A 43028-nucleotide genomic window follows, 5' to 3' on the forward strand; every position below is an offset into this window, starting at 1 on the left:
GGTACCAGTAGAAGATGAGACTCAATTATTCAAAGACGACAACTTTGAGCCTACGACTGAAAGTAATATTACGGTTCTTACTTCAGATATCAATGAAGCTGATGAATCTGAATCAAGTGACCAAGATTCTGATAGTGATGATGCAGTAGATGAGATGAATGAGGGTCAGTCGGCTACTCAAACTGACGCTTCAGATCAAGATGATGATAGCAATGCGCATGACGACTCAAATCATGGTGTGGATCAAGAGATTGTTGAATCTCAAGGTACTCATTCAAGTTATGATGTTTCATCTCACACTTCTGAAAAGCCAATTAAAGATACGCAAGTGAATGAAGGCGAAACGTCTGAAGCAGAAGGGCAATCACAACAAGAAACAAAAACTGCACAAAATGTTCAAAATAATGCCTTTAAGACACCAATTCGTAAAGGCAGCAAGCCATTTAACGTTGTGATGACACCATCTGATAAAAAACGCATGATGGATCGAAAGAAAGCACAACAACAAATGGTTCCGCCTTTAAAACCTGAAGGTCAAAAATTTGATTCATCGCATGATACTTCTAAAGAAAAAGCGCCTTCACAACAAACGTCTGAAGCCAAATCAGAACAAGCGTCAGAAGCGCAAGCATCGCAACAACCGAGCGATAATCATATCACCCAAGCTCAGGAAGGGCAGCCCGTAGCTCATTCACAAGAACCAAATGATGTGACACAACCTCAATCAAATCATCAAGATGCTCAATCAGGTATGAACCACGCTGTAGCTCAAACCGAGCAACAAGCAACTAAACCCGCAGATGAAAAACGTACCATTCGAAGCGGTCCTAACTTGAAGCTACCTGAGATGAAACTCTTAGATGAACCTGAAGTTCAAGAAGTTGATGAATCATTTATCGATGAGAAGAAGACAGAATTAAACGAAGCATTTTACTACTTTAATGTACCTGCAGAGGTCGTTAATGTTGTAAGAGGGCCTAGTGTTACTCGATTTGAGTTATCTGTTGAAAAAGGTGTCAAGGTATCTCGTATAACAGCCTTACAAGATGATATTAAAATGGCACTTGCAGCTAAAGACATCAGAATCGAAGCACCAATTCCTGGTACAAGCTTAGTTGGTATTGAGGTACCAAACCAAACACCTACAAAGGTAAATCTTAAATCTATCGTAGATGACGATAAATTTAAGAAAGCTGAATCTAAGCTAACTGTCGCGATGGGTAACCGTATTAATAATGATCCGTTATTAATGGATATTCAGAAGACACCACATGCATTAATCGCAGGTGCAACGGGTAGTGGTAAATCAGTATGTATTAATAGTATTTTAGTTTCGTTATTATACCGTAACCACCCTGAAGAGTTACGCTTATTATTAATTGATCCTAAGATGGTTGAATTAGCGCCATATAATGACCTACCACATCTTATTTCACCTGTTATCACAGATGTGAAAGCAGCTACACAAAGTTTAAAATGGGCTGTAGATGAAATGGAACGTCGTTATAAATTATTTGCACATTATCACGTGCGTAACATTACGGCTTTCAATAAAAAAGCAAAATATGAGGATCGATTACCGAAAATTGTTATCGTTATAGATGAACTTGCTGATTTAATGATGATGGCACCACAAGACGTAGAGCAATCCATTGCACGTATAGCGCAGAAAGCCAGAGCTTGTGGTATCCACATGTTAGTCGCAACACAAAGACCGTCTGTTAATGTTATAACTGGTCTGATTAAAGCTAACATTCCAACACGAATCGCATTTATGGTTTCATCAAGCGTTGACTCAAGAACTATCCTTGATAGTGGTGGCGCTGAGCGCTTACTTGGTTATGGTGACATGTTATATCTAGGAAATGGCATGAATAAACCTATTCGTGTTCAAGGTACATTTGTATCAGATGATGAAATAGACCGTGTCGTTGACTATATTAAGCAACAACGTAAGCCTAATTATGAGTTTGAAGAGAAAGAACTACTTAAGAAGACACATGAACAACCTAAGGATGAATTGTTCAATGAAGTGTGTCGCTTTATGGTTCAGGAAAATAACATTTCAACTTCATTAATTCAGCGACAATTCCAAATTGGGTACAATCGTGCTGCACGAATTGTGAGTCAATTAGAACAATTAGGATACATTTCAGGTCAAAACGGTTCTAAGCCTAGAGAGGTTTATATATCTGAGTCTGATTTAGAAGAAATTTAATCGTAATATTTAGAGAGGAAGTGTTGTCATGACAAAGTATCATTTTGTTGGGATAAAAGGTGCAGGTATGAGCTCATTAGCTCAAATCGTTCATGATTTAGGGCACGAGGTCCAAGGGTCTGACATAGAACAATTCGTATTTACTGAGGTAGCATTAGAAAATAAAGGTATTTCAATCCTTCCTTTCGATAAATCAAACATCAAAGAAGATTTTATTATAGTTCAAGGTAATGCGTTTAAAGATACCCATGAAGAGATAGAAAGAGCGAATGAATTAGGATTAGAAGTTAAACGTTACCATGACTTTTTAAGTGAAGTCATTAACCAATATACATCAGTTGCGGTTACTGGAGCGCACGGTAAGACATCAACTACAGGTTTACTGTCACACGTAATGAATGGTGATAAGAAGACATCATTCTTAATCGGTGATGGTACTGGTATGGGCATTCCTGCTAGCGATTATTTCGCATTTGAAGCATGTGAATACCGTCGCCATTTCTTAAGTTATCATCCAGACTATGCGATTATGACGAATATCGACTTTGATCACCCTGATTATTTCAAAGACATCGATGACGTTGTAAGTGCGTTCCAATCAATGGTGCATAATGTAAAGAAAGCGATTATTGCTTGGGGTGGCGACCCATGCTTAACTCAGCTTGAAGCTGATATTCCAGTATATTATTACGGCTTTAGCAAAGATTATGACGTATACGCCGAGAACGTTGAAGTCTCTGAAAAAGGCACGTCGTTCGATGTATATGTTAAAGGTGAATACTACGATCACTTCGTATCACCTCAATATGGTGATCACAACATCTTAAACGCCTTATCCGTTATTACAATTTGCTATCTTGAAAAGCTTAACGTTGAAAATATTAAAGAAGCACTTCTAACATTTGGTGGGGTTAAACGTCGTTTTAACGAAACAGTTGTAGAAAATCAAGTATTAGTTGACGATTATGCTCACCATCCACGTGAAATTAGTGCTACAATTGAGACAGCACGAAAAAAATATCCAAACAAGGAAGTTGTTGCAGTATTTCAACCGCATACTTTTTCAAGAACTAAGGCATTTTTAGATGAATTTGGGGAATGTTTAAGTATGGCAGATCACACATACTTATGTGAAATCTTCGGTTCGATTCGAGAAAATCAAGGTGATTTAACTATCCAAGATTTATTGGATCGCATCGATGGATCTACCTTAATCGATGAAAATACTGTAAACGTTTTACATAAACATGATAATGCAGTCATTCTATTTATGGGTGCTGGTGATATTCAAAAAGTATTAAAAGCGTACATAAATGAACTTGACACAATTAAAGAGTTTTAACATGTTTATAAATAAGCGTTTTGGGTATTAATAAAAAATAAATAATATTTATTTATTTAATAGCTTATAGGAGGCGTTTTTTAATGGAGTGGATTTTACCAATAGCTGGTATTATTGCTGCAATCGCATTCTTAATCTTATGTATTGGAATCGTTGCAATCTTAATGTCAGTTAAGAAGACTTTAGACAATGTGGCAAAAACTTTAGACGGTGTTGAAGGTCAGGTTCAAGGTATCACTCGTGAATCTACTGATTTATTACACAAAGCTAACCGTTTAACAGAAGACATCCAAGACAAATCAAACCGTTTAAATTCAGTTGTAGATGCAGTTAAATCAATTGGTGATTCTGTACAAAACCTTAACGGTTCAGTTGACCGTGTTACGCATTCAATTACACACAACATTTCACAAAACGAAGACAAGATTTCTCAAGTTATTCAATGGTCAAATGTTGCTATGGAAATTGCTGACAAATGGCAAAACAGAAGCCAACGCAAAGCTGGTTATAGAACAAACAATGTAGCTAATGAACAAAACGTTAACAACAGTAACTTCAACTCAGCTTCAAACAACACAGTTAACTCTAACCACGTAAACACTGATAACCATGAAAATGATTACTCAGGTGGTAACTATAACTCAGAAGATACATTAACAAACAACCAAGATTTAAACAGAACTTTAAATCGTAAATAAGGTTTAATATAACAACAAAAGCGCACTTAAATAAGTTTCTACCTTATTTAAGTGCCTTATTTGTAGGAGGGTATTTTCAATGGAAAATTATAATCGTGATTTATACACACATGGTTTAGAAACGTATGAAGTACCTCAGGAATATGACGAGAATAATAACGGCATCGACTTTGTATTCGGATTTGTAACAGGCGCTATCTTAGGTTCAGCTTTAGGATTAATTCTTGGGCCAATGGCTGGTAAGAAACAAAAAGTTAAAAACATTGATAAAGATAAAGTTAATTACACAAACTCAACGAAACAAGAGTCTATGTCACTTAAAGCGAAAGCTAAAGCAAAAGCTGACCGCTTAAAAGCACAAGCTCGTGACATGAAAGACAACAAAACTAAGTCTTCTTCAGATGACGTTTCAGGTAGTGAAATCGCTGCTCAAAAACGTGCTATCCAATCTGAAGTCGATCAAGATGATTTATCTGCTCCAACTGCTAACGACTTCAACACAGTTACACGCACAAATGATGTTGATTCAACTTCTTCAAATGACCGTGTATCAAACGTTGAAAAAGAAGCATATAAAGGTAAACATGGTGAAAACACTGCAGGTACTAATTCACGTGAAGTATCAAGTGAAGGTGTAGCTAAGGCTGCAGAATCAAACAACTTAACGCAACAAGGTACTGCAGGTTCAAACACGCGTGAAGTATCAAGTGAAGGTGTAGCTAAGGCTGCAGAATCAAACAACTTAACACAACAAGGTACTGCAGGTTCAAATACGCGTGAAGTATCAAGTGAAGGTGTAGCTAAAGCAGCTGATTCTAACAACCCTACACAAGATAAAACAGCTGGTAAAAATACGAAAGCTGTTTCAGCTTCTGGCTTAGCGGCAGCTAGTCAATCTAGTGCAGTTGAAAACAAAACTGAACCAAGCCGTAAAAACAAAGAAGCACAAACCGTTGAAAGAACAGTAACTGTTGAAGAAAAACGTGTAGATGATAATAACAATGCTACGCGTGTTGAAAAAGGTATAACAACTAATGAACGCCCAGATCAATCTACTTCATCAAACGATACTATTACTAAAGGTTCTGTAAAAAAAGAAGAAGTAGAAAAAATTGATAAAGGCTTACCTAAGAATGAAAAAGTTAAGTCTAAAAGTAAAGTAGAAAAACATACTTTTAATGACTAATAATTAAGTTTTAGAACGAGCTATAGCATAACCAAGTAGGTTATGTTATAGCTTTTTTATTGCGATTAAAGCGTCGAGAATTTGAATAATCGAGTATGAAGTGTGATGTTAACTTACATATCTTTAACGTGTTATAATAAGGCTTTCGATATAGTAGTGCTTTTCAAAATGCGCAAAATTAAAAAAATTCGTATTCAAATAAAATATGATATATAATTAAATTAATCGCTTATTTACGGATGGCTTTTAAAAAAGTTGAAATGTCGAACAAGCGTATAATTCAATTGATAGATTTTTCTGAAAATTTAAGGTTAAGTCCTTGATAAATTAAATCTATACTGGTAAAATACCGAATAATCACTTTTATTTTAACCCTTTAAAGTGTAACAATCGATTTAAAATAATAGCTTAGAGGTGAATCATTATGACAAACAAACTCGAAACATTCCGTGCTGAAATTGAAGATATTAATGAACAGATATTAGAATTATTAACTAAACGAGGTGAGCTCGCTCAAAAAATTGGCGAGGAAAAACGTAAACAGGGTACTGTAATTTATGATCCTGAACGCGAAAAAAATATGATTAATGCGTTATTAGACAAAAACGAAGGTCCGTTTAACGATAATGTGATTAAACAATTATTTAAAGAAATATTTAAAGCCTCTACAGATCTTCAAAAATCTGAAAATGAAAAGCACTTATATGTTTCTAGAAAACTTAAGCCAGAAGATACAATAGTTAAATTTGATAACGGTGGCATCATTGGTGATGGTAACAAGTCATTTGTATTTGGTCCTTGCTCAGTTGAATCACAAGAGCAAGTGGATAAAGTAGCTGAAAACCTTAAAGCGAAAGGTGAAACATTTATCCGCGGTGGTGCTTTCAAACCACGTACGTCACCTTATGATTTCCAAGGTTTAGGCGAAGAAGGGCTTAAAATACTTAAGAACGTAAAAGATAAATACGGTTTAAACGTAGTAAGTGAGATTGTAAATCCAGCCGATTTTGAATTAGCAGATCAATATTTAGATGTCTTCCAAATTGGTGCACGTAATATGCAAAACTTCGAATTACTTAAAGAAGCTGGTCGCACGAATAAACCAATTTTATTAAAACGCGGTATGTCAGCTACGATTGAAGAATTTATCTTTGCTGCTGAATACATTGCCTCTCAAGGTAACCAAAACATCATTCTATGTGAGCGTGGTATCCGCACTTATGAAAAAGCAACACGTAATACATTAGACATTTCAGCAGTACCTATCTTAAAGCAAGGAACACACTTACCGGTACTCGTTGATGTCACGCATAGTACGGGTCGTAAAGACATCATGTTACCTACAGCAAAAGCTGCCTTAGCAGTTGGGGCTGACGGTGTTATGGCTGAAGTACATCCTGATCCATCTGTTGCTTTAAGTGACAGTGGTCAACAAATGGATTTAAATGAATTTGATAAGTTCTACGATGAATTAAATCCTTTAGCTCAAATGTATAATGAGAAAAAGTTAAAGTAGATTTTAATCAAAATTTAAAAGTAGACAATATATAAGTATTTTAATATAATGATTAGGCACAGGTAATCTATATAATACACGCACAACACATTCTAATAGGTCACTGTGTAAGGGTGAGATAACGTTTATCTATTCGTAGGTAAGCTGTTATCTCATTTTTTAGTTTTCTTAGTAGACAAGGTGACCTTCATATTTTGCCTATATGCTTAAAAGGGCTTTTCCTGAATATGTAAAAATGTTTGAAAAATCGACATTCATTCACAAATTATTCAAAATTAATCGTTTTTAATTAAATTTGAGATTAAACTTATTTCTTTCTTTATTCATCTGTGTTAAACTTTGAAAGCATTATGAAAACGTTATATAATAAATAATAAAGCGTTTACAAGGAGGAAGAAGATGTCAGTAACGATATATGATGTTGCGAGAGAAGCCCGTGTTTCTATGGCAACTGTTTCTCGTGTCGTAAACGGTAATCAAAATGTTAAACCTGAAACGAGAGATAAAGTTAACGAAGTTATTCAACGTTTAAGTTACACACCGAATGCTGTGGCACGAGGTCTAGCAAGTAAACGAACGACAACTGTAGGGGTTATCATACCAGATATTTCAAACGTTTACTATTCTCAACTCGCACGTGGACTCGAAGATATTGCGACAATGTACAAATATCATACGATCATTTCCAATTCAGATAATGATTCAGAAAAAGAGAAAGAAATCTTTAATAATTTACTTAGTAAACAAGTTGATGGCATCATCTTTTTAGGTGGTACTTTAACCACTGAAATTAAATCTTTAATTGATCAATCTTCAGTACCTGTTGTGGTATCAGGAACAGATGGCAAGGATGACGATATTGCTTCTGTAAATATTGATTTCACTGAAGCGTCGAAAGAAATTGCGCGTCATCTCATTGAAAAGGGCGCAAAGCGCTTTGGTTTTGTCGGCGGTGGCTATTCTAAAAAGGCTGAGACCGATGCTTTTCAAGGCTTGAAAGAAGTGCTTAATGAAAACGGCATTAAATTTGATGATGAATTAAGATTTGTAGGTAATGAAACTTATAAAGATGTTAAAGAAGCGTACGATGCGCTAAAAGGTCACAACCCTGACGCTATATTATGTATCAGTGATGAACAAGCGATAGGTATTGTTCATGGCGCGATTGATGATGGCGTTGATTTACCTTCAGACCTTCAAGTCATCAGCTTTAATAATACACGTCTTGTAGAAATGGTTCGACCTAAGTTATCTACAGTTGTTCAACCGTTATATGACATTGGTGCGGTTGGCATGCGCTTACTCACTAAATTTATGAACAATGAAACCATTGAAGATCAAAATGTTGTATTACCACATCGAATCGAATACCGTGAAACAACGAAGTCATAAATAAAAGTCTAATCCGCTATGTTGCGGGTTAGACTTTTTTAATTATACAAACCAACTATTAATCGTTGATGCTGTCTTACGGTTCTTTTCAGAGATGATATGCTTTCTCGGAATCTCATGGTAATCTAAACGCTCATCTTCCCAAACAGTAGGCATGTCGGTCTTACAATAATGGTGCCACTTGTGCACCCATCTTGGTGGTAACAAGCCATGCTGGATAGGTTCATCGATTAAACTTAAGAAAACGTGACTCCAAGCTCGTGGTACGACACGCCAAATATTATAACCGCCACCACCGAACATGATAACTTTACCATCTGTATAGGTATCAGCGAGTTCTTTAATGACGTATGGAATATGGTATAACGTATCTAACGTGCAGTGGAGATGCGTAAGTGGGTCTGAGTAATGAATATCAGAACCATGAACGCTTAAAATTATATCAGGTTTAAACGACGCAGCAACGTTATGTAACGTACTCTTAAATACTTCCATAAATGACTCATCTTCGGTATAAGGTTCGAGTGGTAGGTTAATAGAATAACCAAACCCTTTATCTTTACCACGTTCCGTATAGTGACCTGAACCAGGGAATAAGAACTTACCTGTTTCATGAATCGAGTAATTGAGTACTTTTTCGTCTGTATAGAAAGACCACTGCGTGCCATCGCCATGATGGGCATCCGTATCAATCACAAGCACGCGTTGACTAAATTTCGTTTCTAAATATTTCGCCGCAACAGCAATATCGTTATAAATACAGAACCCGTTCGCACGTCCGGGAAGGCTATGATGTAAGCCACCACCTAAGTGACAACCATTTTTAATTTCTCCATTCATGATCGCATCGACCAAACTTAAGGCGCCTCCTACAATGCGTGCACTGTGTTCATGCATATCTTTAAATTGCGACGTATCATCCGAACCAAGGCCATATTTTTCCGCCTCGTCAAATGCGAGAATACCCCTAGAACCTCGTTTGATAGCTTCAATATAATCATATTTATGAATCAATGCGAGTTCATCATCCGTTGCGATACGAGGCGTGATAATATGTGATGTATTTAAATGTCCAGTTTCAAGTAACAATTCAGTTGTGAGTTTTAATCGCATTTGATTAAACGGATGCTTATCATGAAAGCGATATTGGAGTAACGACGTCGCGTAGACATATCCTGTTTTATTTATTGTTAAATTTCGATCCATCCCGTTTGCCCCCTTTAGAAGAAAAAGCGATTCATAAATCTCACGTTATCGAATGCGTTCATCTGTTTTAAATCTATATTTTTACCAATACGTGCCATCAAGCAGTTCGCAGGATGACTGGTAATTTCTGGGTCATCTGTTGAAAAGACCTCCAGCCCACCTTTAAACATCAGCTTCTGCATCAGTTCCTTGTACTGAAAGACATTGAGGCCAGTGTTTTTAAGGTCCCAGTGCCAATAATACTCTGTCGTGATAATAATATAGTCTTCGATTTCTTTTGTAGATGTGCTAAGTCGAATGAGTTCACCAACAAGTCCTAAGTGTCTATAAGGCAGACTTAATTCAATAGCACCGAGTTCGATTAAATACGGTAAATTACCGTTTGACCATCGCTCTAGCGGATCAGGGTAGTGGTACGTTACATAACCAACGATATGCATATCTTTACGAATCACATAGATGCGACCTTCGGGTAAATCAGCGATTTCTAATAAAGCTTGAAATTGGTCGATTGGAATTCTGAATGCGTCTAACCCTTCATCAAAAGTCATGTCAGAAAGTTGACCGCTTGTAAGTGGACCTTCAATCACAAACGTACCTTCATCGAATTCGTAGGTTTCTTTTATGAAAGTTTTAATGTGATCCATTAGGGATGTCACTCCTTTCTATAAACATTTATTAATTAAATTATATAGTAAAAAAGGCCAAATTTCATGCATAGTTATCAGAATTATTTATTTATTTTGAATATTTCAAAAGATTTAGATATAATGATGATATGAAAGAAGCGATTTCTTTTTCAAACAAGGGGGACTCAAAATGAAAGTAGAAGTTTATAAAGGGGAACAAGGAAATTTTAACTTAAAAGATTATCAAGAAACGTATCAAAACTTCGATTGGAAAGAAGTTGAGCAGGCCTTTTCATGGAGCGAAACAGGTAAAATGAACATGGCCTATGAATGTATTGATCGCCATGTCGATAATGGTAAAGGGGACAAAATTGCTTTAAATTATAAAGATAATGAACGTACGGAAAGTTATACATTTGAAGAATTAAAATTAAAATCAAACCAAGCTGCAAATGTGCTTAAGGATAAAGCGAATGTCGAAAAAGGGGATCGCGTGTTTATCTTTATGCCTAGAACACCAGAATTATACTTCGCATTCTTTGGTATCTTAAAAATTGGTGCGATTGTTGGACCGTTATTTGAAGCTTTCATGGAGAAAGCAGTAGGTGACCGACTTGAAAATAGTGATGCGAAGGTGATTGTAACGACGAATGACCTACTTCCACGTATTCCTAAAGATAAATTACCTAACTTAGAAACAATTGTAGTCGTTGATGATGAAGTTGATAGTGAATACGTTGACCTCAATCAAGCGTTAGAGAACGCTAGCGACCATTCGAAATTGAATGGTTAGACCGTGAAGATGGCTTAATCTTACACTATACGTCAGGTTCAACAGGTCAACCTAAAGGTGTGCTACATGTTCAAGAAGCGATGCTTGTACACTATATTTCGGGTAAGTATGTGCTTGATTTACAAGAGGATGACGTATATTGGTGTACGGCTGACCCAGGTTGGGTAACTGGTACGTCATACGGTATCTTCGCGCCATGGTTAAATGGGGTTACAAACTGTATCGCAGGTGGACGTTTCTCACCTGAAGCTTGGTATAAGATGATTGAAACGTTTAACGTTACGATTTGGTATACGGCGCCTACTGCACTCAGAATGTTAATGAGTGCTGGTGATGATGTGGTTGATAAGTATGATTTATCAACTTTAAGAAGTATTCTATCAGTTGGTGAACCATTAAACCCTGAAGTTATTAAATGGTCTAAGAAAGTATTTGATAAGCGCGTTTTAGATACATGGTGGATGACGGAAACTGGTGGTCATATGATTGTAAACTATCCATCTATGGACGTGAAGTTAGGTTCAATGGGTAAACCTCTACCAGGTATTGAAGCGGCAATTATCGACGACCAAGGTAAAGTGTTACCACCTAATCGAATGGGTAACTTAGCGATCAAAAAAGGTTGGCCGTCTATGATGCGTAAAATTTGGAAGAACCCTGAAAAATACGATTCATACTTTATTGGTGACTGGTATATCTCAGGAGACTCAGCGTATCAAGATGAGGATGGGTACTTCTGGTTCCAAGGTCGTGTGGATGATGTCATCATGACTGCTGGTGAACGTGTAGGACCTTTCGAAGTTGAATCTAAACTCGTTGAACATGAAGCTGTAGCTGAAGCGGGTGTTATTGGTAAGCCTGATCCTGTACGTGGTGAAATTATTAAAGCGTTCGTTGGTTTAAGACAAGGTTATGAGCCGTCTGATGAGTTAAAAGAAGACATTCGTAAGTTTGTTAAAGAAGGTTTAGCTGCGCATGCGGCACCACGTGAAATTGAGTTTAAAGATAAATTACCTAAGACGCGTTCTGGTAAGATTATGCGTCGTGTACTTAAGGCTTGGGAGCTTGATTTACCAACAGGTGACTTAAGTACAATGGAAGATTAAAAATTTTAAATGGCTTTTCAATAATAGGAGTCTGGGACATAATACTACAATTCTCATAAACAGCATGCTTTCCTGGGGCATGGCCGGAGCCTGTAGTCTCCGGTCTCATGCTATTCCCCTAGGAGTCAGCTGTTTAGAGAATTGTATGAAATAAAGCTTTAATGCTCTATTTCACAACTTATGTCTCAGCCTCTTATTTTATGTAATGTTATTGAAAGGGCTTTTCAAAGAGGGGGGACCAGTGGCAAAATAGGTTCACGCGTGAAGTATGGTAAAGAATGTCAAAAATTTGGCAAAATATTAGACTCGGTATCATGCGCCGCATCCATTTAAATCGACATTAGAAACGTGGTTCGTTATGATAGAGATAGCACGAAATATATCAATAATGAAGTTGAATGCGCTTACAGATAAGTCGCAAACACTAAAACAAATAAGGGGTTGAAAGACTTGAGTCATTTATCAGATTTAGAAATTGCTAATCAATCTACATTAAAACCAATTGCTGAGATTGCTGAAAACGTGGGTATTCCTGAGGATGCCTTAGAATTATATGGTAAATATAAAGCTAAAATTGATATTAACCAAGTAAAAGAAGCCGATCAAAAAGGTAAAGTGGTATTAGTTACAGCAATGAGTCCAACGCCAGCTGGTGAAGGTAAATCTACTGTAACAGTTGGTTTATCAGATGCATTTAACCAACTTAAAAAGAATGTAATGGTGGCATTACGTGAACCAGCACTAGGACCTATCTTTGGTATTAAAGGTGGCGCTACTGGTGGTGGCTATGCTCAAGTATTACCAATGGAGGATATTAACCTTCACTTCAACGGAGACTTCCATGCAATTACAACAGCGAATAACGCATTATCAGCGTTTATCGATAACCATATTCACCAAGGTAATGAATTAGGTATTGACCAACGTCGTATTGAATGGAAACGTGTATTAGATATGAACGACCGTGCGTTACGTAGCGTTGTTGTAGGATTAGGTGGTCCAACTAAAGGGGTACCACGTGAAGATGGATTTAATATTACAGTAGCATCAGAAATCATGGCGATTTTATGCTTATGTACTGGTATTAAAGACCTTAAAGAAAGTATTTCTAAAATCACGATTGGTTATACACGTGATAAGAAACCTGTTACAGTTAAAGACCTTAAAGTCGAAGGTGCTTTAGCAATGATCTTAAAAGATGCTGTGAAGCCTAACTTAGTACAATCTATTGAAGGTACACCTGCACTTGTACACGGTGGTCCTTTCGCGAACATTGCACATGGTTGTAACTCAATTATGGCAACTGAAACAGCACGTAACTTAGCTGATATCGTTGTTACTGAAGCTGGTTTCGGTTCAGACTTAGGTGCAGAGAAGTTCTTAAACATCAAATCTCGTAAAGCTGACTTTGAACCAGACGCAGTTGTATTAGTTGCGACAATCCGTGCGTTAAAAATGCATGGCGGCTTAGCTAAAGATAACTTAAAAGAAGAAAACGTAGAAGCCTTAAAACAAGGTATTGAAAACTTAGAACGTCACGTTGATAATATTAATAAATTTGGCGTTGAACCTGTTATCGCATTAAACGCATTCGTACACGATACTGACGCTGAAGTTGAAGCATTACAAGCTTGGGCTAAAGAAAAAGGCGTGCGCCTTGCTTTAACTGAAGTTTGGGAAAAAGGCGGCAAAGGCGGTATCGAGCTTGCTGAGAACGTACTTGAAGTTATCGAACAACCTAAAGAATTCAAACGTTTATACGATTTAGATATGCCTATCGAAGAAAAAATCGAAAAAATCGTTAAAGAAATTTATGGTGGTTCTAAAGTTTCTTTCACTTCAAAAGCCCAAAAACAATTAAAACAATTTAAAGAAAATGGTTGGGACAATTACCCAGTATGTATGGCGAAAACGCAATATTCATTCAGTGATGATGCGACTCAACTAGGTGCACCAAAAGACTTTGAAATCACTATCCGTGAATTAGAAGCTAAAACAGGTGCAGGCTTTATCGTAGCGTTAACTGGCGCTATCATGACGATGCCTGGCTTACCTAAGAAACCGGCTGCATTAAATATGGATGTAACGGATGACGGTAAAGCTGAAGGTTTATTCTAATAAATAAAGGTATGAGCGGGTTTTTGAAACTCGCGAGGCTTAACTTTTGTGAGTTGGGCCGTGCTATATTGACATAAATGTAGCCCCGAATGGTTGGTTTGCGCAACCATTTGGGGCTATTTTTGTGATGTGGAGGTGTGGTCGTATAGTGGGAGGGCATATTGGTTAATTCAGTGGCTAAAAGGTCAGTTTAACGAATTGCGCTTTCAATGTCGTAAGCCATAGCTGCTTCGTACTCTGCTTTAGTAATGAGCTTTTCAACACGCATACGTTTCAGCACATAATGTTGGCGATAAATACCCATCTTAATAGCGCTCTTTGGCTTATATGAACCATCTTCTAAATACGGCGTATAGAAATAAGGACTCTGAAGTAAACCAACGAGATACGCGGATTCAGCTAAATTGATATATTGAGATGACTTACCAAAGATACCATACGCTGCGGCTGAAATACCTGTAATATGTGCGCCATTTGTATCACGTCCGAACGGTACAATATTCAAATATGTGAACATGATTTCATCCTTAGAAAAGAGCTTTTCAGTGCGGAGCGCAAGTGTAATCTCTTGAGCCTTACGATTATACGTTTGTTCATTTGTTAAAAGTTGGTTCTTAACAAGTTGCTGCGTAATCGTGCTGCCACCGGTTCCATATTGTAAGTTAAATATGTCTTGATACATCGCGCGTAAAATGGCCTTTGGTAAAATGCCGTTATGACGGTAGAAGTCTGAATCCTCCGAAGCGGTTAAGGCTTTCGGTACGTATGGACTAACGTTTTCGGGCCCTGCGATAACTGTACTATCGGCTTCGTTGTATGCCTCAATTAGTGTGCGATGCTTTAAATCAAGCTTATGATGATCAGGAATATTTAAAATGTGTGTCTTCAGTTCTTGGTCACTCACGGGTTGTGATGTTGAAATTAAGCTTACAAAGTAACCAATGCCGATACCGAAGCTTAGTGAAAGAATCAAACATAGGCCGACTGTTGAATAGAAGACAACACGTTTAATGATATTGTAGATGCGTTCGAAGGTTTTGATAAATTGAGACCATGATAGTTTCGTGTTCATATGCTTCCTCCAATAATAATTGTAGTATATCACACAATTTTATAAGTGCGTGAGTAGTTAAAAAATGATATTTGACAAGTGATATAGGCTTTTCTATAATTAAAGCAAATCTTCATATTTTAGGATTGAAGGAGAAGTAGTTATATCGTTTGAATTTAAGAGAGTTAGTGGTGCTGAGAACTAATATTCAATGTATAGCGAATACACCTTTTTATAAAGGATCCTACGTTTTAATTGGTGAACGTTTCATCAATAGAGTTTAGAGTATGGTGGTACCGTGCACATTTGCGCCCTTACGTATGTAAGTGGTGATATCATACATAAATCGCACCCTTACATGAGTAAGCGGTGCTTTTTTTATTTTAATAGGAGGGAAAATCATGGCAAATCAACTTATTGAAGAACTTAAATGGAGAGGTTTAATTTACCAACAAACAGATGAAGCTGGTATTGAAGAACTTTTAAATAAGGAACAAGTAACACTTTATTGTGGTGCGGATCCAACGGCAGATAGTCTACACATCGGTCACTTATTACCTTTCTTAACGTTACGTCGTTTCCAAGAGTTTGGTCATCGTCCAATCGTGTTAGTCGGTGGAGCAACAGGAATGATCGGAGACCCGTCTGGTAAATCTGAAGAGCGTCAACTTCAAACTGAAGCTCAAGTTGAAGCGAATGTTAAAGGTATTCAAAATCAAATGCATAAATTGTTCGACTTTGAAGGTAACGAAGGCGCTGTACTTGTAGACAATAAAGATTGGTTAGGCGAAATTTCGTTAATTTCATTCTTACGTGACTATGGTAAACATGTTGGCGTGAACTATATGTTAGGTAAGGATTCCATTCAAACTCGTTTAGAACATGGTATTTCTTATACAGAATTTACGTACACAATTTTACAAGCGATTGACTTTGGTTTCTTAAACCAAAATTACAATTGTAAAGTGCAGGTAGGTGGTTCTGATCAATGGGGTAATATTACGAGTGGTATTGAACTAATGCGCAGAATGTATGGTCAAACAGAAGCGTATGGTTTAACGATTCCACTTGTTACGAAAGCTGACGGTAAGAAGTTTGGTAAATCAGAATCAGGCGCTGTTTGGTTAGATGAAACGAAAACAAGCCCTTATGAGTTCTATCAATTCTGGATCAATACGAGCGATGAAGATGTAATCAAGTTCCTTAAATACTTCACATTCCTTAAAGAAGATGAAATCGCTGAGCTTGAGCAATCTGTTAAAGATGAGCCTCATTTAAGAAAAGCCCAAAAAGCTTTAGCTGAAAAAGTGACGTCATTTATTCATGGTGAACAAGCATTAGAAGAAGCAAAGCGTATTTCACAAGCTTTATTTAGTGGTGATTTAAAATCATTAACGGCTGAAGAAATTAAAGCTGGCTTTAAAGATGTACCTCAAGTTGAACTAGATGCGAATACAACGAACTTAGTTGAAGCAATCGTAGAAACTAAAATTTCTTCTTCTAAACGTCAAGCACGTGAAGATATCCAAAACGGTGCGATTTACATTAACGGTGAACGTGTTCAGGAATTAAAATATGATTTATCTGATGAAGATAAATATGAAGGTAGCTTTACGATTATTCGTCGCGGTAAGAAGAAATACTTTATGGTGAATTATAAGTAATTGTTGGTTAGTGCAATGTGAGAGGTTCAAACAGGCATTGTATGTGGTTAGCGTCGGAATGAAAGGACGAAACCGACGTAAAATGAGAATAGCGTCGGAATGAAAGGACGAAACCGATGCTAAAGTCGAATAGCGTCGGAATGAAAGACTGAAACCGACGCAAAACCTGAATAGCGTCGGAATGGAAGATTGAAACCGATGCTAAACCCGAATAGCGTCGGAATGGAAGGTTGAAACCGACGTTAAAAGCGAATAGCGTCGGAACGGAAGGATGAAACCGACGCAAATTTGAATAACGTCGGAATGAAAGACTGAAACCGACTCTATACTACATTACAATTAGCACCATAACTTTCTACGTTAAAAAATCCGAACTAAACAAAACCTGTGCAGAAAACGCTAACTGCACAGGTTTTTCTTTATCCTAATTCTTGTTCTAATTTACCTAAGTGACGAAGGGTAGGTGTTAAAGCAGCGAAGAAGAATCCTTCTTTTAATTTGATCGCAGGTTTACTGTCTTCAATGTAAGCGCGAGAACCACCATAAACCATTGCTGCCTGATTGATCTCAAGTAATAAATAACCTAGTTCTTTCTTAATGCGTACAGCATCTAGTAAAATTTGGTCTAGATTATCAAGATGAGCTGTCACTTTCTCATAAAATTCTTGGTGTAACTGTTCAAACTGCTTATGAAATTTTTCAACGTTATATTCGATAAATACATGTGATTGAGCCGTTTGGTCTTTAAACGATTCAATATGATTTAAAGATGATTGAATGGCGCCTAAAGCAATCGGTATCTGAAGCAATATGAACTCTGGTCGAATTGCGCTCGCAAAGGCTTTCGCGTCTTTAGAGAGTACTCTATTAGATGGAACTTGTACGTTATCTAAGTTAACACGGTATGTCGCAGAACCGTTGACGCCTAAGAAATTAGACATTTCTGATATAGAAACACCTTCTTGATCAGCTTTTAGAATCATCATCACTGTTTCATTTGTTTCGTCATCTTGTGAAATAGCACCGAAGTAATGATCACTTTGAATATTACTTATCGCAGGAAGGGTGCCGTTTACATATAATTCGCCGTGTTTATAGTAATGGTTTAAATTTACTTTTTCTAAATCGCTAAACGATTTCATTGGATTAGATAAGCCTGTTGCACCAATAATATCGCCTTTGAAGACCTGATCATAAAGTTTTCGAGCTTCACTATTATGACTCGAATGTTTTAAATAAGTGGTGAACGCCCATTGACACCAAATACAAAATGCTGTCGTTAAACAGGTCTCTCCAACCTTTTCAATTACTTTCAAGTTATGAACGAAATCGTCTGCAGTAAATTGTTGTGCTTTAAATAAAGATTTAATAAATGACTCAGGGTAATATGAGCCGTTATCAATTTCTTTTACATATGGTTCTAAATCAGATTCAATCAGTTGCGTTAATGTATCTTGTGTCATCGTATTAAACTCCTTTATTCGCCAAAATGTTTTAAAGTTTGATTCTCAATTAATGTAATTAAACGATCAATGATAAAGCCAATAATACCGATATAAAATATTGCTACAAGAACATCTTCTAGGTTTAGCATGTTTCTTGAGTCCATGATTAAAAAGCCAAGTCCGGATTGAGCACCAATCATTTCGCCAGATACTAAGAATATCCAACTCGTACCAACTGCAACATGAATACCACTCATCATATGTTTAAAAGCCCCTGGAAATAAGAAATCTTTATAAAGTTGCCAACCTTTAATATTTAAGTTATCTGCAATTTGTAGGTAATGTGCATCTACATTATTCAAGCCTTTAATTGTCGCGAATACAATTGGAAAGAATGCTGCGATAAATATGATGACTATAGCTGGTAAGTTTCCGATACCGAACCAAAGCACGATAAAAGGTGCCCAAGCAATTGGAGATATTGGGCGAATGATTTGTAGCAATGGTTCAATCATTTTCATGAGTATCGTTGAGCGTGTTAATAGAAATCCGCTTAATATCGCAACGATAAGCGCCACAATAAAGCCAATCACGAACCTAAATAAACTGATACCGATATGTTGAATGATTTCACCGTTTAACAACATCGTAATAATGCGTTTGCCGACTAATATCGGACTAGGTAATAAAATAGGAGGATAATTTCCAATGACGACAATAAGTTGCCATATTGCTACAAGTATCACAAGTGCGATAATAGGGTATGTGATTTTAGTGATAGATTTCGTCATAAATTAAGCCTCCTTATAAAAAGATGTATCGATGAAATGTTCGAAAGATGGGGGATTGAATAGATCTTGCTTTCGGATTTCATCTGATAAAGATTGATATTTCTGTTTACGAATCGTTAAATCTCCATAACTCGTCCACTCAGCCGACTGCCTTAAGACAGCTTCATCTTGCTTAAAGTGCTTTTTCATAATAGCCACACTCTTATCCTTATCATTCATTTCAAATCCAGCTTGTTTATAATCCTTCATAAAAGATTTCACGGAACTTGAATGTTGATTTATGAGATCCTCTCTAAGCACGAGCGCACAGCAATACGCATCAGGCATGACATCATGTCCATGATTGATTAAGTGACCTCTTTTCAACTTAGTTGCAAGTGCACCAAATGGTTCAGCTACAGAATAGCCGTCGATGCGACCTTCATTTAAAGCTGCAGGCATTTCGCCAGGTGCCATTTCACGATAACTTACATCATCCTTAGCAATATGATGTTCCTGGCGTAGCTTTTCAATGAGGAGATAATGTGTCGAATACGTATGCGGAATCGCAAAATTGTAAGAAGATTGGTTCGGGTATGGGAATGTATCATCTTTACCCATAATGACGTTACCTTCGTGATGCGATAGGGCAACTGCTTTGATATTTGAACCCTTAGTCTTTGATTTCATCGCGAGTTCAATCAGTGTAGACGCGCCATCGATCTTGCCACTATTCAAGGCATCCATAAGATCTGGCCAGTTATTAAATTTTACAAGTTCAACTCGGTAGTTCGAATCACGCGCTTCGTTAAGTTGCTTCGTCATCATGAGATTCGCGGCGTGTGTGACGGGTAGATAACCAATCTTTATCGTTTGTTTCTTAGATTTGTGAGGACCTTCAGAATCGCAACTTGCCATGGTTAGAATTAAACTTATTGTGATTAATAGTGTTATGATACGTCTCATTTGTTAAAAGTCACATCGCTTAAATATAATATTCTGGTTCAACGGATTGATGAAGCAGTGAAAAATCTTCCATGATCTGTTGTCTGAGATGAATTAATGTCGAATGGTTTCGATTTCTAGGGTGAGGTTCTGTAACTTGATATTGATTGATGATAGAGCCCTTATCACCAAGTAAAATAATTTCATCAGATAGATAAAGCGCTTCGTCGATATCATGTGTTACGAGTAGAATCGTAGAAGCGGCATTAGACTTTAAAGTAAGTAGCGCATCTTGTAGTTTATATCTCGTGAATGTATCTAAAGCACCTAAAGGTTCATCCATAAGAATGACCTGAGGTTTATGAATCAATGCACGACAAAGCGCGACACGCTGTTTCATACCGCCTGATAAATGGTCTGGAAAATGCGTACCAATTTGACCTAAGTCGACAGATTGTAAGTATGTATCTAGCGTTTCTCTCGACATCGTTTGATTCAAGCCAATGGTTAAGTTCTTATAGATATTCTTCCAAGGCAATAAGTTATGATGTTGGAATAACATTAAGCAATCAGGTGAGGGTTTTAGCTTTAGTTGTTCGTTTATCATAACTTTACCGTGAGTAGGTTGAATAAAACCTCCAACGATGTTAAGTAACGTTGATTTCCCGCAACCACTTTTACCAATAAGGCTCACAATCTTCCCTTTAGGAATGGATAGATTAAAATTTTCGATAACTCGATGTTCATTAAATTGATGCGATATATCTTCAAGTTGAATCAAGGTAAGACACCACCTTATTCCTACTAAGTTACTATGATTTCATATTAAAAAATGAGGGTGTGGGCGCTCGACTTTGGGAAAAGTGTTGCTTGTCACACCCTGCATTGTTGCTTTGGCTATTTCAATCTTTACTATAGATTATAGTTTTTCGATTTCATCAATTGGTGTATCTACTGCTTTACGTGCACGCTTAACTGCATCTTCGTCAGGAGCATCGTATAAACAGATACATTTAGACATATCTTCACATACGTATGTTCTTTGGAATGTAACTTCAGGTACTTCCTCATAGTGCACTGAATTTTTCTTCTTACGTGCTAAATATTGATCCATTGTAATACCCTCTGGAATATTCCAAGTTACAAGATAATCTACACCTTGTTGAGATGATTTAACTTCGTCTAGGTCCTTTCCAACTAAACGAACTTCTTTGATAAGGTCGATTTGGATATCTTGAGCATCTAAAAATTGTTTCGCGTCATCTTCTGAATCTGCTTCAACGATGAAGTACGCATGGTTTAAATCTTCCGTTGCTTGGACTTCTATTAATGTTGGGAAGTCGTTAGTTTTTAATTCTTGAGCTTTAGCTTCAAGTTCTTGTTTATCTTTAGCAATTTGGTTGTTGCGCGTTTCGAGTAAAAATAATGTCATTTAAATTACCTCCAAATTTGTGTTGCTTAAATAATATTATAATTCATATTGGAATACAAGGGATTTAGCCTAAAAATTTAGAATATTTACTTTAATCAAAAAAGACTTAAGTAAGGCATAGTCGTTCATGCTTACTTAAGTCTTTGTTATTATCTCGCTTTACCAGTTAATTCTACTGTAACCGTCTTTTCTTCGTGATCGCGAAGTACTTTAATGTCTACAGTATCACCTGGTGACTTTTTATAAATGATGTCGCGTAACGTAGCATCGTTTTTAACACGTTTACCATCTACTTCTTTGATGATATCGCCTTCTTTTAGCTTGAGACCTGGGCGTGAAATACGTGCGACATAAACGCCTTCTTCGTCTTCAATACCTAAGCGATCTCTGTAGTGAGGTGGAATATCATCTAAATTAATCATACCGATACCAAGAGAAGGGCGTTCAACTTCACCATGTTTCACAAGTTGTTCGATAACAAGTTTCACTTCATTACTTGGAATCGCGAAACCAATACCTTCTACTTGTGGGCTTGATATCTTCATAGAGTTGATACCGATGAGATTACCGTCTTTATCAACCAGGGCGCCACCTGAGTTACCAGGGTTAATTGCTGCGTCAGTTTGAAGTACTTTGACCTCATTACTACCAGCTGACGTGTCTGTTTCAATTGTTCTTTCATTAGCTGAAATAATTCCTGATGTAACCGTATTCGCAAACTCTAAACCTAGGGGATTACCCATAGCAAACACGCTATCCCCAGTTTTAACTTTTGCAGAGTCAGCAAATTTCATTTCTTTTATATCTTCACGATTCTTAATCTTTAGTACCGCTAGATCTGTTAGAGCGTCCTTACCAACTAACTTAGCGTCTACTTGTTTTGAATTATGTAATTGGACTTTTAAAGAAGACGCACCCTCAATAACATGATTATTTGTGACGATAAATGCGTTATCATCATTCTTCTGATAAATGACACCTGAACCGATGCCTGATTGTTCCTCATGACCCGTGCGACCTTGAAGTAAATCACCTAAACCTTGTGCGCGTTGTTGGTTAATCACACCAACGATAGCAGGTGACGTATCATTAATCATTTGATTGACTGAATCATATTTTTCACTTTTGCCATCAAGCACATTGCCGCCTTTTTGGTTCTGTGTTTCGTTAACCGTTTCGCCACCTTCATTAGAACTTGTTGCCGCTTGGAAAAGGCGAGAGACACCTAACACAAGCATTGTTCCAATGATACCGGCAATCAAGGCAATTAGAAAGACACGAAACCAAGGAAATCTTGGGCGATAATAATGCCGTTGATTATCTCGATTATACATATGTTATCTCCCTTATATGACTGCTAAATATATTATGCAATCATACACAGAGTTTTTCCAATAATTTGATAATGAAGAACTTCGCGCGTTATCTTGTTCAAAACGAAAGTTAGTGATAGAATTTAAACTGATTAAACTAGAGATTAAAGCAGGTGTGACCATGTATAAAATTGTAAGTACGGTTTTATTCAAATTTTTAGTTAAAATGAGAAAGAATCTTGTTGTATTTGGAAATTTAAACATTCCGAAACATAACCGTTATGTCGTGACATGTACGCATGAAAGTTATAATGAAATTATTATGTTAGCCATGGCACTACATCCGAATCAGATTCATTTCATGGCTAAAAAAGAACTTTTCGAAAATAAGTGGGTTGATAAGTTCTTTAGAAACTTAAATGCTTTCCCAGTAAATCGTGAAAATCCAGGACCAAGTACTTTAAAAATTCCAGTTAAACATTTAAATCAAGATCGCACTGTTGGTATGTTTCCGTCAGGTCATCGTACTAAGGAAGAAGTTCCTCTAAAGCGTGGCGCTGCTACGATTGCGATGTTAGGAAAAGCTCAAATCTTACCAGCAGCATACGTTGGTCCGAATACGATTAAAGGACTTATTACAGATAAGAGTTATATCAGTTTTGGTGAACCGATTGATACAACGAACTTACCTAAAGATTTAAAACGTGCTGAAAAAATTGATTATATTATGAAGCAAGTTGAAAGTGAGACGCGTCGTTTACAAAGAGAATTAAATGAACGTTTAGCTTAAATTGTATTGAATAAACGTAAGGTACTGGAATAAGGGGACTAGAACCTTTATTTCAGTATTTTTTATGTAATGATAAGAGAAAGAGGAGTGATAAGATGTACAATTTTATTCAACGATTAGGTCGTTCCTTGATGCTTCCAGTAGCAGTATTACCAGCTGCTGCACTTATTATGGCTATAGGTAACGGGCTCGAATATACAGGTATGGTTCCCCCAGTTGTGTACGAATTCTTTAAAAACGGTGGCAACGCGATACTTGACCAACTAGGATTATTGTTTGCGATTGGTATTGCGATTGGAATGTCCAAGAAGAATGATGGTGCCGTAGCACTTGCTGCAGTGGTTGGGTTCTTCATGGTAACGTCCATACTTGACCCTGAAAGTTTAGCGAAATTACTTCAAACTAAAGTAGATTTAATAAATCCTGGTTTTGAAAAGATAAATAACGGTAACGTCTTACTTGGTATTTTTGTCGGTTTAATCGCCGCATTTACTTATAATAAATTTAGCGAAACGGAACTACCTACAGCCTTTTCATTCTTTAGTGGCAAGCGTTTAGTTCCGATTTTAACAGCGTTCTTCTCAATGGGATTAGCAATACTGTTCTTCTTTATATGGCCATACTTATTTACAGGTCTTGTTCATTTCGGAGAATGGATTCTTAACTTCGGTCCTATTGGCGCGGGTATCTATGGTTTCTTCAACCGATTATTAATTCCTACTGGATTACACCATGCTTTAAACACTGTGTTCTGGTTTGATGTTGCAGGTGTTGATGATATTAATAAGTTCTTATCTGGTGATGGTGCTGTAAAAGGGGAAACAGGACGTTATATGGCAGGTTTCTATCCTGTAATGATGTTTGGTATTCCAGCAGCGGCACTCGCAATGTACCATACAGCTGAATCTAAACAAAAGAAACAAGTCGCGAGTTTAATGTTAGCAGGTAGTATCTCTGCATTTGTTGTAGGTATTACAGAACCGATCGAATTTGCATTCATGTTCGCGGCGCCAGCATTATTCGTTGTTCACGCTGTATTAACAGGCTTATCCATGTTTATCGCAGCATCGTTTCAATGGACTGCAGGTTTCTCGTTTAGCGCAGGGTTATTAGATATGATCATGTCGTTACTTAATCCCGTCGCAAATAAGCCATGGATGTTAATTGTCCAAGGGCTAGTGTTCTTTGTGATTTACTACCTCGTATTCAGATTTGCGATTCAAATCTTCAACCTAAATACACCAGGTCGAGGCAAAGCTAAAGTTAATACGCCAGCCAATGATAGTCAAAGTGTTGAGGGTACTGACAAAAAATCAAAATACGATCAAATGTCTATAAATATCATTGAAGGATTAGGTGGTAAATCTAATATTACTGTGCTTACAAATTGCGCGACACGCTTACGCTTGGAATTAAAAGATAACAATAAAGTTGATGAAACTAAGATTAAGTCAACAGGAGCCATAGGTGTTCAACAAAGTGGCGCGCATCAAACGCAAGTTATTATTGGACCACAAGTTCAACAAGTTAGCGATGCGATGGAGCGTAAATTAGAAGAATAAAGTTTTGACGTTCTTATCAATAGTGATTAGACTAAATGGTAAGAACGTCTTTTTTTGATTATAATATAGGAAATAAGACTATCAGGGGCATGGAGTGTGAACACAATGAAATCAATTTTATTTGATGTAGATGGTGTATTCTTAAGTGAGGAGCGATGCTTTGATGTATCAGCGCTTACGGTACACGAACTTTTATATAGTGAAGATTATTTAAATTTAAAAGATATTAAACCATTACATACATTAACGAATGAAGATATGACATCAATTCGTAATGAATTATTTGAAAAGGATCAAACTTTAAACCAATTAAAATCTTTAGGATTAAATTCTAACTGGGATATGTTATTTGTTGTCTTTTCAATTCATTTTATACAAATACTTAAAACGCTAAAAGATGATCAAATCAAAAGATACACAGATAGCACATTATTCGACTTAGAAACTTTAAAGCACGTGCATCAAGATGTGAATGAAGTAACAATTGATCATAAGTTGCCTTTAGAATTCTTACAAACAGTGCCAAGTGGTAAAGAAAATATCTATACCGCATTAAAGGATTATGCTAAACAAGTATTACATATTGAGGATGTAGCGCTATTTGATATTCATAGCCCGTTATGGCACCTAGCGCAAGAGATTTATCAAGAGTGGTATTTAGGTGTCGCGTTATTCGAAGAAATCGAGCAAAAGCCGCGTAAGACATCTTTTAAAGAGGGCTTTATTTATGATGAAACATTTATCATCCCTTTAGAAGAAATTAAGGCTTTATTAAAGCGTTTAAAAGATAAAGGCTATATGATTGCGATAGCGACTGGACGTTCGCGTACAGAAACGATTGTGCCTTTCAAGGATGCAGGATTACTTGAGTACTTTGATGAGCATCATATTGTTACGGCGAGTGAAGTGATGAAGGTTGAAGCGGCTTATCCAGAACTAAAACCTTTAGGTAAACCTAATCCATTTAGTTATTTAGCGGCTTTAAATGGTAATGATGAATCTCAATATCACGCATATAGTACAAACCAAGAAAATCGTGTTTCTAAACACGACGTATTCATCGTCGGTGATTCATTAGCTGATTTATTAAGTGCTAAAAAAATTAATGCGACATTCATTGGTCCGTTAACAGGATTAAAAGGCCAAGACGCTAAAGCCGAACTCGTTGAAAATGGGGCAGACCACATTATCAACAATGTGGGCGAACTAGAGCGCATATTAGACTAATATAAAGGGTCTAGGACATATTACTACAATTCTCTTAAACAGCATGCTTTCCTGGGGCATGGCCGGAGCCTGTAGTCTCCGGTCTCATGCTATTCCCCTAGGAGTCAGCTGTTTTAAGAATTGTATGAAATAAAGCTTTAATGCTCTATTTCACGACTTATGTCTAAGACCCTTCTATTTAATTTAAATTATCTAATGTTACAGGTTGAACACGTCTAAAGCCTTCAATTTGCATTAAATCTTCAATGACCGCATCCGTTACTTGATTATCAACTGTTAAAGCCATAATCGCTTTACCACCTTCGTTCGTACGTCCAAGGTACATCGAAGCGATATTGATTTGATGGTTACCTAAAATTTGGCCAGTTTGACCTACGATGCCTGGTTTATCCGTATGGTTAATAATAAGTTGATACTTTTCTGGCTTAAAGTCTAAAGGATAGTCATTAATACGCACAATTCTTGGACCATAGCCATTCAATACCGTCGCACCAATTTTTACAGACTCGTCATCATTTACAAGTTCTAACTCAATGTAGTTACTAAAGCCACGTTTTTTAGAATCCTTCTCAATCGTATAAGTCACGCCTTGCTCATTTAAAAGCACTAACGCGTTTATTAAGTTCACGTGATCACCCATTTCAGGTTGTAACACACCTTGAACAAGTGTACGCGTGATGATACTCGTATCATCTAATGCGATATCACCTTTGTATTTAATCTTTAATTTACGAGGTACTTTTTGAATGAGTTGAATACCAACTTCACCTGTGATACGACTTAATTCTACAAATGGGCGAACTTCTTCATTATCATCAAATACCATCTTAGGTGCATTAATCGCATGTTTAACATCATTTTCCTTAAAGATATCAATGATTTCTTCAGACACTGAAACCGCTACTTTTTCTTGAGCTTCAACTGTAGAAGCACCTAAATGCGGAGTTACAATGACTTTCTTATGTTTCGTTAACGGAGAATTTGTCGCAGGTTCGTCTACAAACACATCAAGCCCAGCTTTAAGGATTTTGTCTTCATCAAGGGCTTTTAACAAAGCAGCCTCATTGATAATACCGCCACGCGCAACGTTAATGATTTGTAAGTTTGGCTTTGCCTTGTTGAAAAATGATTCGCCAACGATACCTTTCGTCTTCTCAGTAAGTGGCGTATGAACCGTCACAAAGTCGGCTTGTTCTGCAATTTCATCAACTGAAGCTAGCGTTACATTTAATTTCTTAGCTTTATCTTGAGAAAGGTAGGGGTCGAATGCTAGGATCTTCATGCCAAAACTTTGAGCACGTTTCACAACACCTAAACCGATACGACCCGCACCAATAACACCTAAAGTCTTCTGATAAAGTTCTGTACCGCGGTATGTTTTACGGTCCCATTCGCCGTTCTGAAGGGATTGATGTGCGTATGGAATATTACGTGCCATCGACAATAACATCGCCATAGAATGTTCGGTCGCCGAAATCGTATTGCCATCAGGAGCGTTGATGACGATGATACCTTGTTTGGTAGCGCTATTAACATCGATATTATCAACACCAACACCAGCTCGCGCAATCACGCGTAATTTTGAAGCATGCTTGATGATATTTTCTGTAACTTTCGTTTGACTACGGACGATTAATGCATCATAGTCACCAATAATATCGACAATTTCAGCTTCAGATAGACCAGTCTTTTCATCGACGTTAAAGTCTGAATCTTGTAGTAAACTTTCTAAACCTTCCTTTGAAATCGAGTCGCTTACGAGAACATTATAAGTCATTTTGTATAACCTCCAGATATGATTGAGTACCTTTACCTAAATAAGACGTGTTACGGAATTCTGTTAAGAGTATTTCTAACGCGCCGACAAACGTTAAAATATCAAATGGATTCACTTTACCCATGTGACCTACACGCAAAATTTCGCCTTTCAACTTACCTTGTCCGCCAGCAATCGTGATATTAAAGCGCGATTTAAGCTCATTCTTAATAAAGTTGAGTTCATCTTTATCCTTTGGAATAAAGGCGGTAACCGTTGGAGAAGCGTAAGCATCTTCCACAAGTAATGGTAAATCGAGCGCAGTTAGAGCTTTACGAACCGCATCTTTAATCGTGTTGTGGCGTGCGATCGTTTTTGAAAAGCCCTCTCGTTCTACGATTTCTGCATATTTAATGACGGCTTGGAAGAGGGATACACTAGGCGTAAATGGTGTCGAACTTTTATCTTGAGACTTAATATATTTATCTAAATTTAAATAAAAGCGAGGGGTTGTAACGTCATTAAAACGTGCTTTAGCACGGTCGTTATAAGCGACAAACGCAATACCAGGTGGTAACATAATTGCTTTCTGGCTACCAGATACTAATACGTCTATTTGACTATCAGCCATGTTGATATCAACCGCTCCGATACAACTTACGCCATCAACTACAAAGTAAATCGAATCGTTGAAATCTTTGATAGCTTGGCCAAGGGCTTTAACTGGATGTAAAACGGTTGTCGAGGTTTCGCAAAATTGAGTAAACACAGCCGTAATTTCGACGTCTAAACTTTCTAAATAGGATTTGAACGCGTTCACGTCTACGGCTTGACCCCATTCAACGTCATAAACATGAACATGTTCATAGTACGTTTCAGCAATTTGTTTATAGCGATTACCAAATGCGCCAGATACAATGATTACAAAGTGATCATCTGGATTAACGATGTTAAGCATACTTGCTTCAAGCGCGCTAGTACCACTGGACGTTAAAATCAGGACATCATTTTCCGTACCAAATATAGGTTTCATTGCTTTAAAAGCTTGGTCAGCTAATGTTTCGAAGTCCTTAGAACGGTGACCGAGAAGGGGCGAGTTGATAGCATTTTCTATTTCTTTTGGAACAGGTGTAGGGCCAGGTGTTAACAATAAATTGTGGTGCAAATACATATCAAAACCTCCAGTTGTATGATTTTCAATTTTAGCAAATATTCAGAAAAATTAACAGTGGAAATGATAAGTTTTGATATGTAAACGTTTACATATTGTAATTTAATCGATTTGTGGATCTATTTGAATTTCAACGTTACCTTTTATGGCTTGTGAGACCATACAATGTTTATCTGCAATTTCAATTAAAGATGGTAAACGCTTTTCTAAACGGTCATGATTTGATGCATCCACCTTGATACTAGGGTAGTGAGTGATGCTTTTCATACGAAATTCACCGTGATTTAAAGTGGCCGTGCCAATTGATTTCATGTGTATCTCTACCTGTTCAAAGCGTGCGCGCTCTAAAGCCGCAGCTAATGATATGATATAGCAAGAACTGGCAGCTGAAATCAATAATTCATCTGGATTTGAGGCTTCGCCTACGCCTCCAAGTTCTGTAGGGATTGATATATTGCCATCAAGATGTTCGCTTTTAAATGATCCGATTTTATTACGACCGCCAGACCATTTCGTCTCAATATGAAAATCATGTGTTATCATAAATATGAACCTCCGTTATAAGTGTGTTAAATTAAGTTTAGTTGATTAAGGACCAATAATAAAGAAAGGTGATAGTCTCACATGAAATTGTCGAAACCACATGAGGATTTTAAAATCGTAGCCCACCGAGGGTTGTCAGAAGCTTTTCCTGAAAATACAGGTATCAGTTACAAAGCGGCACTCATGCGTGATGTAGATTTTGTAGAAATAGACTTACATTTATCTAGAGATGGTGTGCTTGTTGCGATGCATGATGAAGATGTTGATCGTACTACAGCGCATAGTGGTCAAATTTCTACGTATTCGCTTGAAGAATTGAAGGATATGGATATTGGAAGTTGGAAGAATGAAACGTTTAAAAATGAACGCATCCTAACTTTTAAGGAAATCTTAGCTATATTCAAATTATATAATAAATCCATCTTGGTTGAGATTAAGAAACCACGTCTATATCCAGGTATCGAGGCTGAAATCATTAAGGATATTGAAGCATGCGATTTTAATAAAGATCAAGTTGTTATTCAATCATTTAACGCGGATTCGATACGAAAGGTGAGAGAGCTTGATCCAACGTTTCGACTAGGCGTCCTTATTAGTGCAAGTAATCATATATTCTCAATGCCAGACTTTGAGTCAATTAGTCAATATGCCGATTACGTTAATCCGAGATTTACGATGATTAATAAACGTTTCGTAAAAAAAGCGCATGAACATCAATTAAAAGTGATGCCTTATACGGTTAATTTACCTAAAGATGTCAAACGTGTTATTAAATGCGGGGTTGATGGGGTCATATCCGACCGACCAGAAGCACTTTTTGATATTTAATTTGGCTAGGTTATTAGGAATATCAATGAAAAATACATAATAGCTATAAATTAAGGATGAAACTCGAGTGATGCGAGCTTCATCCTTGTTAAATTTAAAGGGCCTTTCAAAACTAAGCTTCGTTCTGATAAACACCTAGCGCTACAGCAAGATCATAATATGCAGCGCCCACACATTTAAATACTGTAATTTCCTCGTCGTTATCTCGTTTCAGTTGTTTCGTTGATAATTCGTTTAAGCTTGCGTATAAATCAGAAACGTTGAAGACACCTTGATCCATGGCTTCAATCATTTCGCCACTTTCCTCTAAAACACCATCAACGTCGTCAAATACAACTTTCGACGCGCGCTCTATCGCTTTAACATCAATTTCTCTCATCTCCGGCTGGTATGAGCCGATGCCGTTAATATGCGTGCCGGGTTTAACATGTTCACCGTTAAAGACCGCTACGTCAGAACGTGTTTGGCAGTTAATGATGTCGGCATGTTCTAATAATTCATCCGTATCTTCAACCACTTGAATATCTAAATTTGGGAACGATTCTTGAACCTTTTCTTTAAAGGCATCCGCTTTCTCTGTCGTACGATTGTAAAGTAGTAACGTTGTGATATTTCTTACTTCCAAGATACCTAATAATTGTTCAAAAGCCATGCCACCCGTACCAATCATACCTAGCGTATGACTATCTTCACGGCTTAAATATTTAGTTGCGATACCGCTTAAAGCACCTGTTCGTAAGCGCGTAAGGTAACTACCATCGATCACAGCTTTATGTTCACCGTACTCTAAATCTGTTATCACGATTTTAGCTTGAGTCGTAGGTAGTTGATGTTTAGGGTTATTGGGTGTGATTGATGTAATTTTAATCATTCCAAGCTGTGCTTCTAAATTCACAGCTGGCATATAAAGCATGGACTTTGAATCTTCGCCAGTAGGAATGACTGTACGTTGTTCAAGTTTAATCTTATCGTTATTTAAGGTTTTAAATACGTTTTCAATGTCTTCAATCGCGTTAGACATCTTATATCTTTCTTGAACTTCATGTTCAGATAAAATAAGCATGACATAACCTCCTTAATTTAATTCTAACTTTAGCACGTTTATTAAGGTGGCTCAAAATCTATGTTTAATTGACTAATTGTGAATAAAAAGTGTACGATTATTTTAATCCATTATACAAATATCGTAATGGCCACGATGCAGCGTCCTATTGCTAGAAAAGGGGGAATTAACATGTATAACGATCAAATAGTAGGGGTGCGCTTTTTTATTAGTATATCTAACAATGATCTTGATGAACGCGTTTATTATTACAAAGCTTCTGCGCTTGAAACATTTAAAAAAGGGGATAAAGTGCTCGTTTCAGTTCATAGTAACGATGAACATGTTAACAAGCATATCGTAGCGAGCAGGCTTAAAACTGTTGCTGTTGAGAAAGTCTTTAAGAATATTGATGAATTTATTGAAGGCAAGGATTTAAACGAAATTAAATTTGAAGGTATTAACAAATACATTGTTGCGAATATAGAGCATGATATCGATCAATATTTGGAAAATATGAAAAAAGATGAACGACAAAATGAGCTTAAACGTCTGATCAAGCAAAGAGCTAAAGAGTTAGAAGACTATGAGAAATTTAAAGAAGTTTTAGATAAAACGGATGACGAAACATTACGAGCACTTCTAATCCGTGCAGGCATGATTAAATAAGTTGGGATAAATAGATGATTAGGTATGAATGTTATCTTCAACTTGAGCGTTAAAAGCTTGCATTAAATTGGTTTGATTAAGCACATTTATATTCGTATTACCAAACGAATTTGACAAAGAGCAAAAAAACGGGACCCTTAAATTTAAGGATCCCGTTCTTACTACACGTATAAATGCTATTATCTTGAGTAGTACTCAACGATTAATTGTTCGTTGATTTCAGCTGGTAATTCGCTACGTTCTGGAACGCGTACGAAAGTACCTTTTAAGTTTTCTTCGTCGAATTCTAAGTATTCTGGTACGAAGTTGTTGATTTCAACTGATTCTTTGATGATGTTTAAGTCTTTTGATTTTTCACGTACTGAAACAACTTGACCTGGTTTTAATTGGTAAGATGGGATGTCTGTACGAACACCATCAACTTCAACGTGACCGTGGCCAACGATTTGACGTGCTTGACGACGAGTACGTGCTAAACCTAATGAGTAAACAACAGCGTCTAAACGACCTGCTAATAATGCCATGAAGTTTTCACCATGAACACCGTGTTGTTTACCAGCAATTTCGAATGTGTTACGGAATTGTCTTTCAGTTACACCATATAAGTAACGTAATTTTTGTTTCTCACGTAATTGTAAACCATACTCTGATAATTTTTTACGTTGGTTTGGTCCGTGTTGACCAGGCGCGTAAGGGCGCTTTTCTAATTCTTTACCAGTACCGCTTAAAGAGATACCTAAACGACGAGATTTTTTCCAGTTTGAACCTCTGAATCGAGCCATAATGACTCCTCCTTTTCTTTTTTGTTGTTATGAAAAAACAAAAAAGAGTGTTGAATGCTCATCTAGATATAAAGTTTTATGTGTCTTCACCTCATAGCTACGGTTACGCGACACGTCCACTTTGGGAACAGTATAGAGCTAGACAATATTCAACTGCTATTTTCGTTTATTCACACAAAGAGCATTATATCATTCTGGTAGATAAAGTCAAGTTAGAATTTCAAATGTTGTTCTAAGAGGTCTACAAATGTTTCAAGTCCACGTTGGTCTTCCTCTGAAAAGCGCTTTGTGATAGGCGCGTCAATATCAAGTACGCCATAAAAGCCATTTTTTCCTTTTATCGGAATCACTATTTCTGATTTACTATTTGCATCACACGCAATATGGCCATCAAATTGATTTACATCTTCTACGCGCATCGTCGTGCCTTTTTCTATAGCAGTACCACACACACCTGAACCAACCTTGATACGCACGCATGCCGGATTCCCTTGAAAAGGACCAAGAATGAGCGTTTCTTCATCTAATATATAAAAGCCAGCCCAGTTAATGTCTTTTAAAGTAGTGAAAAGCAGGGCAGCTGCGTTACTTAAGTTTGCGATGATATTTGGTTCATCTTCGATAAGTGCAGTAAGTTGTTGATTTAAAATTTTATAATTCGTCACGATGATTACCCCTTTATATATTTAAAATTAAAAGCTATTATAAACAAAATTGCAAAATCATTCAATTTATCTCATATTTTCATTTTAAAGCTTGACTAAAGTACGTTATAATAACTATGAGTAATTAGGAGGAGAAGACGCATGATTTTGTATATCGTTGTAGGTATTATATTACTAATTTTGATTGCGACCGGTATTCTATTCTTCATTCGTTCGAAAAAGCGCTCGATTGTAGATGAAGCCGAAGCAAGAAAAGAAAAGATTGAAGGACTATCTTCTAGAGAAAGCTTATCCCAATTAGAACACTTAAACTTAACTGGTGAAACAAAGTCTACATATGATTCGTTAAAACGTTCATGGGATGAGAACAAACAAAAAAACTTATCACCAGTTGAAGACAAGATTCACGAAGCTGAAGTTAACTTAGATAAATTCAAATTTTCTAAGGCTCAAACGGAAATTGATGATGCGCATGCTTTAATGGATAAATATGAACAACAACATGAGAAACTTTCAAGTGATGCTGAAGAAATGGTTTCAATACATAACGATAGTGACCGTAAGTATAAAAAATGTCAGAACGACTATCGTGAAATGAAACGTGATGTTTTAGCCAACCGCCATCAGTTTGGTGAAGCAGCACCATCACTTGAACAAGAAATTGAAATGTTCGAACCTGAAATGAAACGTTACGAAGAACTTAAAGCAGAAGGTAACTACAGAGAAGCGCATGAACATATCTCTACATTACATGGTGACATGGATTACCTTAAAAAAGATATGAAAGAGATTCCTGATTTAATCCGTGAAGCGCAAAAAGAATTACCAGGTCAATTCCAAGATTTAAAATACGGTTGCCGTGATTTAAAAGTTGAAGGTTATGACCTTGACCACGTTAAAGTGGAGCATACGCTACAAGATTTAAAAACAGAATTAAGTTTCGTTGAACCTATGATTAGTCGTCTTGAATTAAATAATGCGAACCAACAATTAAATGGAATTAATGATAAGTTAGATGAAATGTATGATTTAATTGAACATGAAGTTAAGTCTAAAAATAAAGTAGAAGAATCTAAAGAAGTCATTACAGATGATTTATTTAGAGCGAAAGATATGAACTATACGCTACAAACTGAAATCGAGTACGTTAAAGAGAATTACTACATCAATGAAAGTGACATTCAAAGTGTTCGCCAATTTGAAAATGAAATTCAAAGCTTGATTTCAGTTTATGACGAAATTCTTAGAGAAATGGCCAAATCAGCTGTACGTTATAGTGAAGTTCAAGATAACTTAAAATACATCGAAGATCATGTGAAAGTGATTAACGAGAAGCAAGAGAAACTACAAAATCACTTGATTTCACTTCGTGAAGACGAAGCAGAGGCTGAAGAAAACATCCTACGTGTTCAATCTAAGAAAGAAGAAGTTTATCGTCGTTTACTAGCTTCTAACTTACAAAGTGTACCAGAACGCTTCATTATTATGAAGAATGAAATTGATTATGAAGTTCGTGATGTGAACGCACAATTTAGTGAACGTCCAATCAATGTTCAACACTTAAAAGATAAAGTAAATAAAATCGTACTTCAAATGAATAAATTTGAAGACGAAGCAACGGATGTGCTTGTAAACGCGGTTTACGCTGAGAAGTTAATTCAATATGGTAACCGTTATCGTAAGGACGATGCAAGCGTAGATAAAAGTCTTAATGAAGCAGAACGCTTATTTAAGAATAATCGCTATAAACGTGCTATTGAAATAGCTGAACAATCGTTAGAACAAGTTGAGCCAGGTGTTTGTGCAAAACTTGAAGACGAAGTTCATAAGCAACAATCATTCTAATGAACATGAGCTTGAGACATATATTGTGGCATAGAGTTTTTAAACTTTATTTCACACAATTCTCAAAAACAGCTGACTCCTAGGGGAGTAGCGTGCGTCCTGAGACTACAGGCTCAGGCCACGCCCCAGGAAAGCATGCTGTTTTAAGGGAATTGTTTAATATGTCCTAAGCTCTTTTTTTGTGTCTTTTCAAAAGGGTCTACACCAAATCAATCGGTGTATGTTAGAATAGTATAATTGAGAAATCGAGGAGTGACATGGATGATTTATTTCGATAATGCTGCGACAACAAAGCCTAATCGTGAGGTTTTAGACACGTTTGTCGAAGTTAATGAACATTTATATTTTAATCCGAATAGTCCGCACCAAAATGGTGACCAAACTGCACGTCTCATGACCCAGTCTAAAGCACAAATTAAATCATTACTTCAATTAAACGACCAAACTGAAGTGATCTTTACGAGTGGTGCCACTGAATCGAATAATATGGCATTAAAAGGCATCGCGCGTCATAAACAAGCATTTGGTAAAACGATTATTACGTCGAAGCTAGAACATCCTTCGGTACTCGAAGTGATGCGCGCGCTCGCTGATGAAGGGTTTAACTTAGAATTTGTGAACGTTACGAAGGAAGGGCGCATTGACCTTGAGCATCTTGAAAGCTTGTTAACGCAAGATGTCATTCTTGTTTCATGCATGCACGTTAATAATATTACGGGTCAAATTCAACCAGTTGCACAGATAGCATCTATGTTAAAACAATATCCTAAAGTGCATTTTCATGTTGATGCCGTTCAAGCGCTAGGTAAAGTACCGCTTATTACGGAAGGTGTAGATACTTTAAGTGTCAGCGGCCATAAATTTAACGGTTTAAAAGGTCAAGGCTTGCTTATCACGCAAAATTACCATCAACTTGAACCTATTATTCATGGTGGGGGTCAAGAATTAAACTTACGAAGTGGAACTGTGAATGTGCCGTCTAATGTAGCTATGGTTAAAGCGATTCGACTCGCATTAGAAAACCAAGCCGAGCTATCACATACGCTTTCTGAACTAAATCAAGCGATTCGTGATTATGTATCGCAATTTAGAGGTATTGTCATCAATTCGGACGAAAGTGCGTCACCACATATTTTAAACCTTTCATTTCCTGGCGTTAAAGGCGAAGTCCTCGTGAATGCCTTTTCAAAGAGGGATGTCATGATCTCAACAACAAGTGCATGTTCATCTAAACATAGCAGTCTTAATGAAGTGTTATTAGCGATGGGTATCGATGAGAAGAACATTGAAGGTAGTATTCGGTTATCATTCGGTTCACTCAACACGATGGCAGAACTTGAACCATTTAAAAAGGCCTTTGAAGAAATATATGAAGAAGTAGAGGAGTTGTTAAGAAAATGAAGTACGACCACATATTAGTGCGTTACGGTGAACTGACGTTAAAGCAAAATAATCGTAAAATGTTTGTGAATCAATTACGTTCAAATGTCAGACAAGCTCTCATCCCTTTGAAGGGCTATGAAGTTAAAGCGAACCGTGACCGCATGTACATTGAAATCGATGACAATGTAGATGTTGATGAAATGATTAACCGTGTGACAAACGTATATGGTGTGCGTTCGGCGAGCCCGGTTGTCAAACTTGAAAAGACGATGGATGCGGTGTATGAGCAAGCGGTTGCCTTTTCTCAAACGTTTAATGCTGGAGATACGTTTAAGATTGAGGTAAAGCGTTCAGACAAAAACTTTGAATTCGATACGTTTCAAATTCAGCGTCAAGTAGGTGGCGCAGTCTTAAAGGCTAATGAAAATTTAACCGTTGACGTTAAGAACCCTGATCATGCGATAAAGGTTGAAGTTCGACTTGATGCAATTTACATGTATGACACGATTGTTAAAGGTGTAGGTGGCTTACCTGTGGGTACTGGCGGTAAGACGTTATTAATGCTTTCAGGCGGTATCGATTCACCTGTTGCTGGTATGGAAGTTATGCGTCGTGGCGTGACGATTGAAGCGATTCATTTCCATAGTCCACCATTCACCAGTGAAAAGGCTAAGGAGAAAGTCATTGAACTTACGAAAATTATGGCATCTCGTGTAGGACCGATTAAACTGCACATCGTGCCTTTTACTGAGGTGCAGAAACAAATCCATAAAGTGGTACACGAGCGTTATACAATGACTTCGACGCGTAGAATGATGATGCGCATCGCTGATAAAGTCGTGCATCAAATTGAAGCGGATGCGATTGTTAATGGTGAGAACTTAGGCCAAGTTGCGAGTCAAACCCTTAAGAGTATGTACGCGATCAACAACGTGACGTCTACACCTGTGTTACGCCCGTTACTTACTTTAGATAAGGATGAAATCGTTGAAAAGGCGAGAGCCATTGGTACGTTCGAGACGTCAATTCAACCATTTGAAGATTGTTGTACAATCTTTACGCCTAAAAACCCTGTAACAGAGCCTCAGTTTGATAAAGTAGTTCAGTATGAATCAGTGTATAACTTTGATGAAATGATCGACCGCGCAGTGGACAACATTGAAACACTTGAAATCGACAAAGATTATGATGTCAATAAGGATGAGAAAGCAGACTGGATGTCCGATTTATTCTAGTAGTGTGGGTCGATGATATACAATTTAATTTTGACTTTAAACGTTGATGAAAAAATCAGTTCATCAACGTTTTTTTATTACAATTAAAACAAATTTTAAAATTTTTTTGTTATCATGAAGATATATCTTTTAGGAAGGAATGAGGTTATGTCTAAACGTATCGTCGCGATAATTCTCGCAGTTGTCATCGTATTTGGTGGCTTATTAGTTAGCATCGGCTCCTTCATGATAGGGTCATTTATGAATGCCGATAAATCTAAAGAGACGCTTATGGAACCTACGCCAACAGTTGTTAAAAGTGGTAATACACAGAAGCAGATTGCGAAATTAAACTTAAATGGTGAAATTATGGACAGCGCCGCGCCAAGCGCTTTTGGTGGAGGAAATACATATAATCACAAAGCTTTCATGTCTTATTTAAAAGCCATTGAGAAAGACAAATCAATTAAAGGTGTATTAATTAACGTTAATACACCGGGTGGGGCAACGTACCCAACTGATGAAATCCACGAAGAGATTCTTAAGTTAAAAGCCAAAGGTAAGAAAGTCTACGTGAATATGAAATCTATGGCAGCTTCAGGTGGTTACTATATTTCAGCACCTGCAGACAAAATTTATGCTGGTCCTCAAACACTAACAGGCTCAATCGGTGTTATTATGCACGGCATGGATTATTCAGGTTTACAAAAGAAACTAGGCGTTAAATCGAACACCATTAAGTCAGGTGAACATAAAGATATCTTAAGCTCTAGTCGTCCGATGTCTGATGAAGAGAAGGACATTATGCAATCCGTGATTGATGACAGCTTCGACCGTTTTGTAGATGTGGTTAAAGAAGGACGTAACATGCCTGAGAAGAAAGTTCGTAAACTTGCAGATGGTCGCATTTATTCAGCTCAACAAGCTGAAAAGAACGGTTTAATTGATGAGATCGCATTAGAAGATAAAATCATAAAAGACTTAAAGAAAGAAGTTAAATCTAAAAATGCACAAGTTGTTTCATTTGAAGAGTCAGGTAAAGGCTTAGGGTCATTATTCGGTTTAGATGCAACGTTCGATTCAATTAAAGCAACGTTTAATGACGTGCGTTCAATCCTTAAAAATGATACGAAAACACAGCCAATGTATTTATATGAAGGGTAGGTGTGATGAAGATGTACGATTCACAAACAGAAGTTCCAAATTACAATCCTACTGCGCATTCATCTTCTAAACCTAAAAACACCCAATCAGACTTCGAGCGTGAAGTTGAATCTATTTATTATGCAGGCTTTGGTTTACGCTTTTTAAGCTATATCATAGATTTATTGATGTTATGGGGTATCACATCGATTATCTTAAAACCGATATATAGCCTTACGAAAGTCAACGAAGCGAAGTTTTTCATTGATTATTTAAGTGTTGATCATATTATGGATGCCTTATTCTATTTTCTTTATTTTATACTCATGACATACTTCTTTAAGCAAACGATTGGTAAAATGATTCTCGGTATATCTGTACAACGCAAAGATTTTAGAAAGCTTAAATGGGGCGATGTACTCATACGTGAATGGCCTGGTCGTATTATAAGCAATATCTTTTTAGGATTGCCGTATCTTGTAGTATTATTTACTCATCGACATGAAGGTATTCATGACTTCTTCGCGGATACCGTAGTGGTGAAACAAAAATATTTGAAGCAATTACAAAATCGTTGATAGAAAGTTGACCTAAATGGTAGTATTTTAGATGAGACATTGTATAACGTAAACTTTTAAGGAGGCATTATAAATGGCAAAAGTAACATTTAAACAAGAACCTATCACATTAAAAGGTGAAGAAGTTAAACAAGGTGACACTGCGCCAGATTTTAAAGTTTTAGGCAATGATTTATCAGAAGTTACTTTAAAAGACTTTGATGGTAAGAAAAAAATTCTTAACGTAGTACCTTCTTTAGATACGCCAGTTTGCGATCAACAAGCACGTAAATTTAATGAAGAAGCATCAACTGACGAAAATGGTGTTGTATTAACAATTTCTGCTGACTTACCATTCGCTCAAAAAAGATGGTGTGCAGCAAGCGGCTTAGACAACGTATTAACAGTAAGTGACCATAAAGACCTAGACTTCGGTATGAACTATGGTGTTGTTATGGAAGAATTACGTTTATTAGCACGTTCAGTATTTGTTTTAGATCAAAACAACGAAATCGTTCACGCTGAAATCGTATCAGAAGGTACAGATTTCCCAGATTTCGATAAAGCACTAGAAGCTTATAACAACATTAAATAATCATTTTAAATATGATTGACTTTTAAAAAATAGAGATCATACTGTCCATGTAACTTTCAGAATAGATGCAATGATGTGTTTATGGGTATACCATAAGTGACACGTGAACTTAAATTCTGAATACATGGGCAGTTTTTTTAACGAAAGGATTTTATAGATGTCACAAGAGAAAACAATAATGGAACGATTATTTCAACATTTAGATGATAGAACGAAGGCTTATAATAAAGAGAACGGTCAAAGTTTTATGGAGAACTTAGGCTTAGCGATGGAAGATGTATATAAGAACCATCGTGATATGTTAGAACAAGCGACACTACAGGATCGTCGTAAAGCTTTCCAATTCGCTTACTTAAGTTTAATGCAAGAAGAGGAAATTCAAGCGAATCATCAAATTACGCCTGATTCTATTGGCTTAATTCTTGGTTATCTCGTGAAGCAATTCTCTAAAGATCGAGACGAACTTCACATTGCAGACTTAGGAGCTGGTTCAGGTCATTTAAGTGCTGCGGTTCATGAAATTTTAACTGAAACAACGATCATGCATCACTTAGTTGAGGTTGACCCTGTATTGTCACGTGTAAGTGTGCACCTTGCGAACTTCTTAGAAATTCCATTCGATGTTTATCCGCAAGATGTTTTAATGCCACTTCCATTCGAAGAGGCGGACATGGTTATCGGTGATTTACCGATTGGCTACTATCCTGTTGATGAGCGCAGTCAAGATTATAAGCTCGGTTTTGAAGAAGGGCATAGTTATGCGCATTATCTGTTTATCGAACAAGCTATCGATACGTTACGCGACGAAGGCTATGCATTCTTAGTAGTTCCGAGTCAGCTTTTCGAAGGGGAGAATGTGAAACAGTTAGAAAAATACATTGCAACAGAAACCGAAATGCAAGCTTTTCTACATTTACCTAAATCGCTTTTCAAGAGTGAGCGCGCACAGAAATCAATTCTTATTCTTCAGAAAAAGACACCTGGCAAAACAAGAGCAGTAGAAGTATTTCTAGCTAATATTCCTGATTTCAAAAGCCCTCAATTATTCCAAAATTTCTTAGCAGAATTAACGGAATGGTATGACAAAAATCATTCATAAAATTAATCTGTTATACACTTGAAATCGAACTGTATTAATGGTTAAATAGTATTGAAATCAATAAATATTTATACTGGAGGACGTATGTTATGTCAAAATTAATTTTGGCGATTAATGCTGGTAGTTCATCATTAAAATTCCAATTAATCGAAATGCCAGAAGAAAAATTAGTAACTAAAGGGTTAATCGAAAGAATCGGTCTTAACGATTCAGTATTTACAATTGAAGTAAATGGTGAAAAAGTTAAAGAAACGAAAGATATCAAAGATCACGTTGAAGCGGTTGATATCATGTTAGATAGCTTACAAAAACATGGTATTATCAATGACATTAACGACATTGATGGTACAGGTCACCGTGTTGTACATGGCGGTGAATTATTCCCATCTTCAGCATTAGTTACAGATGAAACAGAAAAACAAATCGAATCATTAACTGACTTAGCGCCTTTACACAACCCAGCTAACTTAATGGGTATCCGCGCATTCAGAAAATTATTACCAAACATTCCACATGTTGCGGTATTCGATACGTCATTCCATCAAACAATGTCAGAAGAATCTTATCTTTACAGCTTACCTTACCAATACTACGAAGATTACGGCGTACGTAAATACGGTTTCCACGGTACAAGCCACAAATACGTATCACAACGTGCAGCTGAAATCTTAGACAAACCAATCGAAGACTTACGTATCATCTCTTGCCACATTGGTAACGGTGCTTCAATCGCAGCGATTGAAAACGGTAAATCAGTTGATACTTCAATGGGCTTCACACCATTAGCTGGTGTAACAATGGGTACTCGTTCAGGTAACATTGACCCTGCATTAATCCCATTCATCATGGAAAAGACTGGTAAAACAGCTGACGAAGTTTTAAACACATTAAATAAAGAGTCAGGTTTACTAGGTATCACTGGCACTTCAAGCGACCTTCGTGACATCGAAGAAGACGCTGCTGAAGGTAACGAACGTGCACAATTAGCATTAGACGTATTTGCATCACGTATCCACAAATACATGGGTTCATATGCTACTCGTATGCACGGTGTTGACGTAATCGTATTCACTGCTGGTGTTGGTGAAAACTCAGACGTTGTTCGTGAAAAAGTATTAACAGGCTTAGAATTCATGGGCGTATACTGGGATCCTAAGAAGAACGAAGGTTTAAGAGGTAAAGAAGCGTTCTTAAACTACCCACATTCACCAGTTAAAGTATTAGTAGTTCCAACAAACGAAGAAGTTATGATCGCTCGCGACGTAATGAAATTCGGTGAATTAAAATAATTCCTTATTTGAAAATGAAGCTAGGGCATGGCCCTAGCTTTTTT

35 protein-coding genes and 2 pseudogenes are annotated in these 43028 nt (G+C 36.9%); 22 read left to right on the forward strand and 15 right to left on the reverse strand.

Translation table 11 applies throughout. The features are described 5' to 3' along the window. The 6 genes and pseudogenes from A33S_RS11505 to ccpA form a co-directional block, all read left to right on the forward strand. The coding region (locus A33S_RS11505) for a DNA translocase FtsK (protein WP_162129654.1) at positions 1 to 2218 on the forward strand (2218 nt) is incomplete at its 5' end. A 28-nt stretch (positions 2219 to 2246) separates the two neighbouring features. Beyond that, the gene (gene murC / locus A33S_RS0100915) at positions 2247 to 3560 is read left to right on the forward strand and encodes a UDP-N-acetylmuramate--L-alanine ligase (RefSeq protein ID WP_009381964.1); all 1314 of its coding nucleotides are present in this window, start codon (positions 2247 to 2249) and stop codon (positions 3558 to 3560) included. Between the two features lie 83 nt (positions 3561 to 3643). Beyond that, positions 3644 to 4099, forward strand: a pseudogene (locus A33S_RS0100920) (DUF948 domain-containing protein); the annotation flags it as partial. A 238-nt stretch (positions 4100 to 4337) separates the two neighbouring features. After that, positions 4338 to 5444, forward strand: coding sequence for a hypothetical protein (locus A33S_RS0100925; protein ID WP_009381962.1), 1107 nt, complete (start codon positions 4338 to 4340; stop codon positions 5442 to 5444). A gap of 424 nt (positions 5445 to 5868) precedes the next feature. Further along, positions 5869 to 6960 (forward strand): bifunctional 3-deoxy-7-phosphoheptulonate synthase/chorismate mutase, encoded by a 1092-nt coding sequence (locus A33S_RS0100930; protein WP_009381961.1) that lies wholly within the window; start codon positions 5869 to 5871, stop codon positions 6958 to 6960. A 399-nt stretch (positions 6961 to 7359) separates the two neighbouring features. Next, positions 7360 to 8352, forward strand: coding sequence for a catabolite control protein A (gene ccpA / locus A33S_RS0100935; protein ID WP_009381960.1), 993 nt, complete (start codon positions 7360 to 7362; stop codon positions 8350 to 8352). Between the two features lie 42 nt (positions 8353 to 8394). On the opposite strand, the gene A33S_RS0100940 is transcribed toward ccpA, so the two are convergent. Together A33S_RS0100940 and A33S_RS0100945 are read right to left on the reverse strand one after the other, a co-directional pair. Continuing rightward, positions 8395 to 9558, reverse strand: a complete 1164-nt coding sequence (locus tag A33S_RS0100940) for an acetoin utilization protein AcuC (RefSeq protein ID WP_009381959.1) — start codon at positions 9556 to 9558, stop codon at positions 8395 to 8397. A gap of 14 nt (positions 9559 to 9572) precedes the next feature. Further along, entirely contained in the window at positions 9573 to 10205 is a 633-nt protein-coding gene (locus tag A33S_RS0100945) for a hypothetical protein (protein ID WP_009381958.1), read from the reverse strand. Between the two features lie 172 nt (positions 10206 to 10377). On the opposite strand from A33S_RS0100945, the pseudogene acsA reads away from it, so the two are divergent. Together acsA and A33S_RS0100955 are read left to right on the forward strand one after the other, a co-directional pair. Further along, positions 10378 to 12086, forward strand: a pseudogene (gene acsA / locus A33S_RS11510) (acetate--CoA ligase). A 450-nt stretch (positions 12087 to 12536) separates the two neighbouring features. Beyond that, complete coding sequence (locus A33S_RS0100955; protein ID WP_009381957.1) at positions 12537 to 14204, forward strand: formate--tetrahydrofolate ligase; 1668 nt, start codon at positions 12537 to 12539, stop codon at positions 14202 to 14204. Positions 14205 to 14394: 190 nt separating this feature from the next. Here A33S_RS0100955 and A33S_RS0100960 read toward each other — a convergent pair whose 3' ends face one another. Beyond that, entirely contained in the window at positions 14395 to 15276 is an 882-nt protein-coding gene (locus A33S_RS0100960; protein WP_017176454.1) for a transglycosylase domain-containing protein, read from the reverse strand. 380 nt (positions 15277 to 15656) lie between these two features. Here A33S_RS0100960 and tyrS point away from each other — a divergent pair, with 380 nt between their 5' ends. Further along, on the forward strand, positions 15657 to 16919 hold the full coding sequence (gene tyrS / locus A33S_RS0100965) for a tyrosine--tRNA ligase (RefSeq protein ID WP_009381955.1): 1263 nt from the start codon (positions 15657 to 15659) through the stop codon (positions 16917 to 16919). A 419-nt stretch (positions 16920 to 17338) separates the two neighbouring features. Here tyrS and A33S_RS0100970 read toward each other — a convergent pair whose 3' ends face one another. From A33S_RS0100970 to A33S_RS0100995, 6 genes are all read right to left on the reverse strand, one after another. Continuing rightward, positions 17339 to 18382: an acyl-CoA dehydrogenase family protein gene (locus A33S_RS0100970; protein WP_009381954.1), complete on the reverse strand. Its 1044-nt coding sequence runs from the start codon at positions 18380 to 18382 to the stop codon at positions 17339 to 17341. Between the two features lie 14 nt (positions 18383 to 18396). Next, the gene (locus tag A33S_RS0100975) at positions 18397 to 19155 is read right to left on the reverse strand and encodes an ABC transporter permease (protein WP_009381953.1); all 759 of its coding nucleotides are present in this window, start codon (positions 19153 to 19155) and stop codon (positions 18397 to 18399) included. Positions 19156 to 19158: 3 nt separating this feature from the next. Continuing rightward, complete coding sequence (locus A33S_RS0100980) at positions 19159 to 20100, reverse strand: ABC transporter substrate-binding protein (RefSeq protein WP_017176455.1); 942 nt, start codon at positions 20098 to 20100, stop codon at positions 19159 to 19161. Between the two features lie 19 nt (positions 20101 to 20119). Further along, complete coding sequence (locus A33S_RS0100985; protein ID WP_009381951.1) at positions 20120 to 20860, reverse strand: ABC transporter ATP-binding protein; 741 nt, start codon at positions 20858 to 20860, stop codon at positions 20120 to 20122. A 138-nt stretch (positions 20861 to 20998) separates the two neighbouring features. After that, on the reverse strand, positions 20999 to 21511 hold the full coding sequence (locus A33S_RS0100990) for a DUF4242 domain-containing protein (RefSeq protein WP_009381950.1): 513 nt from the start codon (positions 21509 to 21511) through the stop codon (positions 20999 to 21001). A 149-nt stretch (positions 21512 to 21660) separates the two neighbouring features. Beyond that, a complete protein-coding gene (locus A33S_RS0100995; RefSeq protein WP_009381949.1) occupies positions 21661 to 22845 on the reverse strand; it encodes a S1C family serine protease in 1185 nt (394 codons plus the stop codon). 160 nt (positions 22846 to 23005) lie between these two features. Between A33S_RS0100995 and A33S_RS0101000 the strand changes: the two genes are divergently transcribed. The 3 genes from A33S_RS0101000 (at position 23006) to A33S_RS0101010 (ending at position 26403) form a co-directional block, all read left to right on the forward strand. Next, on the forward strand, positions 23006 to 23614 hold the full coding sequence (locus tag A33S_RS0101000; RefSeq protein WP_009381948.1) for a lysophospholipid acyltransferase family protein: 609 nt from the start codon (positions 23006 to 23008) through the stop codon (positions 23612 to 23614). Between the two features lie 95 nt (positions 23615 to 23709). After that, complete coding sequence (gene nagE / locus A33S_RS0101005) at positions 23710 to 25176, forward strand: N-acetylglucosamine-specific PTS transporter subunit IIBC (RefSeq protein ID WP_017176456.1); 1467 nt, start codon at positions 23710 to 23712, stop codon at positions 25174 to 25176. Positions 25177 to 25281: 105 nt separating this feature from the next. Further along, a complete protein-coding gene (locus A33S_RS0101010; RefSeq protein ID WP_009381946.1) occupies positions 25282 to 26403 on the forward strand; it encodes an HAD family hydrolase in 1122 nt (373 codons plus the stop codon). 178 nt (positions 26404 to 26581) lie between these two features. On the opposite strand, the gene serA is transcribed toward A33S_RS0101010, so the two are convergent. From serA to A33S_RS0101025, 3 genes are all read right to left on the reverse strand, one after another. Further along, entirely contained in the window at positions 26582 to 28180 is a 1599-nt protein-coding gene (gene serA / locus A33S_RS0101015) for a phosphoglycerate dehydrogenase (RefSeq protein WP_017176457.1), read from the reverse strand. Then, on the reverse strand, positions 28170 to 29330 hold the full coding sequence (locus tag A33S_RS0101020) for a pyridoxal-phosphate-dependent aminotransferase family protein (protein WP_017176458.1): 1161 nt from the start codon (positions 29328 to 29330) through the stop codon (positions 28170 to 28172). The genes serA and A33S_RS0101020 overlap by 11 nt, the downstream gene beginning before the upstream one ends. A gap of 102 nt (positions 29331 to 29432) precedes the next feature. Next, positions 29433 to 29873, reverse strand: coding sequence for an SACOL1771 family peroxiredoxin (locus tag A33S_RS0101025; RefSeq protein WP_009381943.1), 441 nt, complete (start codon positions 29871 to 29873; stop codon positions 29433 to 29435). A gap of 81 nt (positions 29874 to 29954) precedes the next feature. Between A33S_RS0101025 and A33S_RS0101030 the strand changes: the two genes are divergently transcribed. Continuing rightward, positions 29955 to 30701: a glycerophosphodiester phosphodiesterase gene (locus A33S_RS0101030; RefSeq protein ID WP_009381942.1), complete on the forward strand. Its 747-nt coding sequence runs from the start codon at positions 29955 to 29957 to the stop codon at positions 30699 to 30701. Positions 30702 to 30813: 112 nt separating this feature from the next. On the opposite strand, the gene A33S_RS0101035 is transcribed toward A33S_RS0101030, so the two are convergent. After that, the gene (locus A33S_RS0101035) at positions 30814 to 31764 is read right to left on the reverse strand and encodes an ornithine cyclodeaminase family protein (protein WP_009381941.1); all 951 of its coding nucleotides are present in this window, start codon (positions 31762 to 31764) and stop codon (positions 30814 to 30816) included. 171 nt (positions 31765 to 31935) lie between these two features. Between A33S_RS0101035 and A33S_RS0101040 the strand changes: the two genes are divergently transcribed. Further along, complete coding sequence (locus A33S_RS0101040) at positions 31936 to 32412, forward strand: hypothetical protein (protein WP_017176459.1); 477 nt, start codon at positions 31936 to 31938, stop codon at positions 32410 to 32412. A gap of 179 nt (positions 32413 to 32591) precedes the next feature. Here the strand turns inward: A33S_RS0101040 and rpsD are convergent, their stop codons facing one another. Further along, positions 32592 to 33194 carry a 30S ribosomal protein S4 gene (gene rpsD, locus A33S_RS0101045; protein WP_009381939.1) on the reverse strand — a complete coding sequence of 201 codons (603 nt, stop codon included), beginning with the start codon at positions 33192 to 33194 and terminating at the stop codon, positions 32592 to 32594. Between the two features lie 212 nt (positions 33195 to 33406). After that, positions 33407 to 33859 (reverse strand): GAF domain-containing protein, encoded by a 453-nt coding sequence (locus A33S_RS0101050; RefSeq protein ID WP_009381938.1) that lies wholly within the window; start codon positions 33857 to 33859, stop codon positions 33407 to 33409. A gap of 141 nt (positions 33860 to 34000) precedes the next feature. Between A33S_RS0101050 and ezrA the strand changes: the two genes are divergently transcribed. The 8 genes from ezrA (at position 34001) to A33S_RS0101090 (ending at position 42984) form a co-directional block, all read left to right on the forward strand. Further along, positions 34001 to 35704: a septation ring formation regulator EzrA gene (gene ezrA / locus A33S_RS0101055; protein WP_009381937.1), complete on the forward strand. Its 1704-nt coding sequence runs from the start codon at positions 34001 to 34003 to the stop codon at positions 35702 to 35704. Between the two features lie 261 nt (positions 35705 to 35965). Further along, positions 35966 to 37105, forward strand: coding sequence for a cysteine desulfurase family protein (locus A33S_RS0101060; protein ID WP_009381936.1), 1140 nt, complete (start codon positions 35966 to 35968; stop codon positions 37103 to 37105). Then, positions 37102 to 38322: a tRNA uracil 4-sulfurtransferase ThiI gene (gene thiI / locus A33S_RS0101065; protein WP_009381935.1), complete on the forward strand. Its 1221-nt coding sequence runs from the start codon at positions 37102 to 37104 to the stop codon at positions 38320 to 38322. The genes A33S_RS0101060 and thiI overlap by 4 nt, the downstream gene beginning before the upstream one ends. A gap of 147 nt (positions 38323 to 38469) precedes the next feature. Next, the gene (gene sppA / locus A33S_RS0101070) at positions 38470 to 39465 is read left to right on the forward strand and encodes a signal peptide peptidase SppA (protein ID WP_009381934.1); all 996 of its coding nucleotides are present in this window, start codon (positions 38470 to 38472) and stop codon (positions 39463 to 39465) included. Positions 39466 to 39476: 11 nt separating this feature from the next. Next, positions 39477 to 40022 (forward strand): RDD family protein, encoded by a 546-nt coding sequence (locus A33S_RS0101075; RefSeq protein ID WP_009381933.1) that lies wholly within the window; start codon positions 39477 to 39479, stop codon positions 40020 to 40022. Between the two features lie 73 nt (positions 40023 to 40095). Then, a complete protein-coding gene (gene tpx, locus A33S_RS0101080; RefSeq protein ID WP_009381932.1) occupies positions 40096 to 40596 on the forward strand; it encodes a thiol peroxidase in 501 nt (166 codons plus the stop codon). Positions 40597 to 40753: 157 nt separating this feature from the next. Further along, positions 40754 to 41695, forward strand: coding sequence for a class I SAM-dependent methyltransferase (locus tag A33S_RS0101085; RefSeq protein WP_009381931.1), 942 nt, complete (start codon positions 40754 to 40756; stop codon positions 41693 to 41695). A gap of 89 nt (positions 41696 to 41784) precedes the next feature. Beyond that, complete coding sequence (locus A33S_RS0101090; protein WP_009381930.1) at positions 41785 to 42984, forward strand: acetate kinase; 1200 nt, start codon at positions 41785 to 41787, stop codon at positions 42982 to 42984. Positions 42985 to 43028 lie beyond the last annotated feature (44 nt).

This window comes from Staphylococcus massiliensis CCUG 55927, from assembly GCF_000298075.1.
GTDB lineage: Bacteria > Bacillota > Bacilli > Staphylococcales > Staphylococcaceae > Staphylococcus > Staphylococcus massiliensis.

What these genes read in the sequence shown, in the direction of transcription:
- murC (WP_009381964.1), top strand. Translation starts at nt 2,247, where the DNA reads ATGACAAAGTATCATTTTGTTGGGATAAAAGGTGCAGGTATGAGCTCA.
- A33S_RS0100925 (WP_009381962.1), top strand. Translation starts at nt 4,338, where the DNA reads ATGGAAAATTATAATCGTGATTTATACACACATGGTTTAGAAACGTAT.
- A33S_RS0100930 (WP_009381961.1), top strand. Translation starts at nt 5,869, where the DNA reads ATGACAAACAAACTCGAAACATTCCGTGCTGAAATTGAAGATATTAAT.
- ccpA (WP_009381960.1), top strand. Translation starts at nt 7,360, where the DNA reads ATGTCAGTAACGATATATGATGTTGCGAGAGAAGCCCGTGTTTCTATG.
- A33S_RS0100940 (WP_009381959.1), bottom strand. Translation starts at nt 9,558, where the DNA reads ATGGATCGAAATTTAACAATAAATAAAACAGGATATGTCTACGCGACG.
- A33S_RS0100945 (WP_009381958.1), bottom strand. Translation starts at nt 10,205, where the DNA reads ATGGATCACATTAAAACTTTCATAAAAGAAACCTACGAATTCGATGAA.
- A33S_RS0100960 (WP_017176454.1), bottom strand. Translation starts at nt 15,276, where the DNA reads ATGAACACGAAACTATCATGGTCTCAATTTATCAAAACCTTCGAACGC.
- tyrS (WP_009381955.1), top strand. Translation starts at nt 15,657, where the DNA reads ATGGCAAATCAACTTATTGAAGAACTTAAATGGAGAGGTTTAATTTAC.
- A33S_RS0100970 (WP_009381954.1), bottom strand. Translation starts at nt 18,382, where the DNA reads ATGACACAAGATACATTAACGCAACTGATTGAATCTGATTTAGAACCA.
- A33S_RS0100975 (WP_009381953.1), bottom strand. Translation starts at nt 19,155, where the DNA reads ATGACGAAATCTATCACTAAAATCACATACCCTATTATCGCACTTGTG.
- A33S_RS0100980 (WP_017176455.1), bottom strand. Translation starts at nt 20,100, where the DNA reads ATGAGACGTATCATAACACTATTAATCACAATAAGTTTAATTCTAACC.
- A33S_RS0100990 (WP_009381950.1), bottom strand. Translation starts at nt 21,511, where the DNA reads ATGACATTATTTTTACTCGAAACGCGCAACAACCAAATTGCTAAAGAT.
- A33S_RS0100995 (WP_009381949.1), bottom strand. Translation starts at nt 22,845, where the DNA reads ATGTATAATCGAGATAATCAACGGCATTATTATCGCCCAAGATTTCCT.
- A33S_RS0101000 (WP_009381948.1), top strand. Translation starts at nt 23,006, where the DNA reads ATGTATAAAATTGTAAGTACGGTTTTATTCAAATTTTTAGTTAAAATG.
- nagE (WP_017176456.1), top strand. Translation starts at nt 23,710, where the DNA reads ATGTACAATTTTATTCAACGATTAGGTCGTTCCTTGATGCTTCCAGTA.
- A33S_RS0101010 (WP_009381946.1), top strand. Translation starts at nt 25,282, where the DNA reads ATGAAATCAATTTTATTTGATGTAGATGGTGTATTCTTAAGTGAGGAG.
- serA (WP_017176457.1), bottom strand. Translation starts at nt 28,180, where the DNA reads ATGACTTATAATGTTCTCGTAAGCGACTCGATTTCAAAGGAAGGTTTA.
- A33S_RS0101020 (WP_017176458.1), bottom strand. Translation starts at nt 29,330, where the DNA reads ATGTATTTGCACCACAATTTATTGTTAACACCTGGCCCTACACCTGTT.
- A33S_RS0101025 (WP_009381943.1), bottom strand. Translation starts at nt 29,873, where the DNA reads ATGATAACACATGATTTTCATATTGAGACGAAATGGTCTGGCGGTCGT.
- A33S_RS0101030 (WP_009381942.1), top strand. Translation starts at nt 29,955, where the DNA reads ATGAAATTGTCGAAACCACATGAGGATTTTAAAATCGTAGCCCACCGA.
- A33S_RS0101035 (WP_009381941.1), bottom strand. Translation starts at nt 31,764, where the DNA reads ATGCTTATTTTATCTGAACATGAAGTTCAAGAAAGATATAAGATGTCT.
- A33S_RS0101040 (WP_017176459.1), top strand. Translation starts at nt 31,936, where the DNA reads ATGTATAACGATCAAATAGTAGGGGTGCGCTTTTTTATTAGTATATCT.
- rpsD (WP_009381939.1), bottom strand. Translation starts at nt 33,194, where the DNA reads ATGGCTCGATTCAGAGGTTCAAACTGGAAAAAATCTCGTCGTTTAGGT.
- ezrA (WP_009381937.1), top strand. Translation starts at nt 34,001, where the DNA reads ATGATTTTGTATATCGTTGTAGGTATTATATTACTAATTTTGATTGCG.
- A33S_RS0101060 (WP_009381936.1), top strand. Translation starts at nt 35,966, where the DNA reads ATGATTTATTTCGATAATGCTGCGACAACAAAGCCTAATCGTGAGGTT.
- thiI (WP_009381935.1), top strand. Translation starts at nt 37,102, where the DNA reads ATGAAGTACGACCACATATTAGTGCGTTACGGTGAACTGACGTTAAAG.
- sppA (WP_009381934.1), top strand. Translation starts at nt 38,470, where the DNA reads ATGTCTAAACGTATCGTCGCGATAATTCTCGCAGTTGTCATCGTATTT.
- A33S_RS0101075 (WP_009381933.1), top strand. Translation starts at nt 39,477, where the DNA reads ATGTACGATTCACAAACAGAAGTTCCAAATTACAATCCTACTGCGCAT.
- tpx (WP_009381932.1), top strand. Translation starts at nt 40,096, where the DNA reads ATGGCAAAAGTAACATTTAAACAAGAACCTATCACATTAAAAGGTGAA.
- A33S_RS0101085 (WP_009381931.1), top strand. Translation starts at nt 40,754, where the DNA reads ATGTCACAAGAGAAAACAATAATGGAACGATTATTTCAACATTTAGAT.
- A33S_RS0101090 (WP_009381930.1), top strand. Translation starts at nt 41,785, where the DNA reads ATGTCAAAATTAATTTTGGCGATTAATGCTGGTAGTTCATCATTAAAA.